This window comes from Anaerobacillus sp. 1_MG-2023, from assembly GCF_030547345.1.
GTDB lineage: Bacteria > Bacillota > Bacilli > Bacillales > Guptibacillaceae > Guptibacillus > Guptibacillus hwajinpoensis_B.
This window is the reverse complement of sequence record NZ_JAUORD010000007.1, coordinates 1-57,671: the sequence shown is the minus strand read 5'-3', so window position 1 is coordinate 57,671 and position 57,671 is coordinate 1. Positions and strand designations below refer to the sequence as shown.

The window sequence follows — 57,671 nt, the reverse complement described above, 5'->3', positions numbered from 1 at the left end:
TGCTTTGCACCCCACTGACTAAAAAGATGAGAGAATTCAAAATATCGAATGCCGTTATTTTGACACATTTTAAACCAACGGAGCAGCTTTTCGAAATGAAATGTATATTTCTCTCCTTCTTTTGTTACATCAATAAGCTGTACGGTGGGTCTCTCTCCACCAATTTCAGTATCCAGCGGAGGGGTGAATAAAGGAGTTAAAATCATATTGATGTGATGATCAGCAGCTGACTTTACATATTTCTCTACCGTGTCCCAGTATTTTTCACTGAAAATCTCTAATTGATAAATTGAAGCGATACAATCCGTGTGTAGCCACTCGGTGTGAATCACTCCTTGTTCTGGAAGATTTGCATCAATGACGTTCAATTGAAAAGTTTCTTTAACGTGATCATCGTTAGTGCAAATGAGGGTGATGTCAATTTGGTGGTCGCCTGGTCTAGCGTCTTGTTCTATGTCCACTGTTATCCAAATCGATCGCCACTGATTTGGAAAAGCTGTAAGCCCTTCTTCTTCTACAATTGGAAATAAGGGATCAGGGTATAATCCTGGTGTATGACGCAGGGTATGATCATCGTAATCAAAGTGACATGGGTACTCAGAAGGCACCAGTCCAACTACTCGTGCTGTTACATTTAACTGAGAGTGAATTTCGACCTTCATTTGTTTTACTAATTTATCTGACCGATACGCTACTTGAAAGGAATATGTTTCACCTAATAAAGCAGATGCAAATGAAACATATGGCTCAGCTAAATCTTCATCAGCAAAAACTTTGGTGAGTGAGCTTACTAATTTCGTCTCAATAATGATTAACCACTCCTTTATCGTTTATTTAGCTTGAATAATAGGCAAGGGTCGATGAATGGTGGCTTTTTCCCTTAGTTAATCGGAATTCACCACATATAGAGGAATGAGTCGAGACAAATATTTTTATCTCGGATTCGCTTTGTATTACTTCTATATTTTCAACATTTCTATTTGGTAAATCCGTAGCCATTTGAAAGACGTTAATAAACGTGATGGATTGATGTGGCTCACTTCTTTGTATAAGAGTGGCTCGATTAGCAACGGGAGGGTTATCCGGAGTGCTTGCTAAATAGAGCATCGTTTTTGATGAACACCAGCTATGTTGATTTACAGTTTCTTCGTTCGCTTTCCATTGTAATAATGTAGAACCATTCGTCATCATTTCTCTCTTATTGTTGAATAAATCTTGCTTTAATTTGCTTAATTTTGCTTGAGATGTTTCCCAGTTTTGGGTGTGAAGTATTTGGCCGTCGACGTGATATAAGAGATCCACTTCTCTTTTTTCAGGTACGTTTACCGTAACGATGTCAAGAAACAATCGATCGGTAATGGCATTGAAACGTTGGATAGAACAATCTTTGTAACTCTCAACATCCCAGGAACTCATTGACTCAGGTAACTGAATTAAATTTTGAAAAAGATAGGTATCACTTTTCCAGTCTACGACGCTTTCTACCCAGCTACCCCATTCGCATTGTTCAGCTTTGATACGCTTCCCATCTGCTGGTGGTTGATCACTTCCATTTATACTAACGGTGTTATGTGAATACGTATGCTTGAACCAGTCATAGTGTACAGGAACACTATAGCGTGTTGTGCCAGGATCTCGTATAAACGGTTTGTTTTTTAAGCTAAGCGATAAACCTAGTTGATCGAGATGATCGTGTTCACCACCAAATGGCGCATGCTTTTGAAAGACCTGCCAGCCATTTTCACAGGAAATTTTTGTTAAGCTAGAACTTGAAGTTAATGTCTTATTTTGATTGTTCTTACAAGATGGGACTATACAATTGTTATTATTTAAAACGAATTGGTTAACAAAGAACAATGAATACGAATCTCGCGGAACGCGTTTAAACTTTGATGGTTGCATGCCGTATAAGCTTCTTAATATCATTTGATACTGCTCTTCCCCATAAATAGAAAAAGCGAACTCGTAGAGATGTGCATATTTGGATAAGGAAATAGATGAGGATGAGTCATTCAAAGATGGGAGCAACCCTTCATTATCAATAAAAAATAAGGGCGTATCGAACATCTTTTTAATTTCTGGGAATGACCAAAGACGAGTATCATCTGTGATATGTGCTAATTGAACGATCGATTCAAGTGTATAAAAATGGTAGGAGAAGGACCCTTCATACCATAAACCATCCTCAAGTACGCCCTTACGAATCTGATTTCTTAATCCATAATCTCCATTAAACCCTTGTTCAATTAAGTGATCATTACCCAATATTGAACCGATCATACAAATGGCAACAGTTATATGTACGGCATGATTATGAATCTGTTGTTCTTTCCATGTAGATAAAAAGGTAGCCGCATCAAGAAATAACTGATTATTTATAAGTTCCAATTCTTCTTTGGTAAAATGTTCTTTACCAATGTGATAGGCATAACAAAGATTCATCATCCAATTGGCTTCATCAAGTGTTTGAGCGAAAAGTTTACCTGGCCCATTATAAGGGATCTTTCCATGTGTTCGGTAATGAGGGTAGCACTCTGCATAATCCAAAAGGATCTTGTTTGCTTTCAATAAATAATCATCTCTTTTAGTCGCCGCATAGGCAAACGAAAGATGTTTAACTGCCTCTCCTAGTTTTCCGTGAGCAATTCCCATCCAGCCACCTAGAAATGGAGAGTCTTCAAAGACTCTCCTGCATGAAGGACAATCAAATTTCTTATTATTCGTCCAGCTGAAATTGAGTGCAGTTCCATCATATGGGCAGTGAAAATAGTGTCCCCAGTCTGCGATATCTGTCTTTGATGGTCTAAATGGTATTTGTAGCGCTTCATCAGCCTCGGCGATTAGCTTTTTTTTCGCATGTAGTGTTTCTTCATGTTGAGCGTTAAAGTAAATCGTATCTGACAAACGGGAACTCATGAATGCTTTCCTTCTAATAAGTCCTCTCTTACTGGACTAAAGGAATCTAAAAGACTACCATCTGAAAGTGCTTTAACGCCATGAAGTGTATTTGGTGGGATATAAAGTGACTCTCCTTTTTCAATGATCGTACGAGCGGTGCCAATTGTGAATTCGAATTGCCCATCAAGACAATAGGAAATCTGTTCATGAGGATGCTGATGCTTATTTCCGATCGCTCCACTTTTGAAGCGAACTTCCATAATCATTAGATCTTCACCACTTGTTAAGATATTTCGTTTAACACCGTCTTCTACTGACTCCCATATACCAATTTGTCCCATAATCGAACTCCTTTCCAGATTACCAATATAAATTCCAGTCTTTCGAGAGACGAACAAGCGCTTCGAAATAATAATAATCGCCCCAAATACAACTTTCATCTACTCCGCGGTTACCACCTTTATAGTAAACGGCATGGCGCAACAATCCATTTTCATTTGAGTTTATATCAGTCGTGTAATGTTCAACTAGTGATTCTGTTGTGTTGTTGATAGCGTTCTCATAATAAGGTCTCTCTTCATCTGTAAGTGGTAAATGTTTCACTAATTCAAGTAGTCCACAGAGTGCGATAGCAGCTGATGAGCTATCTCTTTCTTCATTGCCATTTGTGAAAATTAAATCCCAATAACAAATATAGTCTTTAGGTAAACGATTTAAATAGTAATTTGTAAGTTTTTTAGTTAACGTGATTAAATTCCAGTCTTTCGTATAAGCATAACTTAGAGGGAAGCCGTATATGCCCCATGCTTGCCCGCGAGCCCAACAAGAATCATCTGCATATCCCTGATGTGTGTCACCATACAGTGGCTTTCCTGATTCTGGATCCATATAATAAGTATGATGCGTAGACGCATCTTCTCTCACAAGGTATCGTGCTGCCTGTTGGATATGGCTTTCAGCTACGCTCTTATACTTCGGATCTCCAGTTTCTTCTGTCGCCCAATAGAGTAAAGGGAGATTCATATTACAGTCAATAATCATCCTTCCCCGCTGTGACGGGTCTGTTAAGTCGCCCCATGCTTGAATGATACCTGCTTTTTCATGAAAGCGCGTCATGAGCAAGTCTGCTGCTTCAATAGCTACATTTCTGGCTTCTTCATTGCCAGTTAATTTATAAGCACTAACACATGAAAGCGTGTAGAGAAATCCGAGATCATGGTGATTTACAGCAATTCGATTCTTTAAGCGCTGTTTGAAACTAGTTAAGTGTCCTTCAGCTACACTGCGGTATTTCTGTTTTCCTGTTACTTCATAAGCGAGCCATAACATTCCGGTCCAGAAACTCGTTGTCCATTCATTGTTCTCAATGGACGGGTACACTCCATCTTGGCTACTTGAATCAGGAAAAGAGTTAGTAAAAGTTTCAAGATTTTGATCAATTTTCTGAAGAACATGGTGAATCGCTTGATCGACGTACGTGCGGTTTATCGTAGGCTGCTTTTGATAGCGATCTTTTAGTCGAATGCCTTCATCTAGTACACGTTGTGTATTTGTTTTAATCTTCATTTGCACCTCCATCAGATGAGTTGTGAAGTCTTAATCCGGCTCCAACAAGTCCTGAGTCTCCTTTCAATTGACTAACAGATATTCGATGAACGGCACTGCTCTGTTCAGTAATCAGGAGAGGTTTTAGTGTCGCTTTAATATGGTCTATTAACTCTGGGTTATGATTAATGACCCCGCCACCAAGAACAATTTGGTGAGGGTCGAGCATGCAAATCATGCCATGAATGCCTTTACTAATATCATTTAAAACTTCAGCCATGACATGACAGGCGTATTTCTCCCCATGAAAGTAATCTCTCAAGACTGTAGCTGTTGTGATTTGTTCAGTCTCTTTCATTTGAAGTGTTGCTCTTTTGGTTGCTGCCTTTGATTGAATAGCAGGACCGGATGCTACATTTTCAAAAGTAACTACTGAATTTTCTTTCGAAGCACTTGTCAACATTAAGCCTACTTCGCCTGCAAAACCAGCACCTCGTAAAATGGAGCCATTATGAAGAATGCAACATGAAATCCCTGTACTAATAGTTAAATAAGCAAACGTTTCATTTTTTTTACATCCTCTTTGATACCATTCCGCAAATGCTGCCATATGAACATCATTATCAAGGATGACAGACTTTGTAGGATAAAGTTCTTCCAATTTTGAACCAATTGGAAAATGAGACCAAGGTAGATTGTTTTGATAGATGGCTATTCCATTTTCAATATCGACTTTTCCAGGTACACCAATACCGATACCAAGTAGGTTTTCTGGTTTGTAACGAGACTCTTTTAATACTTGATCAATACAGTTCTTTAATTGCTGAAACATCTTGTCTTTATCCGTTGTTACACTTGGGACTTCTTTTCGAAATAGCACGCGCCCATCTTTTGTAATGAGCGCAGCTGCAATTTTGGTTCCCCCTACATCAATACCGAGTGAAAGATTCATGTTGGCCTCCTGTTATTAAGGCAGAGATATTTTCACGACTTGATTAAGATTACGAGGTTGATCTGGGTTTAAGCCAAGTTTGATTGACTGATAATAAGCTAGAAGCTGAAAGTAAGGAATATAGAGTGTCGCTCTCGCTTCATCTGATAAATGGCTTCCTATATTAATCACATGATCAGCCGTTAAATCTGTCCCGAGATCTCCAATCACAATCGTTTTTCCACCGTTATTTTTAATATCACGAAGTAATGTGTGGTCAATCTCGCTCATTTTTGTTGTAGAAAACAGCACCACTACGGTTTCCTCATCCACAATGGAAATCGGGCCATGACGAAATTCAAGGTTCGAATAACTTTCGCATTCCGTTTGCGTCATTTCTTTGAGTTTCAAGGTACCTTCTTTGGCTAATCCATTATAAATACCTGCGCCTAAGAAGATAAACCGCTCCGCTTTTGCACCTTGAACTATATCCTTCATAACATGTGCATGACTCACATTCTCATTTAACAATTCAGGCACCTGTTTCAGTTCTTTTAATGCCGCATAATTCTCTGCAAATCTTGCAGCATATAGTTGAATTGCATAAAGCATGTTAGTGAAGGATTGAGTCATGACAACGCTTTTTTCACTTATATGATCAAGGCTAATTTGATCGTCAGCTAGTTGTGCCATTTCAGCATCACTGTTGCAGGTTACGGCAAGAGTGGATATGTTCTCTCTATCCTTAATGGCTTTTAAAGCTGTAATAATTTCTGAAGTGGTTCCGGAGCGAGAGATACTTACTACTCTATATCGTTTAAGAGGGGTGAATACCTGCTTTTCATGAAGAAAAATTTCTGAAGCCGGTACCGCGTTGGCTTGAATTCCAGTGATTTCTTGAAAGTATCTAGCAGCTGAAATTGCAATGTAGTAGGATGTGCCACACCCTGTAAATACATAATTGACTTCGACATTTTCATTAGGAATATTCATATTGCTGACGATCTGATAGGTTTTTTCTGAAGCGTTTCCTTGAGACATGATTTCCTTCAACGTATACGTATCCACTAATTACACCACTCCTTATTTAGTAAATGAAAATTGATTTACACTCATTTGTTTTTCTAGCGATTTTAGATCTTCTAAGGAAAGGTCTCCTGCTTTTTCTTGCAATGCATTGGCTGTACCGGCAGCTGAGGCTCTTATTAATGATTTCTCAAAAGACTCCCCATCATAAAATCCAGATACTAATCCAGCAACAAAGGCATCGCCACTTCCTACAGGATTGACAACAGATAACTTAGGAATAGAAATTGTATAAATGCAATTGTCATAGGCAGCCATCGCTCCATCGCTTCCTCTAGAGACTGCCACAACTGAGACACCTGTATGGCTTAATTCTATTAAAGCATTCATGATTTCATCATCGGTTTGCAACGGACGATTGGTGATTTCACTTAGCTCATCAATATTTGGTTTTATCATAAAGGGTTTGGCTTTCAGAGCTTCCTTAAGCGGTTGTCCACTCGTATCAACAATTGCTCTTGTACCATTCTGCTGAACAAGTTCAATAAGCTCTTGATAAGCCGTCGTTAAAAGCCCCTTAGGTAAGCTCCCAGATAGAATGACATAAGTGCTTTTATTGGCTAATTCCAATAATTTTCGTTTAAATCCGATCCATTCTCTTTCTAAAATGGTTGGACCTAACTCAAGAATTTCAGTTTGGTTTGTGTATTCATCAATGATATTAAGACAAATACGTGATTCGCCTTCTATCATTGCAAAATCGGAATGAATTCCTTTTTCATCTGCTAACCGTTTAATGAGTTGACCATTTAAGCCCCCCAAAAAACCTGTCGATACTGTATTTATATTTAAAATTTTCAGTATTTTCGAGACATTAATACCCTTACCTCCGGGTTCGCTTATGATTCTTTTCGTCCGATTTACTTTATTTATAGAAAAGCGATCCATATAGTACGTACGGTCAATCGCTGCATTTAACGTAACAGTAGTGATCATATACTTAAGCGTAAGTTTGCTGACTTTGCAGCAATAAGATTTTTTTCTTCACAATTTCTTCAACAGCTTCTCGAGCAGGGACGAAATACTTTCTCGGATCATCTGTATGTGGATGATCATTCAAGTAATCTCGTAATCTAGCCACGAATTCAACCTTTAATTCAGTCGAGAAGTTCACTTTACTTACGCCATATTGAAGTGATTCACGAACTTTTTCTTCTGGTACCCCAGAGGCGCCGTGCATAACAATTGGCCGTCCTGTCGACTCTGAAATTTTTCGTACAAGCTCAAAATTAAGCCTTGGTTCCTTTTTATATAAACCATGTGCTGTTCCAAAAGCAGGGGCAAACGAATCGATATCCGTTCGTGCGACAAAATCTTTTGCGAGGTCTGGATCTGTCAATTGAGCGTCCTGTTCGTCTACACTAAGATCGTCTTCAACCCCTCCAATGGTTCCGAGTTCAGCTTCTACGGGGACATTAACATAATGAGCAGCTTCCACAACCTTTTGGACGAGTGCTACGTTCTCTTCATATTGTAATTTTGATCCGTCAATCATGACTGACGTGTAACCTGCCCGCAAACATTGTAGAACCGTTTTGAAACTATCACCGTGGTCTAAATGCAATGCAATTGGAATCGAGGTTTTCTCAGCTACTGAATTCACCATGTTTTTAATGTTTTCGATTCCTACATATTTAATTGTTCCTGGAGTCGTTTGAAAGATAATCGGTGTATCGATCTTCTCAGCACCTGAAATAACCGCTTTCATAATTTCCAGATTATGAACAGCAAAGGCCCCAATCGCATAATGATTTTTGTACGCATCATCGAGTAACGGCTTACTAGAAACTAATGGCATTCAATCATCTCCTTAAAGTGATTCAACCAGTCAACGGGTTGTTGGGTCAAGTTGAGCTGTACCTTGGCAACATAACGTCACCAGGTCTTTAATGGTATTGTACTGTTATTAGGTTGTTGGGTCAACCTGTTCTTTAATTAAATTAATTCCGTGTAGAAACGACAGCGATCTCCTCTTACGATAGAATGACAAAATTCCACGGGTTTTCCTGATCGATCATAGGCTGTTCTTTCTAACAACAAGGCGGGGTAACCTTCTTTTACTTGGAGATATTCACTTTCATAATCTCTTATGAGGACAGGTTCAAACACCTCTTTTGCTTTTGTAACGATAATATCAAAATCACTTTCCATTACATCATATAAGGAGGTATTCATCACATGCTGCTGCTTAATACCAGGTATGAGGTATTGAGGTATATAAGATGTTTCAAGAATAACAGGCTCGTCATTTGCGCAGCGTAACCTCTTTAATTCGATTAGAGTATCTCCTTCATCAACCATTAACTTACTTGCGACTCGTGGTGAAGCAGTCGTTTCATTCATATGCAAAATAATATCTGTTGGTGCCATGCCCATTTCTTTCATCACTTTACTAAAGCTATAAAAGCCCATTAGCGGTTGCTCGAGCTTCGGTTGCGAAACAAAAGTCCCCTTCCCTTGAATTCGATTCAAGACGCCAATTTGGACGAGGTCTTCAATCGCTTTTTTAGCTGTGTTACGGCTTATATTATAGTCCGCCCTCAACTCATTTTCAGATGGAATTTTATCACCAGGAGCCCAGTCCCCTCGTTCAATATTCTCCTTTAATATCTCCTTTAATTGGTGATACAGAGGAATAACACTATGCTGATCTAATTCTCTTTTCATAATATCCCTCATTTCTTTAGTGTATAGTTGTATCTACCTCATTCATTTTGCACCTTTATATTCATTGTGGTTTCAAAGTGAATTTTTCTTTATTCTATCATATTAATCAAGTAAGAGAGTAAAGTCGAGCTTCGACTTTACTCTCTTTAGTAATTGTTTTCATATACGGGTTCATCAGTCAGTTTCAATGAACTCTGAACGAGTCGAGAAACCTTTTCTCATTAGCTTTCTACTATAAGTTAAATGAAGCATCATTGCTTCTGAAGCCCCACTTGGATCTTCACAAAGTATCATTTCCATAATTAACTCATGCTGTTGATATGTGTCTTGAAGGCTTTCCAGGTCTGATGCGATTAAGCAATGGTAATGATCCATTGACTTGTTTATCTTTGCAGACAGTGATTGGAACAATTCTAATAAAATTGGGTTGCCAGAAGCTTTTGCAACGGCCAAGTGGAATTGATAGTCTTGAATGCTCTTATCCCTATAATGCTCACTTCGTTCAAAAAGTTCGAGCGTATGACTCATAGTTAGCAGGTCTTGCTCTGTTCGATTAACCGCTGCCAGTTTGGCCAAAGTTGTTTCTAACATTAAAAGTGTTTGAAATAATGATTCCAAATTCTCATGTTGAGGCATCGGCATATATTGGAAATACCGTTTGGGTGTATAGCCTGTAACAATAGCTCCTTCTTCTGCCAATAAATGAATAACACCTCTTCCACTCAGCGTTTTTAATGCAGCTAATATAGTGGGCCGTGAAACACCAAAAAACTGCGAGAGTTCTAAAACGGAGGGGATTTTATCTCCTTTATTATATTTCCTTTCTTTCAATAAACCTAATAGTTGTTTCTCAACTTTTTGGGATAATTCTTCTGAAGAAATGCGTCTAAGTTTCATTGTAAACCCCCTATACGTAATAGCATAGTTGACGAGGTGGGTTGAAAGCATATCTGTATTTTAATATTTATTATGTAAGTCAAAGCAAAAGCAGCCAGTAGGCTACTTTTGCAACATAAATTACTTATTTGAATAAACTTTTGCTTTCGCTTCTTTTCGTCGACTATGAAGTATTGGTTCAGTATAACCAGATGGTTGATTAAAGCCTTTAAAGACAAGGTCACATGCAGCCTGAAACGCAATCGACTTTTCAAAGTTATCAGCCATTGCATGATATGCCGGGTCACCTGCGTTCTGCTTATCAACTACTTTTGCCATTCGTTTCATTGTTTCTAGAACCTGTTCTTTGGAACAAATTCCGTGATGAAGCCAGTTAGCCATATGCTGACTAGAAATTCGAAGCGTCGCTCGGTCTTCCATAAGTTCAATATTATGAATATCTGGCACTTTAGAACAGCCTACCCCATGTTCGATCCATCGAACAACGTATCCAAGGATACCTTGAGCATTATTATCGAGTTCTTTCTCAATTTCTTTGTCGCTCCACTTCTTCTCTGTATTAACTGGAATTTCTAAAAGATCATTTAAATAATTTGGTGTCCTTTTCTCCAGTTCATATTGGAATTCCCTTACATTTGTTTGATGATAATGTAAGGCGTGAAGGGTTGCAGCTGTTGGAGAGGGTACCCAAGCTGTACTCGCACCAGCTTGAAGCTGTGCACCTTTTTGTGCAATCATTTCACCCATAAGATCTGGCATAGCCCACATGCCTTTTCCAATCTGTGCGACTCCTCTGAAACCTGTGTTTAAACCATGAGCCACATTTGCTTTTTCATAACTTTGAAGCCAGGTCGCGTTTTTCATTTGGCCTTTCGGTATAACAGCTCCAGCTTCCATCGACGTATGAATCTCATCACCCGTTCGATCAAGGAAGCCGGTGTTAATAAATACAACGCGTTCTTTTACTTCATTTATACAGTTTTTAAGGTTAAGGGTAGTACGTCGTTCTTCATCCATCACGCCAATTTTGATTGTATAACGCTCTAATTCAAGTAAATCTTCTGTTCGATTGAATAGTTCATTAGCAAATGCAACTTCCTTTGATCCATGCATTTTAGGCTTTACGATATAGATGGATCCTTCAGAAGTGTTTTGGTAACGACCATTCCTATTCAGATCATGCTTTGCGATTAATCCAGTAATCACGGCATCGATAATTCCTTCAGGTACTTCATTTCCTGATTGATCAAGAACCGCATCCGTTGTCATTAAATGTCCTACATTTCGAGCAAACATCAAGGAGCGACCAGGAAGGGAAAGTACCTCTCCATCAGGTGATATATACTCGCGATCAGGATTCAACGATCGAACAATTTTCTTAGAACCTTTAGAAAAAGATGTTTGTAAATCACCTTTCATTAAGCCAAGAAAATTCCGATAGACGAGGACTTTGTCTTCTGCATCAACAGCTGCAACAGAGTCTTCAAAGTCCATTATCGTTGTAATAGCAGATTCAACAAACACATCCTTAATTCCTGCTATATCTGTTTTACCGATTGGATGAGATCGATCAATTTGAATTTCAAGGTGGATCTGATTGTTTTTCAATAAAATGACTTCAGGGTTTTCTTCACTGCCTAGATATCCTACAAATTGCTCTCTTTTCATTAAAACGCTTTCATTATTGTCAGTAAAGTGTACCTTAAGCATCCCTTGCTGTATAGTAAATCGTTTAATGTCTGAGTAACTTCTTTCCTTTAGTGGCACGACTGAATCTAGGAAACGCTTTGCATAAGTTATCACTTTTTCGCCACGGATTGGGTTATATTCTGTATTCTTTGATGCCTCGTTATCTTCTGAAATAACGTCAGTTCCATACAAAGCATCATAAAGACTTCCCCACCTTGCATTCGCTGCATTAATCGCATAACGAGCGTTATTGACCGGGACAACTAGCTGAGGACCAGCTTGAATGGCAATTTCATCATCTACCGATTGAGTGCTAATTTTAACATCCTTTATTTCTTCTTCAAGATATTCGATATCCTTAAGAAACGTTTTATAGCTTTCTAGGTCACCAGCTCGATTATTCAGGTGATAAGCATTGATTTTTTGTTGTAGGTCTTCTCGAGCTTGTAGAAGTTGTTTATTGATAGGTGACAGTTCAGTGATCATGTCACCAAGACCACTCCAAAACTGTTTAGAAGAAGTGCCAGTTCCAGGAATAACATCTTCATTAATAAATTCATAGAGTTCCGTTGCAACATGCAAAGTACCAATTGACTTATAATTTTCCATTACCTGTCCCCCTCATAAGCTTGACAGAACCTTATATGGTGCTGTTCATTCGTTATATCTTATCTTATAATAAAGTAAGCTATTTATATAATACATATATCGCATATTAGGTATGCTTTCAGGTTATAATTCAAAATTTTCGAAATCTATATTGGCTATATTTTTGATTCTCTACTTGACTCTTTCAAATGGCATCGTCTTCATAGATCAGAAATAAGCCAATAAAACAGCGTTTACTAACATAGCCTTTGAAAAAATCTCTGTGTGGAGGTATTTTGATGGAAATCCGTCATTTGGAATATTTTTCTGAAGTCGCTAGACAATTAAGTTTCACAAAAGCTGCTACTAGTCTTCACGTGTCCCAACCTTCTATTAGTAAAGCCATTAAAAATATGGAAGCAGAACTTGGAGTGCCGCTCTTCTATCGATCAAAGCAATTGGAATTAACCGATGCGGGTCACGCTGTACTTATTAATGCGCATCACGTACTAAGTGCTTTTCGTAATCTAACAACAGAATTAACTGACCTCACAGAGCTTAAAAAGGGTGAAATTAAAATAGGTATTCCTCCTATTATCGGGGCTGCGTTTTTTTCAAAGTTAATTAGTCAGTTTAAGGCGAAATATCCTTTTGTTGAAATTCTATTAACGGAAGTGGGATCAAAATCGATAAAGCAAGGGATTGAGGATGGATCACTCGATATTGGCCTAATTTGCAATACCCCATTAAAAAACAGTTATTTGGAAACGGTTCAAGTTATTTCTGATCCATTGATGGTAGTTGTTCACAATGAACATCATTTAACGGAATCTACTGAAATCGATATAATGGATCTTGCATCAGAGCCATTTATTTTGTTTCGTGATGATTTTTCGCTACATGATCGAATTGTAGAAGAATGCTCAAAACAGGGGTTTCATCCGAATGTCGTTTGCCACAGTTCGCAGAAAGATTTTATGATCGAGATGGTAGAAGCAAAGCTTGGCCTTGCCCTTCTACCTAGTAAAATCGCTCTTTCTATTCCAAACGATTCTATTACTTCAATTAGGCTTCGTCACTCAAATCTTTGCCTTGAACTTGGGCTGATTTGGAAAAAGAATAAATACTTGCCTTATGCGGTTAAAGAGTTTATTAACCTCGCAGACTCCTTTGTAGTGAAGTGAGTAGCATCCTTCAGAGCAGGTGGTATTATTACTTAGAAAAATGCTTCTATGATTCTACAAATTGAAAGAGCTGATAAAGGAGTCCTTCATCAGCTCTTTTCTTATGCTTCTATAATCTCCCAATCATGCTCGAAAGCAACACAGCCTTTGAGCGTTTGTGCAACAGGACACCCACGTTCAAAAACATGGAGTGCTCTTTCTGCAGCTTCTCTTTTCCCTTCTGGAATGATTAATTTATAATGACATTTTATTTTAGTTATTTTTAGAATACCCTCAGGCGCTTCGATCAATCCTTCAAATTGACCAGATAGTTTGTTTGGAAAACTAGGTATTTGGCGCGCCTCCAGCGCACCGGACAATGTCCCTGTTAGTCAGCCGCCTGCAGCAGCAACGATGTGATCAAGGGTTGACGGTTGTTCCACCTCAGGTGACGCTTGATAAAAATCCTTAACCCCACCATGCACGCCGTAGTGAATCGGTTCTTTGAAATCCGCAATATATGCGCGACGGCTTTTATCTTTATCTTGTTCAATACGAATATTTGATATTTCGATTGGTTTGTCCATCGTTTGAACTCCTTTCGGTTATTAATAAGCCCCTCTAATCATTTCATGCACTTCTTGTTGATAGAAGCTAGCGAGCTTCTCCATTTCTTCCCTAGAAAAGTTAGGAACCTCTGTAGCTTTGAGGTTTTCTTCTACTTGTTGGATGTTTTTAAAACCAGGGATAACACAAGAGACTTCTTTATGTTCAAGAATCCATTTCAATGCAGCTGTCGTCATGCTTTCTCGGTCGCGAGCAATCCAATTGATTTCATCGCTTAGCTCTACACCTTTTTCAAATTCAAGTCCCGCAAACGTTTCGCCTACATTGAAGGCTTCTCCATTCCGATTAAAGTTTCGGTGATCGTCATCTTCAAAGGAAGCGTTTTTCTTGAATTTCCCAGTTAATAAACCACTGGCCAGCGGCACGCGCGTAAGAATGCCAACGCCTTGTTCATACGCTTTTGGGAAAAGTTCCTCTAACGGCTTTTGCCTAAATATATTAAAAATAACCTGCAGGGTACTTACACCAGGATACTTAAGACATAATAGTCCTTCCTCAACTGTTTCAACACTTACACCATAATAGCGTATTTTACCTTCATCTTTCAGTTTGTCCAATACTTCAAACACCTGACCATCCTTAAGGATCTCGATTGGTGGACAATGAATTTGAAAAAGATCAATTTGATCTCGTTCTAAGCGGCTTAAGCTTGCTTCACAATAAGCACGAACAGTTTCTTCTGAATAGTTGGCAGAATCAAAAATGTCTCCTGCACGACAGAATTTCGTTGCGATGTGAATTTTATCTTCCATCCCTTTAGTTGCTTTCGCTAGAAGTTCTTCACTATGTCCGTCTCCATATACATCCGCTGTATCAAAGAAATTCACGCCAGCATGTATAGCATGTTGTAAAGAATCGAGCGCTTCTTTGTCATTCGTTTTCCCCCATGCTCCGCCAATTGCCCACGTTCCAAAGCTAACTTCACTTACTTGCAAGTCTGTTTGACCTAACTGTCGATATTTCATTCTTTCGCCTCCATTAAATCGAGTTGACATTACATGGTAATTTCCCTTTCTATCGTTGTTTAAACCGCTTTCATATTTGTTTTTGAATGTAACGTTCTCTAGATGAAGTTGCTCTATAGCTTGATCATTCAATGATTGGAACGAAATTGTTCAACCTTTCAAATCATCTCCACACCATCCGTATGTCACTCTTCTCACTTCCAAAAAAAGGACGGGGGCGGGCCCCGTCTCTCTGTTATTTTGTGATTTTTTTATAGTGACATAGTGCATTTCTAACTTCCCCAAATTCAGATGCATGGGGTCGATCTTCTCCTACTGAATAGCCCTCATCAACCATGCGATTTCGATTAAGGCAAAGCTTAGTGAATGTAGGTTTAAAGAAATCAAATAGCTCAAAACGCTTCTCTAGTTGTGGGAACCTTGCTTGATACGATAGAATTGATTCCGCTAGTTTCTTCCAGAAATTCTGTTCATTCATTAATTCACCATTTGCTAAAATGTTCGATAAATAACGGAGGTGACAGATGAATAAGCCTGTAAATATAAATTGGGTCAGTCCCTCAGGTGGTTCACTCCGGAGTACATCTTTTAACTCATCTGTAAGATAATTAAGTTCCTCGAATGGTTGATCACTAATATTGACATCATCTACGAAATCTTTAATTGCAAGGCGTGATGGTTTGGAATCTTTTAGTACGAGAATAGTGTTTTGGCCGTGAGGAGAAAAAACTGTTCCATATTGGTACAAATAATGAAGCAATGGCTTCATAGTGACATCAAAAAATTGCGTTATCCATTCTTCTGTAGACATTCCAGATTTCTCAGTCAAGCTTTTTATATAGGGCTTCCCATCATGGTCTTCGTATAGAAGTGCTGCTAAAGTAATCGCCTGTTCACCGTCCTCGAGATAAGTATAGATACTTTCTCTAAAAATAACGCCGAGCATTTCTTTGTATTGATATGGGGCATTCTCCAATTGATTATAATAGGAATGGTTCACATTAATACTCGCAATTTCACCTGGTAAAATCACTCTACATTCATCTTTTAAAAAGGAGTCTTTTTCATAGATGCCTTTAATGAATTCAGTGATTTTCGGAGCGATAAGAGTACGTTCTGCTGGTAATCCTCTATATACAAGTGTATTTAGTATGCTCATCGGCAATTTAACATGATGTTTGTTAGGATTGGATTTGTTAACAAACGTCCGAATGGATTGTTGAGGGAGATAGCGGTCACTGGATTGACCAAGTGGTATGATCGTTTGATTAGCAATCTCCTCTGCAAAATTCTGAATCAAAACGTTTTTCCACTGCCACTCATGGACAGGCATCATGAAGTATTGACTAGGATCATCAGTCTTTTCTTCTAATATATTCTGGAATTTAGAACGATCCTGTTCATTTAATTCATAGTTTACTAGTTTTTCGAAGGTAAGTTCCTCAATAGATTGAAAAGAGCTAATCTGTCGACTAACGCCAATCCAGGAAAGTGTTACTTCGTTTTGGTGTTCAGGAGCATATGCTAGATAATCATCATACCCGAACCCTATTCTCCCTTTGTTATACGTAATCCAGGGATGTCCAGTCATGTAGCCTTCAAGATTAGCGTAGTCTTCAGTAATCAATGTATCTGATGAAACTCGCTTATTTAACAGATGAGCATCTGCAATGAGAGTTTGGCTTATTTCCTTTATTAAATGCGCTGTTGTTTCCGATGACATGCCTATTAAGGGTTTGGTATCAAGCAGGAAGCCAACGGCACTCCCTTCTACCTCTTTCCCATTATCTAGAATGCGAATCGATTTCCAGTCAACATCGTAGCTATCAAATTGACGTAAAACCGCATGGAACGTGTATAATTTCTTGTCTGAAACTCGAAGATCATAGATGGTATAGCTATCTTTCTCTTGAACGAGTTGAGGTGAGATCATATCTTCGTACATAAATTCTGAAATCATTTTTGCTAAGAGTTTTATATTAACAAGTTTCCAGTTTTGTTTAGTAAGAACAGTATCTAGTTCGTTTTGAGAATACATACGTTCACCACTTTCCTTCTAGTTTGTTGTAAGAGCAGGTTGTTTGGGGATTCCAAAAGATTGAAAGACGTTATGTGTCTGCACTGGGTATTCTTCTCTATTGGAGATTTGATTGATGATGACAGCATTACGGTGTGCTCCGAGACCAAGGTCGGGCGCACCAACTCCGTGAGTGTGTAGCTCTCCGTTTTGAATGAATATATTGTTTTGATTGGAATCTTTCGTCACTAAGCGGTAATCTTTCGTAATCGTCGGGCGACCATTCTCGTCCCTAAGTAAAAAAGATTCAGGTAAGAAACTTGGAACGGTCTGTTTATATCCTGTACCAAGCACAATGATTTCAGATTCGAAATCAAATGGTTCATTTGTAATCGTGTGGTGTCCCTTGCCAAAACACACCTCCCCTTTCATCTCTAATTGATCTACCTCACTCATAGCCTGTAAGTGTAAGGAGGTGCGTTGATTCCCAATAGATTGTTCATATAATACGTCATAGATTTCTGAAATCGTTTCTGCACTAATCCCTTTGTAAAGTAAGTCTTGCTTTTGAATCACTTTGTCTTTTTTTTCTTGCGGAAGATCGTAAAAGAATTCAGTGTAATCCGGTGAAAAATATTCAAGTCCTAGTTTGGAGTATTCCATTGGGAAAAAACCGTTTGATCTTGTATACCAGCTAAGATGGTAGTCATGCTGCTTTTGTTCTTTTGCCAAATCTAAAAAAATTTCAGCTGCACTTTGGCCCGATCCAATAACTGAAATGGATTTTCCTTCTAAAGCCGTTAGTTTCTTCTCCATGAATTCTGATGAATGAAAGACGGTTTCTCCAAGCGCAGGTTTAAAATGTTCTGGTACTGCAGGTACAGAGCCTATTCCCATGACCAGATGCCTAGCAAAGAACGTCGAGGTTTCTAGAGTGTTCACATTCTGGACGTGAACAGCATAAATGAATTCTCCCTCGGATGCTTCATATGATGAAACTTCAGTGACTTCATATCCAAATCGGCATGAATTTAGTTGATCACTCACCCATTTACAGTAGTGATTGTATTCCTTTCTCGGAATATGAAATTTTTCTAGAAAATAAAAGTGATACATACGACCGTGAACCTGCAGGTAGTTAAGAAAACTATATTTGTTTTTAACGTCAGCCAAGCTTACAAGATCCGCGAAAAATGGCACCTGCAAGGTGGAGCCTTCAATGAGCATACCTGGATGCCAATCAAATTCTTCTTTACGGTCAAATAGAAGAATATCCAAATCGTTTATTTCATCTGTTAAAGCAGCTAAACCTAAATTAAATGGTCCAATACCGATACCAATTGCATCGTAGACGTATTCAGGCATTTCCCCACTTCCTTTCAAACTGCTTCCGCTCACAAATCATTAATAAGCCTGTTTTATCCGGTAGATCAATTGGTTTTTGTGGAGTGAATCCACACTTCTCAAATATATGAATCATTCTTTTATTACGTATATCTGGTTCTGCTATGATTCTCTCTGTCCGCTTCTCTTTCAATTGCATAGAAACCATTGCACGTAGAAGGTGGAGGGAATATCCTCGTCCTAAATAATCTTTATGACCGATCAAGAGATGGATGCCTTGGTCATATGGCTTGTTCTCATAAGATCCTTCAATGATATCTTCCTTTACCCAATAAGCTTCCCAGTAGCTCATTGGCACCTCATTGATAAAACCTAGATAAAGCGTCTGGTGTGTATCTTTTAGTGCCTTTTGTAAATGATTTCGAAATGAGTTAATCGGTATATTTAATTGCCAGAATGGATGCACATGCTCTTCGTTCATCCAAGTGTGAATCATCTCGACATCGCGTTCGTAGCTCACCTTAGCAAAAGAGATCGTTTTTTGTAATTTTTGATCGAATACATCAATTTCCATTTCCATGCCTAACTGTAACCTCCTGAGCGATCGGATTCCGGACCATCGTATACACTGATTGTGTAGCCATTGATCCAATAAGCTCATCCATATCATAGAAACGTGTTAAGAGATTCGCTTTACAAGGAAGAACAGGCTCCTCAAGTAAACTTTTAATGAGAGGTGATGGCTGTATGGCTAAATACTGAGAGAGGCGTTCTCTCAGTATGGTCACAAGGTGTTTTTCTTCAATTAATCCGTTTACACCAAATGCGTTGATTAATCCGAATAAGTTGTTAAAAAAGAAATAATAGCGAAAACGTTCATTTGCTACGTCATCGGAACAGATTGTATCGCTCTTCTTATTCAAATTAGGCATGAGCATTGCTAGTTCTTCAGACTTGGACTCACTGAAATAATATCCTTGATTGTCTCGATAATAGAATGTAGATGGATACCCTTCCTTAAGCTTAACAACAGCATTCTGCTGGTGTGCTTCAAGTGCAATGCCATAATGTTGATGAAGCCATAGCATCGGATCAAGTGATATGTCCAGATAACGATCAAACCATTCTACACTGACTTCTTCTATGGCACGTCCCTCTCTTCTAGCAATAGCAGTAATGATGGAATAAATACGTGACTTGCCACCATAAGGATGATCCTGACATAGTGCTGCTACGAGGCTTGTATTTTCGCTCTTTTCGTAGAAAGGATTCTCTCTAATCATCACGGCGAATTCAGATTCAAGATTAGGAATGTTGATATTGAGATAAGCTGGATCCTGGATAATTTTAAAGTCAGGATAATTATTTGCTAATTTTTCACCTAATTGTGTTTGTAAGAGTCTAGAAACCTCTACGCCACGATCTAGCTCTTTCTGTTGATTTTGTCGTAGTGAATTTGTGATTTTTACCGGAACTGAAAACTTAAACATGAATCTAGTTAAAGAGCTGTACACAGTTCTAAAAGAAGATGTAGCTGTATACATGCGCCCAACTGGTCCTAGATAATCAAGCGTTCCTTTTTGAATGTGTTTAAGCACTTCTGCTTTTTTTAGAAGAGAGTTTACTTGAAGAGGGTGCACTGGTATTAGAACACGCTCTTTAAATTGATGAATCCACTCTTGATCTACTGCACAGTCTATTAACTCTTCTTTAATAAGCTCGCTTGCTTGTAGATGCAAACTGGAATCTTCATTGATAATCGAAGGGTGAACACTAAAATAGTGAAGCTGAAATTCACCTTTTAGTTCTGGAGAAAACAATTCATCTTCCTCTTGTGTTAACCCTTGTTTGCTTTTCGGCGTTGGATGCATTAAGTGACCAAAAAGTAAAGACTGTTCTGCTTCAATGTAATCAAAATCTTCATCGGTTAATTTTCCTCTGTCTTCGAATCGCTTTCCAATGTACGTTGTCATGCTTTGACAACTCAACATCACTCGCAGAACCAATTCATCTTCTGCATCCTTTCGGTTTTGGTCAATTAGTAGTTCCTTTACAATCAGTGTTGTTAATGTCACATAGTCAAGAGTATGAAAAGTACCATTTAATGACCGGTAATATAATGGGAACTGATAAATATGCCTCTCTGTTAAGGACCAATAAGAAACGGGGATGATCATCTCTATTCCCTGATTTATTAGTAGGCAGGAAATGAATTTCTGAGATAAGGTTGTAGATAAATCTTCAGGTTTTTGTATTTCTGAGTAGTTTCCTGTTTCACGTAAATAACAATTCAGAAAGCTTTGCATAGTCGCCTGTTCTGCGACTTTTTTAGCACTGATCACGTATGTTCCCTCCATTTCCTTCCGAGTGTACGAATGTCATCCACGATCTCTTGGATGTGCTTCATTTTTGTTCTAGGGTTTAGTATGGTGAACTTCAAGAAGGTTTGGCCATTAACAGAAGTCTTGGCTATGGCCGCTCTGCCCTCATACAACAATTCTTGCTGTATTTTTCGATTTAATTTGCATCGATCGGTACTGAAATCTTGAGGTTCATAACGAAAGATAACAGTGTTGAGTTCTGGAGAAAGGTTTTCAACTTTAATATCTTCCTGACTCGAAAGGTATTCCGCAGTTGCTTGAGCAAGGATAAAAGTATGATCAATCATTTCTCCAAACAGGTTTGTACCTATTGTTTTTAATGAAAGAAAGAGCTTAAAGGCGTCAAGTCTTCTAGAAGTTAAAATCGATTTGTTCACCAGGTTGGGTATCCCCTCTTCTACATCCTCGAGTGGATTTAAATAATCAGCATGGTGATTTAAAAATCGGAACGATTCTTTGTTCTTCACTAGGAAAGCCCCACATGAAATGGGCTGATAAAAAAGCTTATGAAAATCGACTGTGAGCGAATCGGCATAACAAATCCCTTTTAACTTTGACTTATGAGATTCGGAAAGAATAAGTGCACCTCCAAAAGCTGCATCCACATGGAACCATAAATCTTCCTCATGAGCGATTGCGGCTAGTTCATCTATCGGATCTATGCTTCCGAAATCAGTGGTGCCACAAGTCCCAACTAGAGCAAAAGGAACAAGGTGTTGAGCTTTTAATTCAGCTAATTGGTCCTGTAAATGCGATACCGACATTCTGTGATGTTTGTCTGTTTTAACTTTTATTACTGCTTTTCCTCCCAATCCAAGCTGTACAGCTGATTTCTGAACAGTAAAATGAGCCTCCTCTGAGCAAAGAATCCTTAATTTATGAAACTCTTCTGGTAATCCATCTTTCTGAACATTTTGCCCCCATAAGCTTAAACAACATGCATCTCTAGCTAGAAGAAGACCAGTGTAGTTCGATTGTGTCCCTCCACTTGTAAATGTGCCGTCAGCATTTGATGAATAACCGAATTGACCTGCGAGCCACTTAATCATTCCCTCTTCAAGGTACGTAGCAGAAGGACTTTGATCCCATGAATCAAGTGATTGATTGAACACACTTATTGCGAGTTCAGCAGCTATGGCAGGTATAAGCGGTGGGCATTGCAAATGAGCCAGGCTTTTTTCATGAGAAATTTGCAGGTTATTTTTGAATAGAGGAGCCTTAAGCTCGTTTAGTAATGCAGTAAAATCCTGATTTGCGCTGTGAAAATCGAAAAGTTTATCAACTTCCTTTTCAATCGTTTGTGGCTCCTTTCCGGTGAATGGAGCATTTTCTTTACGAAAAGTCTCGCAAATTATGTTCGTCATTTCGTGCATTTGTTCCCGGAAAGCTTCTTGTCCTTTCTCACTGTTGTGAAGAAAAAGGGAATCATACATTTTCTCTTTTGAAATATCAGGAGGATTCTTTTCAACTGCATTTATCATAAACTTTTAACAGCAGCGTTAACTGCTTCCTCAAAAATGCTGAGTACTTCTAAAACTTGTTCATTCGTTATTATCAGTGGCGGGAGGAACCTTACTACACTTCCGTTACGACCTCCAACTTCTAATATCAATCCTCTGTCAAAGCATTCTCTCTGAATTCTGCTAGCTAACGCAGGTTGAGAAGGATAGCTTCCTGATGAAGACTGGGGCTGTGTAGGATCAACTATTTCAACACCGATCATTAGCCCTCTCCCCCTTACGTCTCCGATTTCTCGGAAATTCATCTGGAGCTTTTGTAAGGCAGAAAGCATTTTTTCCCCCATCGTTGCTGCATGAACATCAAGTCTCTGTTCTTTAATAAATTTCAATAAGGCAGTTCCGGCTGCCATTGCCATTTGATTTCCTCTGAATGTACCAATGTGAGCACCAGGCTCCCACTTATCGAGTTCACGATCGTAAATAACAACCGAAAGTGGAAGACTGCCGCCAATTGCTTTAGAAAGGACAATGACATCTGGTATGATCCCTGCATGTTCGAATGCGAACATTTTTCCTGTTCGTCCTATTCCCGTTTGGATTTCATCAATAATAAGGGGAATACCTCGCTCGCTTGTTATTCTTCTCATTTCCTGTAGCCATTCGATAGGTGCAGGTACGGAACCACCTTCGCCTTGAACAACTTCTAGAATCATAGCGGCCGGGGGTAAAATGCCGCTCTCCGGATCATCTAATAGATTTTCAATATAAGTACTAGAAATTTTGTGTCCTTCGCTTTCCTTCATACCAAATGGACAACGATACGAATACGGGTATGGCATGAAATGAGTATCTGGCATTAAACCTTGGACGTTTTTTTTGGGACCGAGATTACCACTAATCGCCATTGTTCCATGTGTTGAACCGTGGTATCCTCCTTGAAACGTAAGGATACTACTTCTTCCTGTCGCAGTTTTCACTAATTTTAAGGCGGCTTCTATCGCGTCGCCTCCTGTTGGTCCACAAAATTGTACTTTGGCCCGCTCTGCAAAATCTCCGGGTAAATTTGAAAATATTTCATTCACGAACTCTTCTTTTATTGGTGTTGTAATATCTAACGTATGTAAAGGCCTTTTATCATGAAGGACTTTCTGCATGGCTTCTATAGTAACGGGATGGTTATGGCCAAGAGCTAAAGTACCAGCACCAGCTAAGCAATCATAATATCGCTTTCCTTCCATGTCAGTAACAAAAATCCCTTCTGCCTCATTGATTGCAATAGGTATTCTTCTTGGATAAGATCTTGCATTGGACTCTCTTTTCATTTGTTGGTCGAGTAGTGTTTGATTTGTAGTGAATTCTTTAATCATCATGTTGAGAACTCCTTTACTAATTGATAATGATTTTCATTATCTTGCACTATTCATGATAAGTGAGAATGATTATCATAGTCAATGATACTTGAGAACTATTATCACTTACAGATAAAGTCGGTTTTTCTAGGTAGATCGGTTAGTTTTAATCCCTAATAATGGAAAGTGAATTGTGGGAGTCCCTCCTTCTTTGGTGATCTAAATTAGACTATCAACTTTGGTCACAATGCAAATCAAACGAATAGGATAAAAGTATGAAAAGGAGCGTGTTTAGTATTGGAGGTGTACGGAGAATTCCTCATTCTTTCGGGAGCGTGGATCCAGACGATAGGTGCAGCTATTGCCTCTATTGGGAATACAATTGTTGCAGCAAATGAAGCTGACTCACTTATGGAGAATATCGGAGGAGACCTTTATGTAATTGGTAATAGCGTCGAAGCAACGGGGAACTCTCTTCAAGCTATCGGAAGAAGCAGCTTGACTTCTAATGAGAATGAAACGTTTGGAACGCTCGGAGCATGGTTACAGTCTGCTGGTAATATTGCAAATGTTCTTGGTGGATCAGGAATTGTAATGGGGACTAATGAAGAAGCGCTGAATATTGACATTATGGGAGATATTATTCAATCAGCTGGAGCTGCTTTCGAAGCAAAAAGCTCGAGTATAAGTGAAGCCTTCTATGCAGAGCTCATCACAACCGGGCAAACGATTCAATCGTTTGCCGTTGCTATTGAAGCTATTGGGCTTCTGTATGTGAAGAATGGAAATAAGAAAATGGGACAACAGATTCTTGCCATTGGAAGTTATGGTCAAACTGCAGGGGCAGCCATTGCAGCCATTGGTTTCACAAAAGAGTTTTATGAACATTGAGTGAACTGTTAAATGAGATTAAAAGGATTTATAACGTGCGCTCATTAATCTCAAATGCCGCTCTAACACCAGATTCAACTGCTCCTTCTATCCACCCGTGGAAATCTGATGTGTGCTCACCTGCAAAGTGAACTCTTCCTTCAGGTTTTTTTACGATGCTTTCAAATTCGATAATTTGATTCGGTTTAAATAGTGTAAAGCAACCTCCTGAGAATTGATTTTGACTCCAGCTAAATGATGCGCTCGTCAAGTACTCATCAAATACTTTAGGTCCATGTATTTTTGCAAGATCTTCAAGGGATTGTGTGATTTTTTGATCATCATTTAAGCTATTCCATAACATCGCGTTATCTTCCCAGCTATAACTTGCTAGTAAGACTCCAGCTCCTGGCTCATTACCTGTGCGACTAGGTGTATACGTATAGCGATTAGGAAAATCCGAAATGGTATTTGCACCATTCAACCCTTCTTTTTCCCAAAATCGGTCTTTAAATTCAATCCCAATTTTAATAGAAGCTACATAATGCAACTCACGGATCGCTTTCCATTTATCAAATGAAAAAGAACGGTACGGATAAACTTCTATAAATTGAAACACTGAAAAAGGCACAGTCATAAGAACATAATCGCTGTTAAACTTTTCAATAATTCCTGTTTGTTGATTCCTTGTCTGAATTTGAACGCTTTGTGGTCTTTGAATAAGGCGGTGTACTTTTTGATTTAACAAGAGATTCTCTTCTAGCTCAGGTAGAAAAGACCGAGGCAATTGATCATTTCCGCCAGTAATTTCGTTAAATTCCATGTCAGTATTAAAAACAGTATTTACGATATCGGTTAGAATGTCGATAAAGGATAGTTCCGAAAATCCTTCAATGCCTAAAAGTACTTTAACCATTCGAACAGCATTTGGAGATAGCGAAGGACCAATGGGATTGAAGCGAAGAAAATTCTCCATTGAATACTGATCAAATTTTTTACGAATGAATTTCTTTTGTTGAGCGTCACCTTCTTTATAAAGCAGTAAAAATGGATTAACTGCTGATAAAAATAATTCCGTAGCGGTTTTTCCTTTTTCGTGAGGTTCAACGGGAAATTGAAGGATATCAGGGTCTGCTTCGTATTTTTCTCTTGTAGTTCTAACTCCATTAGCATAAATGATATCTCTTGGAGAGGAATTCACGAAGCGATTCATTTTAAGTTGAAATCTTCTGATATATTCATACGTTAATTTGTGAGTTGTAGGAATACGCATAGCGCCAACATCAAGATAATTATCATCTGTAAAAGGTTTTCTAAGAGTGTATACCCTCCCGCCAACACGATCGTTTCCTTCTAGGATGGTAACTCGATGACCGGCCTTTTTTAACAAGGATGCTGATACTAGTCCTGCAACGCCAGCTCCCACAACAATAACGTTCGTTGGTGAAGACGATTTTTTCAATCCATTCTTAATAATATTAAGCATCTCGTTAGGATATTGAGGCGTAATGAATTCTCGAGCCATCACCATCATCCTTTTTTCACTAACATATTAGTTACATTTAAAAACTATACGAACTAGTTTTTAACATCACCATTGCCTATAGCTCCTTCGCCATGAGAAGATTTTTAAGTTGGATACCGTTTTTTTGAACTAGCTGACTTTTTACTAGTGAAAATCCTTGCTCTCTAAAAAATGGAACTGCTGTTGTGCTTGCTTCCGTATGAAGCTGTTCCATATTGTGCAAACGTGCGGTCTGTTGCACTTCTTCTAAGAGCTCGGAAGCAATTCCTTTTCTCTGATAGTCTTTATGAACATATAAACGGTCAAGCCGTCCTGAAGGTGTTAAATCGCAAAATCCCACGATCTGTTTGTCTAAGATAGCAACATAAGTGAAGTTTCGTTCGAATTCCTCTCCCCATGATGCATGACGCCTATTAAGTTCAGGTTTATTAGCCCAGGCATTTACCTGTATGTTTGTATAGTCTCTCCGGTTAATAGAATGAACAGTGTCATAAAAAAGATCAATCATTTCTATTAAATCGTTTTCTTTAAAAGGCCTGATATGCATGTCATTCCCCTTCCCTGATTCTATTTTTTTATTATAGAACCCAAGTGCAAACAACGCATCAAAAAAGACGGCAGATGCCGCCTCCCCTAAGAGTCTATCCGTTCATACTTTCTACCATCATGGCCATGCCCTGTCCACCGCCAACACATAATGTTGCGATTCCAAAGCGTTCGTTTCTCTTTTTCATTTCATATATCAAAGAGGTCAGAATGCGAGCACCTGTAGCACCGAGCGGATGACCTAACGCTATGGCGCCTCCATTTACGTTCACCTTGCTCATGTCTAATTCAAGTTCTCGAATAACAGCGAGTGCCTGAGCAGCAAAGGCTTCATTGAGTTCTATTAAACCAATTTCCTCGAGCGTTTTCCCTGTTCGTTCTAGAAGCTTCCGAACGGCTGGAATTGGTCCGATTCCCATTATCTCAGGAGAAACGCCTGAAGTCGCCCAATCAACGATTCTAGCAATGGGCTGAAGCTCTAATTCTTTTGCTTTTATTTCAGTCATCACAAGCATGGCAACAGCTCCATCATTCCTCCCGCAAGAATTGCCAGCTGTCACCGTTCCATTCTCTTTAAATACTGGTTTTAATTTGCCAAGTTTCTCAATTGTTGTCCCTGGACGAGGATGTTCATCTTGATCGACAAGATTCATTTGACGACGATTTTGAATTTCGACCGGAACAATTTCATCTCTAAATTTACCATTTTCAATTGCTTCTGCTGCTCGGCGCTGACTTTCTGCTGCAAAAGCATCTTGCTCATCACGTGATATCTTGTAGCGTTCGGCTACGTTTTCTGCTGTAATACCCATGCCAAGATGAGAACCATATTGTTCAACAGGCTGTTGTCCAGCTTCTGAATTAGAATCGACTAATTGCGTTTTGTCTTCTCCGAAACGGCTATTTCTTAAATAAATGGGAGCCTGACTTAAACTCTCTGTTCCTCCTGCGATCAGAATAGAGGCCTGCTTTGATTGGATTTGTTGGACTGCTGAGGCGACAGACTGCATACCTGATGCGCAAAGTCGATTGATTGTAAATGCAGGAGAGGATTCAGGAATCCCAGCACGTAATGAAGCGACTCTCGCTACATTGGATGATTCAGTTGTTTGTCTTACTTCTCCTAAAATGACTTCTTCTACTAAGTGCGGGGGGAGACCTGATCGAGCTAGTGTTTCTCTTATAGCATAGGCAGCTAACTTTCCAGAGTTTAGATTTTTAAAGACACCACCGTACCGTCCTACTGGTGTTCGAACTGGTTCTACGATAACGATGTTTTCCAATCCTTATTCCCTCCTCATTTGTATTCTTTACGAAGTTGACCTGCAATGATGTTTTTCTGAATTTCTGACGTACCTTCATAAATACGTGTGATCCGTGCGTCACGGAAAAATCGCTCAATCGGATAGTCTGAAATGTAACCGAGTCCCCCGTGAATTTGTAGAGCTTTGTCGGCGACTCTATTGTATACTTCAGATCCATACAGCTTTAACATTGCGGCTTCCTTAATGACCTTTTTTCCTTCTTCAACCATCCATGCGACACGATAAGTAAAAGATCGAAGTGCTTCAATTTCAACTCCCATTTCAGCAACCATATGTGCAATAGCTTGGTGTTCAATGATCGGCACATCAAATTGGATGCGCTCCTCCACGTAAGACATGCATAAGTCCAGTAGCTTTTGGGAAGATCCAAGATTACGAGCAGCGAGGCCTGCGCGACCATTTGCCAAAATTTTTAATGCATTAACATACCCTTCTCCTACTGTTCCAAGAACATTTTCTTCTGGTACTTCACATTGATCAAAGATAAGCTCAGCTGAATGTGACCCTTTTAACCCCATTTTTTCTTCCACTGCACCAACTTGAAAGCCAGGGAAATCTTTTTCAACGATAAAGGATGTAATCCCCTTCGCACCTTGTGAAGGATCTGTTACAGCCATAACGGTAAAAACGCTCGCTTCTGTTGCGTTAGTAATGTAATGCTTCGTACCGTTTAGAATATATTTATTACCTTGTTTGACGGCTGTCGTTTTCAAGTTAGAGGCATTTGATCCTGCAGATGGCTCAGTAAGAGCAAAGGCTCCGATCATGTTTCCTCGTGCCATTTCGGGTAAATAATATTCCTTTTGTTTCGTATTACCGAGTTCAACAATTCCAACCGAACCAATTCCCGTATGTGCTCCAATTAAAGTAGTAAACCCGTTATGCGTTTTACCTAATTCTTCATATAGAGCGCATTTTCCAACCATTCCAATTCCAAGTCCGCCATATTCTTCTGGAATACTAAGACCAAATAGACCTAATTCTTTTGACATTTCGATAATGTGTTCTGGTATTTGATTTTCACGCTCAATGGTCATGGCTACTTTTTCTACTTCGTTTTCTACAAAGTTTCGGACAGTCGTTTTTAAATATTCGATGTCTTGATCGAGCTGAAAGTCCAATCTTAACCCTTCTTTCTATTAATATGTATAAAAGCCTCTTCCGCTTTTTCGTCCAAGTCTTCCTGCCTTCACATACTTTGTTAAAATGGGACAGGGGCGATATTTTTCACCTAGCGTTTTGTATAAGTACTCCATATTGCGTAGTCGAGTATCAAGACCAACAAGATCAGCTAGTTCAAGTGGACCCATTGGATGATTTAGACCAAGTTTCATGGCTTTATCAATGTCTTCGGGTGTAGCTACACCTTCCATCACCATATTCATCGCTTCGTTGCCAATTAGACAATTCATACGACTAACTGCAAAGCCTGGAAACTCATTGATTCTTACGCATTCTTTTCCAATGCTTTCTCCAAACCGCATCGCTTTATCAATGGTATCTTCAGATGTTTCGAGCCCACAAATGACTTCAATGAGTTTCATCTTTGGTACCGGATTAAAAAAATGAAGAGCAAGACATTGATCAGGGCGCATGGTTTGTGCGGCAATTTCGGTTGGACTCATTGTCGAAGTGTTTGTTGCAAGAATAGCGTGAGCTGGAGCAAACTCATCAAGTTGTTTAAAGATGCTTGTTTTTAATTCCATTACCTCAAGGACTGCTTCAATCACAAGATCACAATCGTAGACGGCTTCTTTCAATTCGTTTGTGAATTGTATTCCTTCGAATCTTTTTGTTGCTTGCTCTCTTGTTATTTTCTCTTTCTTGACCAAACGTTCAAATTGGTCTTTTACATAGATCTGTGCTTGCTTCAAAGCCTCGTTACTAACATCATGCATTTTCACTGAAAGCCCTGCAGCTGCAGCTGAGAAAGCAATCCCTTTTCCCATTGTACCTGCCCCAACAACAGCCATTTTCGTCATGGTCATTTCTCTTCCTCCTAATAGACATATAAATGAAATCGCTTACAGTTTGTACTACACTTACTTCTCGAAGAAGACAACTAGTTCCTTTTAGGATTCAAATTAAAAAGACCGTTCTGTTTTTTGAACGGTCTTTCATATCTAGAATGAAACTTGATCAGTCACGAAAATTTTCCCCGGATTTAGGATCCCATTAGGGTCAAGCGTTTTCTTCAATGCCAGCATGACTTCGAGAGAACCTCCATGTTCTTTTTGCTGATACTGGGCTTTGCCAGTACCTACCCCATGCTCACCAGTGCAAGTTCCGCCACGATCTAGAGCGTAGTGCACTAGGTGTTGGTTTAGCTTGTTTGCCTTTTCAAGTTCAATGGGGTCATCGGGATTAATCATCACAATAGCATGATAATTCCCATCCCCTACATGCCCCAATAGAGCTCCGTCTAGATCAAATTTCTCGATGGCTTTTCGTGCATCGAGAATAGCGCCAGTTAACTCCGAAATGGGAACACATACATCTGTTACCATCATCTTTTTCCCTGGAGAACCATGACTAAAGGAGTAAGCAAGATTATGTCGCGCTTCCCAAAGAAGCGCTCTTTTCTTCGTATCGTGCTCAAATATAAATTCTTCGCAATCATTGTCTTCTGCAATGCTTTTGGCAAAGGTAACATCTTGATTTAACCCCGCTTCATTACCATGAAATTCAACAAATAACGTTGGTTTTTCGATATAGTTGGTTTCATTTGTTTTGTTCACCTGTTGTACTGAGCGTGCGTCTACTAGTTCGATTCTAGCGACCGGAATGGCTGCGTGAAGAATATTAGTAACGGTGGCTACAGCTCGCTCTACAGTTGGAAAAACGATTCGCCCTGCAAGCGTAGCTTCCGGTATGCCGTTTACGTTGAGTGTTAATTCTGTAAATGTCCCAAGTGTCCCTTCTGAGCCTACAAAAAGGCCATTTAAATGGTAACCTGATGAAGACTTTGCAGTCATGCTACCGGTATGGATGACACGTCCATCGGCAAGAACAACTTCCATGTCTCGAACCTGATCACGCATTACTCCATACCGTACTGAAGTGGTTCCGCTTGCATTTGTTGAGGCCATGCCACCTAACGTTGCATCCGCACCTGGATCGACTGTGAAAAAGAGACCGTGTTTTTTCAATTCTTTATTTAATTGTGAACGTGTGACACCTGGTTGGACGCGTACTAGAAAATCTTCTGGTCGAACTTCGAGAACTTGGTTCATCAATTGAAAATCAATTGAAATACCGCCATGATATGGAATCACATGCCCTTCAAGACTAGATCCCAAGCCAAATGGCACGATGGGAATCCTATGCTCATTGGCCGCTTTCATAATTTTACTTACTTGCTCGGTTGTTCTTGGGAAAACTACAACGTCCGGATCGTGTGGCGTATGATAAGATTCATCTTTGCTATGTTGTTCGAGAATCGTTGCATTAACACTAATTTGATCATCGTCTAGAAATGTTGAAAGCAAAGATACGATTTTCATATAGGTTTCCTCCACTCTTATGTAAAATTAACACTTTTCTGATAATACTCTCATTACTTTATCATTACTGTTTTCATAACGTCAATTCTTATAGCGATAAGTCAAAAAGAAAAGCCTGACTTTTGTCAGACTTTAACAGTGTTACTTGTTTTCTTCTTCCACTTGTTCAATATTTTCTTGTGCTTCTTCTTCATTCTCTTCTTCATAAGCGGTGGCGACTTCATATTGGCTATCATATGTGCTAGGATCCTCATCTTTCTCATCTTTAGAGTCTTGATCATTAACTTGATCATTAGCGGAGAAAGAGTCGTATTGCCCTCTAGAAACAAAGCTTTCTAACATAGCTTTCAAATCCATTCCCGTTGATTCCTTCAGACTTGCTTGAAGACCTGTCATTGTTTTTGTGACGTTATCGGTTATTTTGGTTGAACCACTACTATTACTACCTCCTAGATCAATCACTTTCATTTCTGAAATCTGAGATAGCGGCTGAGCAATTTCGTGTGCATACTTCGGCAACATCTCAACAAGCATTTCAATAATCGCAGCATCACCGTAATTTTCCATTGCTTGAGCCATTAATTCTTTTGCTTCTGCTTCCGCTCGGCCACGTTCTCTAATAACTTCCGCTTCAGCTAGTCCTTTTTGCTTTTCAATATCAGCTTTTGTTTGTCCATCAATACGATCGCGCTCTGCTTCTGCTTCGGCATTTGCACGAATATCGTATGCATTTGAATCAGCCTGAGTTTTTCGACGCTTCTGTTCCTCTTGTTCCAATTCCACTTGACGTTGACGTTCAATGTACTGAACTTGCATCTCTTCTTCTTTTACTTTCTGATTTAATCTCGCCTGTTCTAGGTTGTAAGACTGTTCAGAACGTGCGCGCCCCTGTTCAATTTCAGCTTTGTACTCGGCTTCTTTCACATCTTTGTCTTTTTGAGAGCGTGCAATCTCAATTTGTCGTCTAATCTCATCTTCTTCTGCTTCTTGATCTGTTTTGGCTTTGTGCATACGGGTTTCACGTCTTGCATTTGCTTCCGCAATATCAGCGTCTTTTCGTGCTTCCGCAATTCTTGGACGCCCAAGCGCTTCTAGATATCCATTCTCTTCATCGTCATCTTTTAATTCTTTTAAAGCAAACGACGTAATTTCAAAACCAAGATTTTTAAGATCTTCTTCAGCAATGTTTTTCACTTTTTTGTTCACTGAATTGAAGTCTTTGTAAATTTCGTCGACTGTAAGAGAAGAAATGATGGCCCGAAGGTGTCCTTCAAGAACTTCTTTTAATTCACGTTCTTTTTCTTTTTGAGGCTTACCTAGAAATTTTTCTGCATAGTTCGCGACAATTTCAAGTTTACTTCCAATACTAATCTCTGCGACACTTGTCGCTCTAATAGGAACACCTTCTGAAGTATAGGCTTTTGGTGAAGCAATTTCTAATTGAAATGATGTTAGATCAATCGGTGTACTTGTTTGGAATAGCTTTAATCGTATCCCGCCACCTCGTACAATTTTCATACTGCGGCCGTTGTCATCTACGAAGATTCGATTGTCTTTTTCAGCATCACCTAGTTTTGGTCCTGTAATAATCAGGGCCTGGTTTGAGCTAGCGGTTTTGTATCTTCTTTTGAAAATAAAAAAGCCAATCCCACCAACCACTAATAATATAAACAAAATGATACCGGAGATGATTAATCCGATAAACTCCATCATGCTTGCATCATCCTTTCGAAAAATTGTAAAGGTTGTTATGTAACTGCCTTCCTTAATTTCTACGATTTGGAACAAATAAAGTTTCAGAATTAATCGAATTATCGATTTTATTGCAAAAAGAAAACGAACCCGTAAATGGTTCGTTTCGAATGGAGAGTTGTTTGTTTAGTTTTATTGGTATCTTTTAAGTGTGGCTGATCCCTTCACAACTGTTTCTTCATTTTGATTAAAAGCGAGTACATCAAAATAATACCGATCATTTTGGATGGAAACGAGTGATGATTGAAGAGTAATTTCATCGTTTAAGAAAACCATTCCTTTAAAAGCAACAGAATAATCTTCTAGGAACCCTTCTTCAAAATAGGGAGTAAATAGCTTTGATAAGTTTCCCATCGTCCACATTCCGTGAGCAATGATACCCGGAAGCCCTGCTTTTGCAGCCTCGTCGTCAATCGTATGAATTGGGTTGAAATCTCCGGATGCCCCTGCATATTTAATAAGATCTAACCTTGAAACAGGAGCGAGAGTGATTTCTAGCTGTGTCCCCACTTCAAAGTCATTAGCCATCTTCATGATTTCATCCCCTTTCTCACTGCTTCAGTAATAATAACCACTTGCTCTTCTGTGAAAATGAGTTTTCCATTTGGCTCTTCTCCGTATCGTTTTAATATAAGAAAACCAAGCAAGCCGCTTTTTCCTTTTCGCTCATAATAATTTTCAAGTGATGTTGAACACATCACCGTTTCTCCAACTAGAAGTGGCCGCTCATAATGAAACGATTGTTTTCCGTGAATCAATCCCACATTTGGTAAATCAAATCCGTTTATTTCTCCATAGTCAAATATTCGTGGATATGTAGGTGGCGCAATGTTTGCTCCATATCTCGAGCGCTTTCCTACTTCTTCATCGATATAAATAGGCGATTCATCTCCAATTGCTTTTGAGAACGCTTTCAACGAACCGCGCTCAACAATGTTTTTTATAGGATTGGACCGGGTCCCAATGAGCGATTCAAACATAAATACCCTCCTAAGCGTATTGTCCTACTTTCACATGCCCTTTCAGCAGGTTTCTAGCAATGATTAAGCGTTGAATTTCATCCGTTCCGTCATAGATTCTCCAAAGGCGAGCTTCTCGGTACCAGCGTTCAATTGGTAGCTCTTTCGTATAGCCCATACCACCATGAATTTGTAGAACGCGGTCTACAACGCGATTCCCCATGTTAGATCCATATAATTTCGCCATCGATGCAAGTTGACGATTATCTCTCCCTTCATCAAGTGTATACGCTGCGTTAAGCACCAGCCATTTAGCGGCCTCAATTTCAACAGCTGAATCGGCAATTTGCCATTGAATCGCTTGACGTTCTGCGATAGGCTTTCCAAATGTTTCTCTTTCATTTGCATAGTCAATCGCCATTTTTAACAATCTTTCGCCTGCTCCTACCGCTGTCGCACCAACAATCCAGCGAGCAAATCCGATCCACTCAAGTCCGAGATTGTAGCCTCCATCTACTTCACCAAGGATATTTTCGTGTGGCACACGTACATTGTCAAAGACTAGGCCAGCAGGTCCCCATTCTCCCATTGTGTGAATGTATTCAGATTTCCATCCCATCTCTCGGTCCGCAATAAAACACGTGACACCATCTCTACCTGTAGCTGCGTGTTTTTCTTTATCTGTAATGGCAATCACCATCACAAAATCTGCTTCATTTCCGCCAGTGATAAACGTTTTCTCGCCGTTAAGAACCCAATCATCCCCATCCCGTACTGCAGTCATTTTAATGTTGCGCGTGTCTGATCCCGCGCCGGGTTCTGTCATAGCGAAACATGATTTTTTTTCACCATTAATGGTTGGCAGAAGGTACTTTTCCTTCTGCTCTTCATTGGCGTAATACAAGATATTGTCTGCTGATCCACCAAAACGGAACGGGACAAATGTTTTAGAAACTTCCATCATCACAATGGCAAGCATCATTTGACCAAGGTCTGCGCCACCATATTCCTCTGGTGTATTAATTCCCCAGAATCCTGCTTTTTTCGCTTTTTGCTGAAGCTCCTCCATCTTTTCGGCGGATACGCCAGGCTTTCCTGCACGTTCATTTCGAAGTACATCATTTTCTAAAGGGATTAACTCATTTTCTACAAATTTTCGAATCGTTTTTTGAACCATCACTTGTTCGTCAGTTAATCTTAAATCCATCGGTCATCTCTCCTTGTGAGTTTATCATAATTAGACGATTACTTACTAACCGGTTAGTATCTTGATTCGACAGAGTAAAGAGACCTCCTTCTTCATCATGTAGATTCTTGAAATTTTTTCAATAAAAAAGCGAAAGAGTCACGTACATGACCCTTTCACCTGCTGTACTATTTTCCAATAAACATCTGTGTCCAATAATGACCATCCTGAGCAAGCCCCACCCCAATGTGAGTAAAACTGCTGTTCATGATGTTTTTGCGGTGACCTTCACTTTTCATCCAGGCATCAACCACCGCTTCTGGTGATTGTTGACCTTGTGCGATGTTTTCTCCAGCTGTATTAAAATCTACGCCGAAGTCCCTCATCATATCAAAAGGAGATCCGTACGTAGGGCTTGTGTGAGAAAAGTAATTTTTTTGTTGCATGTCGCGTGATTTTTCCTGTGCAACATCGCTTAATGATGGCATTGCTTTTAGTGCAGAAAGCCCTTGCTTTTTTCGTTCTTTGTTTGTTAAATCGATCACTTGCTGGACTTCTTTCGTGATTTCCCCTGATGGTTCGGAGGTTGGAGACTTCTCTTGATTCGGTGCGGCTTTTTGATTTGACTCTGATTGACCTGTATTTTGATCAGGTCTCATTTTTTGTTGACGCTGTTGTTCTTCCTTGCCACCGATTCCGTATTGCTCTGGGAATCCTTCAGGTAAATATTCTCTTGGATCAACATTAGGTAGTGCTTCATTGAATTCGAACTGACCATCCTGAACCATTTCACCATGAGGGAATTTAACACTCGGTGTTTCAGTGCTATATGAATTAGGATCGATCGTTAGCTGACCACTGTTTATTCGCTGAATACCCTCTGTAGGTGAACTAGTTTTATTAATATTTAACGCTTCATCGTTATTATTCGCATTACATGCTCCAAGAAGCAATAAACCCGGCAATAATAACGGCATTAACTTTTTGTACATACGTTGCCCTCCTTTGATTCTTTTGTTACCGTCTTAGTTTTTCTATTAGAGGGCAAAGTATTTGTGGTAAAAATCGAGAATACCGAGAGCATTTAACATGTAAAAAATCCCCCTCATAAAAATGAGGAGGACTGTACGATCAGCCTGTATTTCGTAGGCCAGCCGCAATTCCATTGATCGTGAGGAGAATTTCTTTCAGAAGCTCGTCGTCCTCACTACCGTTGGATCGATACGTTGAGATAAGTTCCACTTGGAGAGAACTTAGTGGATCAACATACGGATTTCGTAAACGGATCGAATCTTTAATGTTTGGCGTACCATCAAGTAATTCTTCCTGTCCGGTTATCGTTAAAATGACATCTTTTGTACGATGGTATTCATCGACGATTTTTCCGAAGATGCGGTTCGCTAGCTGTTCATCATCAATTAAGAACATATATTTTTCTGCTGTAGCGAGGTCTGCTTTCATTAATCCCATTTGCAAGTTATCGATAAGAGATGCAAAGAACGGCCAATTCGCATACATTTCTTTTAGACTGCTTAATCCTTCTTCTGTTGCAGCGAAATCGGTAAGTCCGGTACCTGACGCATACCATGCTGGCATCAACTGGCGACTTTGAGTCCAAGCGAATACCCATGGGATTGCCCGTAAGTCATCGAAGTGGTCTGTACCTTTTCTGCTCATTGGACGGGAACCAATGTTCAATGCGCCAAGTTCTGGTAATGGCGTTCCCTGTTTAAAGTAAGAAAGGAACCCATCATCCTCAAATACGAGGGATTGATAAGATTGAAGGGATACAGCCGAAATTTCTTCCATAATTTCATGCCACTTCTCTTGTCTAACATCTTTTTCGATCCCTGATACGGCAGATGATAACAAGGTTGTCGTCGCTTGTTCTAGACTTCGATAAGCAATATCGTAAAGCAAATAACGAGAAGATAGAACCTCTCCTTGCTCCGTAATCTTTACACCAGCTGTATACGTTTCTGGAGGTTGCGACAATAGACTTCTTCGTAGTGGACCGCCACCACGTCCAAGCGCTCCACCGCGACCATGAAAGAATTTAAGTCGAAGGTTACGGTCAGAAGCGATCCGACTAATTTCTTGTTGAGCATGATATAGCTTCCAGTTAGCTGTTAATGTTCCCCCATCCTTACTTCCATCGGAATATCCCAGCATAATTTCCTGACGTTGATCATGCTTTTCTAGATGATGTTTGTAGACTGGAAGATCAAATAGCTTCTCCATAATGGCAGGACCTGCTTTAAGATCATCGATCGTTTCAAGTAGAGGAGCAATATTTAAATCACTTTCAACGCTACCGTCTGCATGTAGACGATAAATATTCGCTTCCTTAGCAAGAACGAGTACCTCAAGAAGATCACTAGCTGATTCGGTCATACTAATTAAGTATACAGAAATTGATTGAGGGCCAAACTCTTCGTGAGCTTTTTTAATCATTGTAAAGATATCCAGTAATTTTTGTGTTTTCTCCGAATAATCCTCATAGGTAGAAAGAACTGGCCGTGGGTCTTCAAGAAGACGATTGAGTAACTGAACCTTTTCTTCCTCATCTAATTCGGCGTAGTTCTCAGCCAGATTTACACGACTTAAAATTTCTGCGATAGCCCCCTCATGTTCACCGCTATGGTTTCGAACATCTAAAGTAGCGAGATGAAAACCAAAAAGAGATGCCTGACGAATAAGCTTATTCAACTCTGTGAAGTGGGACCCTTCAGGAAAGTGCTGTTTCAAGCTATTTCCTATTAACTTCAGATCCGTTATAAATTCTTCTGAGTTTTTGTATCCGTTCTCACGATTAACGCGCTGAAGTTTTTCTAATACATAAGCAAGCTTTACTCGATAGGCTTCATGTGGAACGCCCCACTCTTTCGTATCAGGAAGGCGGTTTTGATCTTCTTCAATTGATTTTGTCAATTCTGGACAAATGGCGATGCGGTTCGTCGACTGGCTTAGCTGCCGCATTAAATTTTTCACTGAGTCTTTGTATTTTGAAATGACTACATCCCGTTGTCTTTCGAGCGTATTCCAAGTCATTTCAGGGGTAACGAATGGATTTCCGTCTCGATCCCCACCAATCCATGAACCAAATTTCAAAATGTTAGGTACTTCCCATTTAGCATCAGGATAATGATCACGCAAACACTCTTCAAGCTCCTGATGAATTTGAGGAAGCACTTCAAATAACGTTTCCTCAAAATAAAACAGCCCCATATTCACTTCATCCATAACAGAAGGCTTCTTATGACGTAACTCGTCCGTTTGCCATAGTGTTGTGATTTCATTCAATAAATCAGCCTTTAATGCCTTTTGCTCTCGTTTTGTAAGTAAAGGGTTGTCTAGCTGTTTAAGTGATGTTGCAATTCTTTTATGAATTTCTAGCACAGATCGTCTTGTCGCTTCAGTTGGATGTGCTGTAAGGATTAATTCCAATGAAATGGAAGATAGCGTATCTTCAATCAATTCTCCAGGAACATTATTCTTTTTAAGTAAGGCAATAGCATGAGGAATTGAACCAGGTTGCGACTGCTCTTCTTCTAACATTTGATAATCTCGACGTCTGCGAATTCTGTGATTTTGTTCCGCAATATTGACAAGATGAAAATAAAGGGCAAATGCTCGAATAACTTGTTTTCTCATAGGAGGTTGGAGCGTTTGGATCGTTTCTTTTAATTGTTGAGAAGTTTCTAAATCAGCAACATTCCGGAGAGATTTTGTTTTCTCTCGAATGGATTCCACCATATCCAGAAGTTCTTTGCCGCCATGCTGCACTAAAACGTCACCGAGTAGGCTTCCCAGCATGTTAATGTCACGCCTTAGGGCAACGTGGTGACTTTGTTGAGGTGAATGTGCCGTATCAATTGTCATGTCCGATCAACCTTTCTTTTTCTTCTAATAACTTAATACCAAATATTAAAAATATTTCAATAAACTTATTATAAACAAGAAATTTTATTCTTGTCATCTTTTATGACACCTGTTTTTGGAATGGATATAAGGCCTTAGTACTGGTAATAAAGGAATGAAAACGGATACAAATATTTTTTTATTTTTTTGCATTTTCATAAAAAAATCCGCAATAGTATGCGGATTTTTTGGTATTTATGTGCTTATGGTTACCCTTGTTATTAGATAGAAAACTTATGTTTAAAGCGCTCTATTTTTTTATTTTCCCCTACCATCAAAATGACATCCCCTTTTTGGAAAGCCACTTCGGCATAGCGACTTAAGATGGGGGCTTCCTTTCGCAAGATGAGAGAAACATTTAACTCGTATTTTCTAGAGAAATCAAGTTCTAGTAATGTTTTTCCAATCAGTTCTTCTGGTACCTCTACTTCAATAGCTGATACATTTTTCGTGATTTCAATGTATTCAAGGACGTTAGGCATCATGATTTGTTTTGCCACTTTCATCCCTGCTTCTTCCTCAGGATATATGACCTGATCTGCCCCTAAGTTAGACAGGATTTCACCTATTTCTCGACTCACTGCTTTAGTAATAATTTTCTTTGCTTTTCGGTCACGAAGACGGTTTGTAATTAAAATAGCTGAATAGGCATCAGTTCCAATAGCTACGAAAACAGCATCGTACTGTTCTACGTTTAAATCATCCATCACTCGATTTTCTCTTAGATCGCCAACGATTGAATGTGTTGTGTAGTCATCTATATCTTCTAGCGGACCCTCATCTTTATCACAAACAACCACATCACATTTTTGTTCATATAGTTCACGAATAATGCCTTTCGCAAATCGACCAGCACCGATTACTAGAAATTGTTTTCGCATGAATTCTCACTCCTTAACCTACGGCCAAATCTTCTTTAATATAGCGCGTTTTTGATTTTTCTATTTTAAATACAGCGTATATGAAGCTAAATACACCAATGCGCCCAATAATCATTAGCATACATAAAAGCAACTTTGAAACTCCTGCAAGTTCACTCGTAATCCCCATCGATAAACCAGTGTTTGTTAAAGCAGATATAACCTCAAAAGCCACTAAAATGATTTCTTGAGACTCAAATATGGACAGAATTATGGTTGTAAATCCAAATAAAAAGATAAAGCTTAAAAAGATCAAAAAAGATTTATTAATCGAGTCCTGTGAAATGGTCTTCTTAAATAGCGTTGTATATTCTTCAGATTTTGCTACTGAAACCATTTTTGCTACAAGAACCGCAAAGGTTGTTAAGCGAAGACCCCCTCCGGTACTTGAAGAAGCCCCACCAATAAACATTAAAGTCATTAGTATGAGAACAGTTGTGATATTAAGTGTTGAAATGTCTACTGTTGTTAAGCCGCCATTCCGTGATGTAGCAGATAGAAAAATCACGTTTACGAACTTATCCCATATTGGCAAATGGCCAAATACGCCATTTTGTTCTAAAGAGAAATAAATGACAACCCCCACAAGAAACAGCGAACTATGAAGACGGATGTTCACTTTTGTAAACAAGCTTTTCTTTTTTCGAAAGCCGAGTATGTATTCTACAATAGTAGGAAAACCGAGGCTTCCTAGAAAGATCATCGTTGCTGAAGTTAACAGCATGAGCCAATTGTGTTGATAAGAAATCAAACTATCTCCAAATAAATCAAATCCAGCATTCGTAAAGCTCGCTACACTGTGAAATACAGTGACAAAAACAGCTTCTTTAACTGAGCTATATTGCTCACTTATTCCATTGAACATAAGACTAAAACCAATGGCTTCTACCGTTAACGCGATCATTAAAACGGAAATACTTAATGATCGAATGGTTCTTAACTGCGACTGGTTTTGGTCTTTCGATAGAAGGACCATACTTGACATTGTTAGTTTCTTACCCATCATTAAAAATAGGTAGCTGACGAGTACGAGAATACCAATGCCTCCTAGTTGCATTTCAATAATTAATAAGACCTGCCCAACTCGTGTAAAGTCAGACGAGATGTCAACGGAAGATAGCCCTGTAACACTGAGCGCACTAGTTGATATAAAGAGAGAGTCAACGACCTGTAATGAGCCATAGTGGGAAAACGGCAGCATATAAAAGGTCGCAAATAAAATAATAGTACCGACATACATTAAGAAAATATAGCGGAAGGATTGAATTGTTGATTTATTTTTTAGCATAGCATCTCTCCGTACTGTTGATCTAAATGATTCATTCAATATAACATGAAAAAAAAGCCTATGCCTATTATTCACAAGAAAACCACTTAAGCAGAATCTAAGTGGTTCGAACTGATTTTCGTTTCAAATAATCGATTAGGCCAAGAGCACATACTTGTAAGTCTACTTTTATATAATCATATACAGGATGATCGGAAGGTACTCCTTTTATTGAAAGCTTACTTGCCACATGTGCTAATAGCGCTTTTGAAAGATCCTCAGTAATTGGCGCCTCTTTCTTTTGCATGAGGTCATTTATTATTCTCATAAAATCGGATAACCAACTTTTTAATTGAGCCATTACTTCATCTCGGTTAGATGTTCTTCCATAATGACCGAAATAAATGGCGTCTGGCTCATAGGACATGATTTTTTCAGCAGATGCTAGCATTGCGTCTGGATCGAATTGATTTGGTGATGTTGATGGAAGATAAAGTTCAACATCGAGCTGCGGATAATAAACTCCCATCGTATCACCTACAAACACACCTTTCGTTTTTGAATCATAGATCGATAAATGGTGTTTGGCATGTCCCGGAGTATCCATGAAAGTTAATATTCGATTCGACCCAATTCGCATCTTGTCCATGTCATTCATGGCGATTAGCCGGTCTTCTTGAATCGGAATTATTGGTTCGAATAACTCCTGGAATTTATCCCCATAAACAGCTTTTGTTCCTTCAATTAAGCGAGATGGGTTTTCTAAATGGCGAATCCCTTTTGGATGAACAAAAACACGAGCATTTGGACATTTTTCAAGAAATAGGCCTGTCCCTCCAGCGTGATCGAGATGGATATGGGTGACAATTACGTTGCGAACCTCTTCTAAATTGATTTGGAGTTTTTCTAACCCGCTAATTAAGTAAGGAATCGATGGACTCGCGCTAGTTTCAATGATTGTAAGTTCTTCCTCATGCAGGACATAAGAACCCGTCCTTAGTTCAAGGGAGAGGTCATAGAGATCAATAAGAGATAAATCTTCCCCGATCATTTCGGGTTTTGCGTTCATGGCTTTTCCCTCCAATAATGAATGGTCACGTTCTTTATTGAAGGTCTTCTCGATCATTATTAAAAATCCTCTCTACATAAAGAGTCAGGATATGGATTGATTCGTTTATTAATTAAGGTGGCGTGTTGAATGGAACTTTTCATTTAACCATTTGTCTCCATCTCTTTTAAGAATCGTTAAAGAAGTATTTACAATATGATTTTCATGATTTAGTTCAGGTAGGGTGCTTTTAAAGAAATGTCTAAGAAAAGAACCGTGGCTAACTACTAGCACATTTAAACCTGAGTATTTATCATGAAAATCATTTACTGCCGCATGTGCGCGTTCAACAACAAGATCAGCCTTTTCAATACCGAGATCTAATTCGCGCCAGTTTTCTCCCCATTTCTTAATACGTTCTTGCTCTGTAGTTCCTTCAATTTGCCCACCGCCCGCCTCTCGTAAGCGATGATCGGTTATCACTTTCAGGTTGAGCTTTTTGGCGATGATCTCAGCTGTTTCTTTAGCTCGTGAAAGATCACTTGAGAAGATCACATCCCACTTGTCGTTCTTTAACCAGTCTCCAAGCTTAGCTGCGTCACTGCGACCTTGATCGTCAAGATGAATGTCTGAGCTACCTTGAGCTCTTTTCTCTTTATTCCATGCTGTACTCCCGTGGCGTATAAATCCAATCCTCATGTATATTCCCCTCTCGATTGTTTCTGCTTAATAGGATTCTATCGTTTTAGTAATAAGTTGAGTGATATCTCTTACCCTGTTTTCCCCACATACTGGTCGATCAAGCAAGCTACAAAGCGCTACGAGGTCTGCCAGTTTGGCAAGCTTCTGCCACTGTTTTGGCAGGGTGATTCCTTTATTTAATAATCCTTGCTGAATTCCCTCTTTAAATGATGTCATGTGATCAAATTCGTACCGTATCATGTTACCTAAATCAAAATAAATGCTACCTGATAAGGCAAATTCCCAATCTAGAACGGTGCTTACTTCTGTTCCGTTCATTAGTACATTAAGTCCATTATAATCCCCGTGAACAAGGCGGGGTTCGCTTTGATCTTGCTCAAGCAAATAGGCATTGTTCCTTACAAATGAGATCACTCTATCAGTTAGAGTAAGAGATAGCCATTTGGAAGCATGATGATTTATAAAGGATTCGATCGTTGAGATGAATGAGGTTGGTGTTAATTGAAATTCATCTCTTACTTCAAGCGTTGAATCAAGAAATCCATATGTATTAAAATGCAGTTCTCTCAGTGAGGCAAGCTGTTCTCCAATGGATTGCCCCATTGCTTTCATATGTTGTTGAGACGAAGTAGATAGATGGTCTCGCAGCAAGGAACCTTCTTTCCATTCAAGAATACCAATATGGTATCCATTCCACTTTGTCATATGAAGAAAAGCTGGTGCTCGCACATCTTTTGGCAAGGACCTGTGAACTTCATATTCCCGTTTCAAGCTTTCCTGGTTTCTAGCCACTCTGATCACAACAGAGCTATGATGAGCAATATCAATTTTATAATTCGTATGACTCAAACCTCCAGAAAGCTGGGTCGTGGTATTTACCTTTAGATGTGGCTGATAGCTTTTTACGATTGATGTTATCGCTTCATCAGGTAGATAAATGATCGAATGATGTCTTTCCCAATTTGTTTTCATGCCACACCTCCCTTTATCTATCATAACAACTTCAATAGAAAAAAGCTCTTTCTCGTTTGAGAAAGAGCTTTTTATTATTTCCAGTTGATTGGTAAAGGTGAAACATCTTGAACTTGTTGTTCATACTTTGTCACTTGATCTTCTGTCATCCAAATACGGACGACACCATGATCTACACTACTTCGAATTAATCGACCAATTCCTTGTCGTAAGCGAAGTAACATGTAGGGAAGGTCTACATCGCTTACTGGATCTTCTGAATGACTTCGTTTCGCCTGGAAAACAGGGTCATTTGGAGGGAATGGTAATGACGAGATTAGAACCTGAGTAAGTGATTCACCCGGTACATCAAGTCCCTCCCATAGATGATACGAGCAAAGAACAGCAGAATGATCTCGTTGAAATGCCTTGACCGTTTCGCTTATTTCACGGTCTCCTTCATAAATAAGGTTAAACGTCCAGCTTTGTTGGTCTGCCCACTCTCTGAACCTATTCATTTCTTCTAGCGAAGAGAATAGCAGCAATGAATGACCTTTATTCAGGTGAAGGGAATGGCCCATCTCTTCCCATTTTTGATGTTCATTTTCAGCTACAGAACCATTCATTTTCATCTGTGCTTCATAATCAAATGGTGAATTTACAGAGAAGGAAGCATGTTTCTGAATACCTAAGCTGCTTGCTATATAAGAGAAATCTCCAGCTTGCGAAAGCGTTGCTGATGAGAAAACAAATGGGATCTTCTGTGAAAATACTTCTTTTCGCAGAATGTCTTCTACAAGTCTTGGCATAATGACAAGAGATGTCTGGGTTTCAGTTTCTTCAAGCCAATGAATACCCTCTCCATCCTGGAGCAGCGTTCTTAAGCCATATGAGAAGAACTCGAGGTATTCTTCCATAATCTTGACATGGTAGTCTTCCATTACATAAAGCTCTGAATCGAAAACAAGCTGCTCTAACAAAGCATCAACTTTCTCAGCAATCGCTTTTGCAATTTCTATCATCGTTTCAGTTCGTGGGACATCTTTTCGAATCGAACCTTCTACAGCGATCGCGGACTGACTAAGATGAGCGAACCAGTTATCGTGAAGCTCCAGGATCTCTTCAACTAATGTAAGCGATTCTTCTCTTACATCCTGGTCCATGTAGCCTGTAAGAATACTGGATAGAGTTTCCGAATGAAAGCGATACGTCAAGCCTTTTTGTGCTGAGAATTCCAATAAATGGCCTTCATCAAATACAACTGTGCTAGCTTCTGGGAGCAAAGGAAGTTGTCCTTCACGTTTACGTGAGTCTTTCGTCCAGATATGTTCCATATAGAAATCATGAGAACAAATAATCAAATCGCTTGAATGACGATAATATTCACGATTTAACGTTTGGCCACAGCGATGACGCCAGTCACACGTTGAACATTGTTGCAGTGGATCCCACGCAATTTTTTCCCATTTATCATTTGGTACCCAAGGGTATTCTTTCCGATCGCCATAGCGATGGAAAGACTTCATTGATGCAGCTGGTTCATAAACAAACTCTGGTATTTCATCGTGCACACTTAAGATGTCTTCATCGTCAGTACGATGAGAAAGATGGTCTAGCTTTTTCACACAAACATATTGCTCTCTAGCCTTCGCTAGACGAACATCAACAGTTAAACCAAGTGCTTTCTCAAGCTTCTCAATGTCTCCGCCTTCTTTCACTAGCTGCTCAATAAGTGTTTCATCCGCACATGAAATAATCGCCGGTTTTCTTGTATACCTCGCATAGCAAATGGCATACAACAAATATACAAACGTTTTCCCTGTTCCAACGCCTGCTTCAGCAAACACAACGCACTTATTTTTAAAGGCCTGTTCAATTTGAAAAGCCATAAAGATTTGTTCATCTCGAAGCTCATATCCATGCTCCGGTAAAATGTCGTAGAATACGTCGCCAACATAGTCGCCGAGTTTCTCGAAAAAGGAATCTTCCTTTGTGATTTCAAAAGGTAATGGTTGGGTCATGTACGGTCTCCTCTTCTAGCTTGATCCGTCCTTTTATTTTCATATCTATTGGCACTGTAAAATGGATACAGTTAAAAATTTAATCCTATAAAAAACAAAAGAAACCAAACTCTATCATAACAGATTTCCTTCTATTAGTGAAAAAAGATCTATCCTTGAATAAGCACCTCACCAAGAAGTTGAAAAGAAGTCAGTCTTTCCCTTCGATGTGGCGTAATCGTTGTGATTAAGAATTCATCTGGTTGATACTCTTCTTGCAGATCCTGTAGCTTTTCTTGGACGATTTTAGGTGTTCCACTAATAAGCTTCGAGGTGTGATCATTAGGAAGTGATACGGTAAGTGCCTCTTCAACACTTGGGAGTGTTGTTTTCCCTTTAGATCGAAATTCATTGACTACGTGAGTCCAGTGAGCAAGCTCATCTGCACGCTCCTGTGTCTCACTGCAAATAATGGACACCGCTAGAATGCAATAAGGAGATTCTCCCGCAAAGTTTGTTCGATATGTGTCGAGAAGTTCTTTCCCATTTTGTTCGCTCATAAAATAGCCAAACGCATAGGACATACTGTTTTCTGCTGCTAACAGCGCACTTTTCTTTCCTGTTCCAAGGAGCCATGGCTCGGGAACGTGGTTAGGAACAGGCTTTGCTTGAAGATTATGATACAAATGGTCCTTTGCAAAGCCATTATTGATAAAGCGAAGTAGTTCATCTACTTTCTCTGGCATCTTCCGAACTTCTTCTAAAAATCGCGGAGATAGAGCTGTAGTCGCTTCGGCGGATCCCCCTGGTGCTCTGCCTAATCCAAGGTCGATGCGACCTGGAAAAAGGGTTGCTAGTGTATGAAATATTTCTGCTATCTTATATGGTTGATAGTGAGGAAGTAGTATTGCTCCAGCTCCAAGTCGAATTCGCCTAGTATGTGCTCCGATATAGCTTAAGAGTACCTCAGGGGTGGGACACGCTAAGTGGTCTCGGTCGTGGTGTTCCGTAACCCAGTAACGAACATAGCCAAGTTGATCTCCGAGAATAGCTAACTCTTTTGAAGCTTGTAGTGCCTCAGCTGTCGTTTCTCCATGAAAGACTGGTGTTTGATCAAGTATACTTAATTTCATTCCGCACCTCTTTTCATACAATCTCTCCTTATCATATAGAAAAAAGTGCCCCATTTATACTCGAACGACTTCAAAAGAAAAACGCCCGCTATAGGCGTTTTAAATGAGTAGGTTAAAGAGATCTTGGTCCTTGTTAATTTCAATGTAGGAAAATCCTTTTCGATTTAAACGCTCAATCAAAGGTTCATAATCTTCTTTGTGTTTGAGCTCAATTCCTGCTAGAACAGGTCCTCGATCACGATTGTTCTTTTTCGTGTATTCAAAGCGGGTAATATCATCTGTTGGACCTAAAACATCAGCCATAAATTCTTTTAACGCACCAGCTCGTTGAGGGAAATGTACAATGAAATAATGTTTTAGCCCTTCATAAATTAAAGAACGTTCCTGGATTTCCTGCATGCGATTAATATCGTTATTTCCCCCACTAATAACGCACACCACATTTTTTCCTTTAATTTGATCACGATAAAAATCGAGAGCGGCGATGGACAAAGCGCCGGCTGGCTCAGCCACAATGGCGTTCTGGTTGTATAGCTCTAAGATGGTTGTACAAATTTTCCCTTCTGGCACAAGTACAACATCATCAAGAATATGTTTGCAAATGTCGAGTGTCAGCTTTCCAACTTGTTTTACAGCAGCTCCATCTACAAATTTATCGATATAATCAAGCGGTACGACCTCGTCCTTCTCAATGGAACTTTTCATTCCTGGGGCACCTTCAGGCTCTATACCGATGATTTTCGTGTGTGGGCTAATGCTTTTGATATAAGACCCTACGCCTGAGGCAAGACCTCCTCCTCCAATGCTGAGCATCACAAAGTCGACTTCATCAATATCATTCATAATTTCAAGTCCTACTGTTCCCTGTCCTGCAATCGTTCGATAGTCATCAAAAGGATGAATGAATGCTTTGTCGTGTTTGTTGCAAAATTCTTTAGCGGTTAGAAAGGAGTCATCAAACGTATCGCCTGTTAGAATGACTTCCACAAACGATCCACCAAACAATTCAACTTGCGAGATTTTTTGACGGGGCGTCGTAGCAGGCATAAAGATATGTCCTTGAATGCCAAGCGTTTTACAAGAAAAGGCTACGCCCTGGGCATGGTTTCCTGCGCTTGCGCATACGATTCCTTTTGCTTTCTCTTCCATCGTTAAACCTTGAATCAAATTATAAGCGCCTCTAATTTTAAAAGACCGAACACTTTGTAAATCTTCTCTCTTCAAATACACATTGCAATTATATCGATCAGAAAGAATTTCATTCCGCTGTAGCGGTGTATGAACAACGACTTCTTTTAAAACCTGGTTTGCGATAATGATATCTTCCACCTGGACTTTACTGATTGTTTTACTCATTCTCGCACTCCTTCAGATTAAATTGAATTGTTTAACTTTTTAAAATTCATTTTAACACAATTTAGTGCGGCTGTACGTTATTGTTCTAAAAGAATCAGATTTCTTTTGAATATGAAAGCATGCTACAATTTTAATAGATCAACGACTATATGAAGGAGGAAATATAAATGAAAAAGTGGGCATTTGTATCTGATTTTGACGGAACCATTTCAAAAAAAGATTTCTACTGGCTTGTGATTGAAACTTATTATCCTGAAGGTAAAGGATTGTATAAGAAGTGGAAAGCTGGGGAAATGCAAGATATTGATTTTCTAAGCCAGGTATTTCAATCCATTGATCAGCACGAGGAGCAAATTATTCAAGATATCCTCTCCTTACCGATTGATGAGCATGTTCCTTCCTTTATTAAGAAGATTCAAGAAAACGGCGGGGATTTCTACATTTTAAGTGCTGGGACTGATTATTACATTCACCACATTTTGAATCATTATGGCATTCAGAATGTCCCTGTTTTCTCGAACAAAGGCTATTACGAGAATAAAAATGTCCATTTGTCGATTAATGAGAATCATAAACATTATTCGAGAAGATATGGTATTGATAAATCAAAAGTGATTTCAGATTTGAAAGAAAAGTATGAAGTGGTTTATTTTGCTGGTGATAGCGAACCAGATTCTCATCCAGCCAAAGTTGCTGATCTTACTTTTGCAAAAGACGCACTGCAAGAACTATTAAAAGAAAATAACGTGCCATTCGTAGCCGTTGAATCGTATCAACAGATTGAAGATTTCCTGCATGAGAAAGGAACGATTTGACCATGCATCCATTAACGAATATTCCGATCCCTGCCATTTTGGAGATTCGTTCTGGTATCCGCCATCAGCTTGATATGATTCTCCATAAGCACGGCTTTCATCATGCCCTATTTTTATTCGATGAATTTACATATGAGACTTATGGTGAGTCCTTTCAGGAGAATATGAAACATGTCACCATCGATATTCAAAAGATGGAACCTAGGAAAACCATTCATGATCTGATCGGGTATGCTTTCTCCCTTGATTCTTATGATGTTGTGATTGCTATGGGCGGTGGTATGGTTATTGATTATGGGAAATATATTGCGTTTTCTAGAAAACTACCGTTTATAAGCATGCCGACCTCTGCCTCAAATGATGGTTTTGCTAGTAGCAACTGCTCTCTTATTGTGAATCACAAAAAAACTACTGTTCCTGCACAGGTACCTTATGGGATCATTGCTGACCTCGAAGTGATTAAACAAGCCCCTTCTCCCTTCTTGCTTGCAGGAGTTGGTGATCTAATGAGTAATATAACGGCTCTTTATGATTGGGAGTTTGAAGAAAAGAACGGTAAAGGTCACGTAAATGCCTTTGCTGCGATGCTAAGTAAGAAGGCTGTAAACAGTTTCATTCGAACGCCGATGTCAGATATTCAAAATCCGATCTTTATTAAAGAACTTGTAAGCTCGTTAACAATGGGCGGCGTGGCAACGGTTATTAGCGGCAATAGCGCACCAATTAGTGGTTCGGAGCATTTAATTTCACATGCGCTCGATAAACAATTACAAAATCCGCACATGCACGGAATACAGGTCGGAATCGCAACTTATATTATGGCAAATGTGCAGAACCACCGAGCGATACGGATGGGGAAAGTATTTGAACGTACTGGTTTCTTTGATTATATCAAGAAGGAACGTATGCAAAAATCTGACCTCGCTGAAGCTATTTTAAAGGCTCCTTCTGTTAAGCCCCATCGATATACATACCTTCATAATGAAGATTTTCAAAGGAAGGCGCTCTCTTTCCTAGAAAGTGATGCAAAGTTAAATGAACTACTCATATAAAAAACGCTCCCAACTGAGAGCGTTTTTTATATGAGTTTACATAATGATATTACAATCACCTAAAGGGCGGTTCGAATATCCCAGAGCTCAGGAAAGAAACGGTGATCAAGTACTTTCTTTAAATAACCGACCCCTGATGAGCCTCCTGTACCCTGCTTAAAACCAATAATTCTCTCAACCGTCTTCATATGACGGAATCTCCATTGCTGCAGCCAATCTTCAATATCGACGAGTTTTTCGGCAAGCTCATAAAGATCCCAGTATGTATCGACATTCCGGTATACCGTCAGCCATGCCTGCAACACAGAATCATTCTTCTCATAAGTTTTGGTTACATCGCGTTGAAGAACTCCTTGATCTATCGGTAAACCTGCTCTGGAGAGAGCTTTAATGGCGACATCATAAATGCCGGGTTTTTGATAAGCATTCTTAAGTTGTGCGTGAAGCTTTTCATCCTTTTCATAGATTTTAAGCACGTGTGATGTTTTGTATCCTAATGAAAATTCGATCATGCGGTATTGATAAGATTGAAAACCAGATGCCTGTCCGAGCGAATCACGAAACTCCATATATTCTGATGGCGTTAATGTTGAAAGAACATCCCAAGCCTGAATAATTTGGGTTTGGGTCTTTGAAACACGTGCAAGCATTTTAAAGGCAGACGAAAGTTCATTATTTTCAATTGCTTCAATGGCTCCTTTAAGTTCATGTAGAATTAACTTCATCCACAATTCACTAACCTGATGAATGATGATAAAGAGCATTTCGTCATGATGGTCTGAAAGTCTATTTTGCCCAGAGAGTATTTGATCGAGACTTAAGTATTCTCCGTAAGTCATATTGTTTTTGAAATCCGTATGTATAGATGATTCGGTAGGATCAACGTGATCTTTTTTATCCAAAGGGATAACCTCCTTCTTATTTGTAATCGGTTACAAAAACAGTAATTCAAATGAGTTTCTTCATTAATATGCTTTTGCAGTATCAAGAAGTTTTTCTTAAAGCAAAACTATATTTATACCTTCAACTCCTCCCCCCTCTTTTATAAATTATAACATGTCTATCATTGCTTCACTTATAAACTAAAGTTGAACAATGATTCATCCATTTGCTCCTGCTCAATTCCAATATACCTTAATGTAATCGATGGTGCAGAATGTCCAAAGATCTTCTGAAGCATTGCCACATCCTTTGTTTGTTTATAGTAAAAATAACCAAACGTCTTACGCATAGTATGTGTTCCAATTTCGGAAAGCCCTGCTTCCGCTGCAGCCTGATTTAATATTTTGTAAGCTTGTCCTCTTTGAATCGGTAAATCGGTTTTATTCGATGGAAATAAAAAATCACGTTCTTCCATATCAAACGTATACGACTCAATGAGTTCCTTAAGAGAATAGTTGATCGGAAATCGTTTGGCTTTCCCTGTTTTTTTCTCCTTAATAATAATGTGTGTTTGATTTCGAACGTCCCCCACACGTAATGGAAGTAAATCACTAATCCGCAGACCGGTATTAATTCCCATATTAAATAAAAACCAGTCTCTGGAATTTCGCTTTCGTAGATGTTTTTTTACTAATTTGATCTTCTGAGGATCACGAATCGGCTGAACCGTGTTCATGAGGGCATCCTTCTTTCTCTATTTAATATGTATCGTTAATGATAAACAATTGATTAATATGTATCATTATACCTTTCTTCGTTCTGTTCGAAAAGAGAAAACCCTCTAAAAATAAGCTTTCATTCATTTTCATAATGATACACAATATATGTTTTGTATCATTGTGTTGGAATACGTGCAATTAGTTTGTTCTGTACGTATGATAGCCAATTCGTTTTTATTCCCAATAAAAAGGCTGTAACGACAATTTCCTTTGTCAATTATTCAGTCTCAAAATAGAGTAAGGTATCTTACATCATTTATTTCTGAATCAGAGTATCATAACAACTGCCTTACATTATAAGGTGATTGTTATTATTCAAAGGAGGAAATCGTTTTGTCTAAATTTGCATTGAAAGACGCAGTCCCTAATTTTTCACTTCCTGCAGTAAACGGCGAAGAATATTCTTTTGAATCATACCGTAAAGAAAAAGGTGGATGGCACCTCGTCATTTTCTTTAGAGGTTCCTGGTGCCCCGTTTGTGTGAGTGATCTTGAAAGTCTAGAAGAAAGTACTGGTTTCTTTGAAGGGAAAAATGTTCATATTACAACTATATCAACTGATAAATTTGATGATTTAAAAGCAATGGCTGAAGAAAAGAATCTTTCTTTTCCAGTATTAGCTGATGAGGATTTAAAAGCACTTGAAGCATATGATGTTCACTATCATAAAGAAGATGATCCATATGAAGATCATGGCGCTCATGGTGAGCCAGCCTACTTCCTTATTGATGATAAGGGCGAATTGCTTTATCAACAAAGACAAACAAGTCCTTTTGGTCGTCCTACTGTTACAGAGTTACGTAAAATCGTTCAGTATATTGGAAAGACTTATAAGGGATAAAGAAAACAGGCCAAATTGGCCTGTTTTTTGTATTGACGTCCCTTGTAGTTTGCAATAATTTTTAATAACTTTTGTTATTTAACTTTATATATATATATTACGGTAATTGAAATTTATTATATGTTAGGTGATACAATTTCTACCTTTATTCGATCTGGATCTTCAAAATAAAGCGCATAATGATTGATCCCACCTGCATGAGGATATAGCTCGTTATATAAAATAGAAGCTTGTTTTTGTACGAGCATTAATCGAATATTTTCTACCTGTTCTTTTGAGTGAGCACGAAATGCGAGATGATTTATACCAATCCGTTTACGATGATATCCCATTTCTTTGTATTTCTCCTCAACTTGCACAAATACAATATAGCTTTCTTTATCTCTCCAGCTTCTCCCTTCTTTCCAATTCTGAAATGGTGTATAACCAAGCGCTTCTAATAACAACCCCCAAAATTCAGTGCTTTTATTTAGGTCAGAGACGTACAGCTCAATATGGTGGATCAAAATGAACCTCTCCTTTGAAAAAATACAATAGTTACTAATAATATTTTTTAGTATATAAATTAAGAACCACAGGGAGACTACCTGTGGTTTAATATTACCGCATAGTTTCTTTTTGTAAGTCTCTTTTCACAACCCAGCGCTTAGTAAATGCTTTTGATATGAAGGTTTCAATCTCAGCATATTCTCTTATTACATCTTTTATTTCATCTGATTGATAGGAGAAGTTCCGGTTATACGCTAAGTCAGGATACCCAGATCCTCTTAACAAATAATCAGAAGAGGCAATTCGATACCATTTTTCTGGATCTAACACCTCATTATTAATCGTAATAGAATGTATTTTCTTTTGATCATGTTCGATCACTGCACCTGATACATGAAGTCGCCCGACATATTTACCTCGGAAGCCGGGCCCCTTGCCATCTGACATACAAACCGAACTGTCTAACGAGCTTTCAAGAGCAGCATATAAGTGCTTTCCCTGAATTTCAGAATAAGTCGGATTTAATGGTGAAGGACATATTTCAATAAGCTTTTTATTAGACACAAAATCAACGATTCCCCCATTAGTGATGCCGCTGTTAATCAATCCGAGATCACATTCAAAGCGATCTTTTAAACCATCCGCAATTAAATTCGCCATGGGGTTTTCTTCAAGTACATCATGCCATAGTGGTTCACTAACTGTGTAAAGTGGTTTACTCAAATTGTCGATCGCTTCTTTCTTACTTGAAACTAAAATACTTATAATTTCTTCATCCTCCACCGCTTTAGCTGTTGAGATCGATCTGGAGGCTAATAAGGTTAAACCATCTTCTGTAACCTCAATTTCTACAATACCAATATGTTCCCCGTACATACCAGCTGAGTTCAGAATGGTGCCATTCACTACTTTCGCTTCATCGTAGAGAACGTGGTCATGTGCGGAAAGAATCAAATCGATCTCATCGATTGCATCGGCTAGTTCGATGTCTCTTTCAGTACCAACATGGTTTAGCACAATACAAATATCATAGTTTCCTTTTTGGCTTTCTATCTCTTTCTGTATCGCTTCTATGTAATCTAAAATTTGAAAACCCATCAAATCATTAAATTCCTGCAAATCCGGTGAAGCACCGGTAATCAATATACGTATCCCTTGCTTTTGAATAATCGTACTTCTAAATACCCCTTTCAATGACGCACCGTTTGCTTTAAGAAGATTACAACTAATGAAAGGGACAGGACTATGTACTGCCATATGCTCTAGCGTTTCATTTCCATTAAAGAGTTCATTATTCCCAATTGTAATCGCATCATAACCGGCAGATTGAAGCATTTTCACGGCCGAGATCCCCTGCGTTCCTTGAAGCTCTATACTTTTAAAATCAGCAAAGTCACCACCATCCAAGATTAGTGTTTGGTCATCTGCGTAATCCTTAATAAGTGATGTCGCTTTTGCGAAATTCTCAAAATGACTATGAATATCGTTCGTATGTATGATCGAAAGCTTCATGTTTGTCCTCCAATATGTTCTTAATGAACGAATTTAGTGCCATTCTACTATTTCGAAACTCATGAGCGAAATCCTCCTAATAACCCTGTTCCTTAAAAAACTTCCCTTTTTATGAAGGAATTGCCTTGAAAGAAAAGAAGATTCACTTAATCATATTGTCAAAGGAGTCGTTATCATGAGTAATATTGGTAATGAGATACAGTTTGGCATTTATAAGCAGATGCATGCGCCTGATCCTGATCGCCTTCCAACAAGATATGAAGATTGGGAAAAAAGAGCGAGAGAAGTACTAGAGGATGGTCCTTATGATTATGTGGCCGGAGGGTCTGGTGCTGAAGATACGAAGAATTCGAATCGAGAAGCCTTTAAACGTTGGAACATCGTTCCTCGCGTTTTCCGTCACGTTGAAGAACGAAACTTAAAGGTAGGGTTATTCGGTCAGATGCTCCCTTATCCAATAATGGTTGCTCCAGTAGGAGTTCAATCGATTATCCACCAAGAAGGTGAGCTTGCTTCTGCTAAAGCTGCAGCTTCAATGGGAATACCCTACATTGCAAGCTCAGCATCAAGTCATTCCATGGAAGAGATTGCTGACGCGATAGGCGATGCGCCAAAGTGGTTTCAGCTTTACTGGAGTCGCGATCCTGAGATTGCCAAAAGCTTTGTTCAGCGAGCAGAGCATGCTGGTTATTCTGCGATTGTTGTAACGCTTGATACACCAATGATGGCATGGCGAGAATTAGATCTTCAAAATGTCTACTTGCCTTTTCTTATTGGAGAAGGTATTGGGAACTACTTAACTGATCCTGCCTTTCGAGCAGGACTACATGTTCCGCCTGAAAAAGACGCCATGGGTGCGATTATGCACTGGACAAACGTATTTGGGAATGCAGGATTAACATGGGAGGATTTAGCAGAACTCAAAAAATACACATCTCTTCCTATTATTTTAAAAGGAATTCTTCATCCAGATGATGCTAAGCTTGCGATCAAATATGGAGCAGATGGAATCATCGTTTCCAATCACGGTGGGCGGCAAGTGGATGGCGCGATCGCAGCACTGGATGCACTTCCGGCTATTGTTGAAGCTGTTGAGAATCACATTCCGGTATTAATGGATAGCGGGATTAGAAGAGGAGCAGATGTATTTAAAGCCATCGCGCTTGGTGCCGAAGCGGTGCTTGTCGGCAGACCATGTATGTACGGCCTTGCGGTTGGTGGTGAAAATGGTGTGAAACAAGTGCTTTCCAACCTTGTTGCAGATTTTGATCTAACGATGGCCTTATCAGGTTGCCGAGACCTAACTGAAGTAAACACAGACTTGATCATTCCGGCTAGTCGATAGCAAAAAAAGGAACACGTTTGTGTTCCTTTTTTAATCTTACTTCCATTGAACAGCTTCGCTATGTTTATGAACAGCTGCACTTCTTTTTAAGTAAATGACGTAGATCACCATAGAAATGATGACAGATATTCCAGCTGTTAAATAAATATCAGCATATCCAAAAGTAGAAGCAATTAGACCGAAAAACATCGCACCAAGTCCTACACCTAAATCGAAGAAGGAGAAAAAGGTTGCGTTAGCCATACCTTTTCTGTGAAGCGGTGCTTCATTAACAGCCCATGCTTGAAGAGCAGGTTGAACGGAGCCAAATCCTATGCCAAATAGCACAGCCGCAAGAATGAGCATAAATTGATTGGCTAATAAAGTTAGATCTACCATAGCCAATAAAATCAAAAATGCACCTGGAAGAAATATAGCTTTATGACCTTTTCGATCATAGATTTGTCCAGCGAAAGCACGTACGAGCATAAGCGAAACAGCAAAGACGACAAAGTACCATTCAATTCCATCAATTCCTAGCTGTTCTGCATATAATGGAAGAAAAGTAGCGATTCCTCCAAAAACCATTGTAATAAAGAAAAGAAGAATAGAAGGCATTAAAGCTGTCTTCTCAAATATGTCCCATTTCTTTCTTTCAATCGGTGTTTTATTCGCAGGTTTATAGCGAATAAAGGCAGCGATGATAAATGAAAGTAAACCGGCAGAAGCGGCAATTAAAAACATCGTTTGAAATCCAGAAAGAGCGATTAAGAATAAACCAAGAGCTGGACCAAATGCCATCGCTAAATTCCCAGCAAGGCCAAAATAACCCATGCCTTCTCCCCTTCGCTTTTGAGGAATCAAGTCAGTTGCAATTGTACCAACCGCCGTTGTAGACATTCCCCAGCCAAGGCCTTGTACTACTCTCATAAGAAACAAAAGAATCAAACTTCCTGTAAACGCATAAGAGCCAACGGAAATGACAAAAACGATTAAGCCAATTAAAAAGATAATTCTTCTTCCGAGTGACTCTAATACATGACCGCTCCACGGTCGTATAAGCAAGGCAGATAATGTGAAAATACCAACAACAAAGCCGATAAGCTGGTCGCTTCCACCAAGTTCATTCACAAATAAAGGCAGCGTCGGGAGGGTCATTTGGAATCCTGCAAAAATAAAAAAGTTTGCCATACATATAAAAATAAAGTTCCGCGTCCAGATCTTCTCTTTTTGAAGACCCTGCTGTTTCGCCATACATATTCCTTCTTTCTCTCACATAAGTTCTCTACCATCTTACAACATCACTGTTTTGATTAAGAGTTTTCTGCTCAGACAATGAAAAGCGAAGACGAGCGGGCAGAAACGAATGGATTGGAGCTCTTGAACAGAAACACGCCTTCTGTGTTT

51 protein-coding genes (1 of these 51 running past the window's edge) are annotated in these 57,671 nt (G+C 39.2%); 6 read left to right on the top strand and 45 right to left on the bottom strand.

Going from position 1 to position 57,671, the window contains the following annotated elements; genetic code table 11:
* The 11 genes from Q4550_RS13205 to Q4550_RS13155 all read right to left on the bottom strand — a co-directional run.
* Window positions 1-662, bottom strand: partial view of a DUF4091 domain-containing protein gene (locus tag Q4550_RS13205; protein ID WP_303533300.1) — the 5' end (the start) only. 838 nt of this gene lie to the left of the window's left edge; 662 of the gene's 1,500 nt are visible here — the first part of the coding sequence; the start codon lies at window positions 660-662; the stop codon falls past the left edge of the window.
* Window positions 663-834: 172 nt separating this feature from the next.
* Window positions 835-2,916, bottom strand: coding sequence for a heparinase II/III domain-containing protein (locus Q4550_RS13200; protein WP_303533298.1), 2,082 nt, complete (start codon window positions 2,914-2,916; stop codon window positions 835-837).
* Window positions 2,913-3,239, bottom strand: coding sequence for a cupin domain-containing protein (locus Q4550_RS13195; RefSeq protein ID WP_303533297.1), 327 nt, complete (start codon window positions 3,237-3,239; stop codon window positions 2,913-2,915). Before Q4550_RS13195 ends, Q4550_RS13200 begins: the two co-directional genes overlap by 4 nt.
* Before the next feature lie 19 nt (window positions 3,240-3,258).
* The gene (locus tag Q4550_RS13190; protein WP_303533296.1) at window positions 3,259-4,464 is read right to left on the bottom strand and encodes a glycoside hydrolase family 88 protein; all 1,206 of its coding nucleotides are present in this window, start codon (window positions 4,462-4,464) and stop codon (window positions 3,259-3,261) included.
* A complete protein-coding gene (locus tag Q4550_RS13185; RefSeq protein ID WP_303533295.1) occupies window positions 4,454-5,395 on the bottom strand; it encodes an ROK family protein in 942 nt (313 codons plus the stop codon). Before Q4550_RS13185 ends, Q4550_RS13190 begins: the two co-directional genes overlap by 11 nt.
* 15 nt (window positions 5,396-5,410) lie before the next feature.
* On the bottom strand, window positions 5,411-6,442 hold the full coding sequence (locus Q4550_RS13180; protein ID WP_303533293.1) for an SIS domain-containing protein: 1,032 nt from the start codon (window positions 6,440-6,442) through the stop codon (window positions 5,411-5,413).
* A 15-nt stretch (window positions 6,443-6,457) separates the two neighbouring features.
* Window positions 6,458-7,396: a 1-phosphofructokinase gene (gene pfkB, locus Q4550_RS13175; RefSeq protein ID WP_303533291.1), complete on the bottom strand. Its 939-nt coding sequence runs from the start codon at window positions 7,394-7,396 to the stop codon at window positions 6,458-6,460.
* A 4-nt stretch (window positions 7,397-7,400) separates the two neighbouring features.
* Window positions 7,401-8,258, bottom strand: a complete 858-nt coding sequence (locus Q4550_RS13170) for a class II fructose-bisphosphate aldolase (protein WP_303533287.1) — start codon at window positions 8,256-8,258, stop codon at window positions 7,401-7,403.
* A 137-nt stretch (window positions 8,259-8,395) separates the two neighbouring features.
* Window positions 8,396-9,127 carry a GntR family transcriptional regulator gene (locus Q4550_RS13165; RefSeq protein ID WP_303533286.1) on the bottom strand — a complete coding sequence of 244 codons (732 nt, stop codon included), beginning with the start codon at window positions 9,125-9,127 and terminating at the stop codon, window positions 8,396-8,398.
* 174 nt (window positions 9,128-9,301) lie between these two features.
* Complete coding sequence (locus Q4550_RS13160; protein ID WP_303533285.1) at window positions 9,302-10,024, bottom strand: FadR/GntR family transcriptional regulator; 723 nt, start codon at window positions 10,022-10,024, stop codon at window positions 9,302-9,304.
* A 120-nt stretch (window positions 10,025-10,144) separates the two neighbouring features.
* Window positions 10,145-12,322 carry a malate synthase G gene (locus Q4550_RS13155; protein ID WP_303533284.1) on the bottom strand — a complete coding sequence of 726 codons (2,178 nt, stop codon included), beginning with the start codon at window positions 12,320-12,322 and terminating at the stop codon, window positions 10,145-10,147.
* 278 nt (window positions 12,323-12,600) lie between these two features.
* Between Q4550_RS13155 and Q4550_RS13150 the strand changes: the two genes are divergently transcribed.
* Entirely contained in the window at window positions 12,601-13,485 is an 885-nt protein-coding gene (locus tag Q4550_RS13150) for a LysR family transcriptional regulator (RefSeq protein ID WP_303533283.1), read from the top strand.
* 101 nt (window positions 13,486-13,586) lie between these two features.
* On the opposite strand, the gene Q4550_RS13145 is transcribed toward Q4550_RS13150, so the two are convergent.
* The 9 genes from Q4550_RS13145 to Q4550_RS13105 all read right to left on the bottom strand — a co-directional run bounded on the left by Q4550_RS13145 (window position 13,587) and on the right by Q4550_RS13105 (window position 23,628).
* On the bottom strand, window positions 13,587-13,844 hold the full coding sequence (locus tag Q4550_RS13145; RefSeq protein ID WP_303533282.1) for an OsmC family protein: 258 nt from the start codon (window positions 13,842-13,844) through the stop codon (window positions 13,587-13,589).
* Between the two features lie 12 nt (window positions 13,845-13,856).
* A complete protein-coding gene (locus Q4550_RS13140) occupies window positions 13,857-14,051 on the bottom strand; it encodes a hypothetical protein (protein ID WP_303533281.1) in 195 nt (64 codons plus the stop codon).
* Between the two features lie 21 nt (window positions 14,052-14,072).
* Window positions 14,073-15,056 carry an aldo/keto reductase gene (locus tag Q4550_RS13135; protein WP_303533280.1) on the bottom strand — a complete coding sequence of 328 codons (984 nt, stop codon included), beginning with the start codon at window positions 15,054-15,056 and terminating at the stop codon, window positions 14,073-14,075.
* A 235-nt stretch (window positions 15,057-15,291) separates the two neighbouring features.
* Complete coding sequence (locus Q4550_RS13130; RefSeq protein ID WP_303533279.1) at window positions 15,292-17,094, bottom strand: IucA/IucC family protein; 1,803 nt, start codon at window positions 17,092-17,094, stop codon at window positions 15,292-15,294.
* An 18-nt stretch (window positions 17,095-17,112) separates the two neighbouring features.
* Window positions 17,113-18,438 carry a lysine N(6)-hydroxylase/L-ornithine N(5)-oxygenase family protein gene (locus Q4550_RS13125; protein WP_303533278.1) on the bottom strand — a complete coding sequence of 442 codons (1,326 nt, stop codon included), beginning with the start codon at window positions 18,436-18,438 and terminating at the stop codon, window positions 17,113-17,115.
* The gene (locus tag Q4550_RS13120; RefSeq protein ID WP_483298561.1) at window positions 18,431-18,997 is read right to left on the bottom strand and encodes a GNAT family N-acetyltransferase; all 567 of its coding nucleotides are present in this window, start codon (window positions 18,995-18,997) and stop codon (window positions 18,431-18,433) included. The genes Q4550_RS13125 and Q4550_RS13120 overlap by 8 nt, the downstream gene beginning before the upstream one ends.
* The gene (locus Q4550_RS13115; protein ID WP_303533277.1) at window positions 18,981-20,759 is read right to left on the bottom strand and encodes an IucA/IucC family protein; all 1,779 of its coding nucleotides are present in this window, start codon (window positions 20,757-20,759) and stop codon (window positions 18,981-18,983) included. The genes Q4550_RS13120 and Q4550_RS13115 overlap by 17 nt, the downstream gene beginning before the upstream one ends.
* Window positions 20,756-22,279, bottom strand: coding sequence for a pyridoxal phosphate-dependent decarboxylase family protein (locus Q4550_RS13110; RefSeq protein WP_303533276.1), 1,524 nt, complete (start codon window positions 22,277-22,279; stop codon window positions 20,756-20,758). The genes Q4550_RS13115 and Q4550_RS13110 overlap by 4 nt, the downstream gene beginning before the upstream one ends.
* Entirely contained in the window at window positions 22,276-23,628 is a 1,353-nt protein-coding gene (locus Q4550_RS13105) for an aspartate aminotransferase family protein (RefSeq protein ID WP_303533275.1), read from the bottom strand. Before Q4550_RS13105 ends, Q4550_RS13110 begins: the two co-directional genes overlap by 4 nt.
* A gap of 282 nt (window positions 23,629-23,910) precedes the next feature.
* On the opposite strand from Q4550_RS13105, the gene Q4550_RS13100 reads away from it, so the two are divergent.
* Window positions 23,911-24,498 (top strand): DUF6944 family repetitive protein, encoded by a 588-nt coding sequence (locus Q4550_RS13100; RefSeq protein WP_371017589.1) that lies wholly within the window; start codon window positions 23,911-23,913, stop codon window positions 24,496-24,498.
* Between the two features lie 28 nt (window positions 24,499-24,526).
* Here the strand turns inward: Q4550_RS13100 and Q4550_RS13095 are convergent, their stop codons facing one another.
* The 20 genes from Q4550_RS13095 to ilvA all read right to left on the bottom strand — a co-directional run bounded on the left by Q4550_RS13095 (window position 24,527) and on the right by ilvA (window position 48,571).
* Window positions 24,527-26,002, bottom strand: a complete 1,476-nt coding sequence (locus Q4550_RS13095; protein ID WP_303533273.1) for a flavin monoamine oxidase family protein — start codon at window positions 26,000-26,002, stop codon at window positions 24,527-24,529.
* A gap of 76 nt (window positions 26,003-26,078) precedes the next feature.
* The gene (locus tag Q4550_RS13090) at window positions 26,079-26,549 is read right to left on the bottom strand and encodes a GNAT family N-acetyltransferase (protein ID WP_303533272.1); all 471 of its coding nucleotides are present in this window, start codon (window positions 26,547-26,549) and stop codon (window positions 26,079-26,081) included.
* Window positions 26,550-26,643: 94 nt separating this feature from the next.
* Window positions 26,644-27,831, bottom strand: coding sequence for a thiolase family protein (locus Q4550_RS13085; protein WP_303533271.1), 1,188 nt, complete (start codon window positions 27,829-27,831; stop codon window positions 26,644-26,646).
* 14 nt (window positions 27,832-27,845) lie between these two features.
* Window positions 27,846-28,994: an acyl-CoA dehydrogenase family protein gene (locus Q4550_RS13080; RefSeq protein WP_303533270.1), complete on the bottom strand. Its 1,149-nt coding sequence runs from the start codon at window positions 28,992-28,994 to the stop codon at window positions 27,846-27,848.
* 18 nt (window positions 28,995-29,012) lie between these two features.
* Complete coding sequence (locus Q4550_RS13075; RefSeq protein WP_303533615.1) at window positions 29,013-29,885, bottom strand: 3-hydroxyacyl-CoA dehydrogenase family protein; 873 nt, start codon at window positions 29,883-29,885, stop codon at window positions 29,013-29,015.
* Window positions 29,886-29,996: 111 nt separating this feature from the next.
* Window positions 29,997-31,391, bottom strand: coding sequence for an FAD-binding oxidoreductase (locus Q4550_RS13070; RefSeq protein WP_303533269.1), 1,395 nt, complete (start codon window positions 31,389-31,391; stop codon window positions 29,997-29,999).
* A 126-nt stretch (window positions 31,392-31,517) separates the two neighbouring features.
* The gene (locus tag Q4550_RS13065; protein ID WP_303533268.1) at window positions 31,518-33,089 is read right to left on the bottom strand and encodes a flotillin family protein; all 1,572 of its coding nucleotides are present in this window, start codon (window positions 33,087-33,089) and stop codon (window positions 31,518-31,520) included.
* Window positions 33,090-33,260: 171 nt separating this feature from the next.
* Window positions 33,261-33,662, bottom strand: a complete 402-nt coding sequence (locus tag Q4550_RS13060) for a MaoC/PaaZ C-terminal domain-containing protein (RefSeq protein WP_303533267.1) — start codon at window positions 33,660-33,662, stop codon at window positions 33,261-33,263.
* Window positions 33,659-34,108 (bottom strand): MaoC family dehydratase N-terminal domain-containing protein, encoded by a 450-nt coding sequence (locus Q4550_RS13055; RefSeq protein WP_303533266.1) that lies wholly within the window; start codon window positions 34,106-34,108, stop codon window positions 33,659-33,661. Before Q4550_RS13055 ends, Q4550_RS13060 begins: the two co-directional genes overlap by 4 nt.
* A gap of 10 nt (window positions 34,109-34,118) precedes the next feature.
* Entirely contained in the window at window positions 34,119-35,294 is a 1,176-nt protein-coding gene (locus tag Q4550_RS13050; protein WP_303533265.1) for an acyl-CoA dehydrogenase family protein, read from the bottom strand.
* Window positions 35,295-35,461: 167 nt separating this feature from the next.
* Window positions 35,462-36,265: a CAP domain-containing protein gene (locus tag Q4550_RS13045; protein WP_303533264.1), complete on the bottom strand. Its 804-nt coding sequence runs from the start codon at window positions 36,263-36,265 to the stop codon at window positions 35,462-35,464.
* Window positions 36,266-36,404: 139 nt separating this feature from the next.
* Window positions 36,405-39,155 carry a phosphoenolpyruvate carboxylase gene (gene ppc / locus Q4550_RS13040; protein ID WP_303533263.1) on the bottom strand — a complete coding sequence of 917 codons (2,751 nt, stop codon included), beginning with the start codon at window positions 39,153-39,155 and terminating at the stop codon, window positions 36,405-36,407.
* Between the two features lie 260 nt (window positions 39,156-39,415).
* Window positions 39,416-40,075: a potassium channel family protein gene (locus Q4550_RS13035; RefSeq protein ID WP_165995817.1), complete on the bottom strand. Its 660-nt coding sequence runs from the start codon at window positions 40,073-40,075 to the stop codon at window positions 39,416-39,418.
* 13 nt (window positions 40,076-40,088) lie between these two features.
* Window positions 40,089-41,402 (bottom strand): TrkH family potassium uptake protein, encoded by a 1,314-nt coding sequence (locus Q4550_RS13030; RefSeq protein WP_303533262.1) that lies wholly within the window; start codon window positions 41,400-41,402, stop codon window positions 40,089-40,091.
* A gap of 97 nt (window positions 41,403-41,499) precedes the next feature.
* Entirely contained in the window at window positions 41,500-42,450 is a 951-nt protein-coding gene (locus tag Q4550_RS13025; RefSeq protein ID WP_303533261.1) for an MBL fold metallo-hydrolase, read from the bottom strand.
* A gap of 108 nt (window positions 42,451-42,558) precedes the next feature.
* Window positions 42,559-43,128, bottom strand: a complete 570-nt coding sequence (locus tag Q4550_RS13020; protein ID WP_194221694.1) for a histidine phosphatase family protein — start codon at window positions 43,126-43,128, stop codon at window positions 42,559-42,561.
* Between the two features lie 27 nt (window positions 43,129-43,155).
* Entirely contained in the window at window positions 43,156-44,103 is a 948-nt protein-coding gene (locus tag Q4550_RS13015) for a phosphotransferase family protein (protein ID WP_303533260.1), read from the bottom strand.
* 74 nt (window positions 44,104-44,177) lie between these two features.
* Entirely contained in the window at window positions 44,178-46,103 is a 1,926-nt protein-coding gene (locus Q4550_RS13010; RefSeq protein WP_303533259.1) for an ATP-dependent DNA helicase, read from the bottom strand.
* Between the two features lie 149 nt (window positions 46,104-46,252).
* A complete protein-coding gene (locus tag Q4550_RS13005; RefSeq protein WP_303533258.1) occupies window positions 46,253-47,215 on the bottom strand; it encodes an LLM class flavin-dependent oxidoreductase in 963 nt (320 codons plus the stop codon).
* A 99-nt stretch (window positions 47,216-47,314) separates the two neighbouring features.
* Window positions 47,315-48,571 carry a threonine ammonia-lyase IlvA gene (gene ilvA / locus Q4550_RS13000; protein ID WP_303533257.1) on the bottom strand — a complete coding sequence of 419 codons (1,257 nt, stop codon included), beginning with the start codon at window positions 48,569-48,571 and terminating at the stop codon, window positions 47,315-47,317.
* A gap of 167 nt (window positions 48,572-48,738) precedes the next feature.
* Between ilvA and Q4550_RS12995 the strand changes: the two genes are divergently transcribed.
* Entirely contained in the window at window positions 48,739-49,386 is a 648-nt protein-coding gene (locus Q4550_RS12995) for an MtnX-like HAD-IB family phosphatase (protein WP_303533256.1), read from the top strand.
* A gap of 2 nt (window positions 49,387-49,388) precedes the next feature.
* Window positions 49,389-50,438 carry an iron-containing alcohol dehydrogenase family protein gene (locus Q4550_RS12990; RefSeq protein WP_303533255.1) on the top strand — a complete coding sequence of 350 codons (1,050 nt, stop codon included), beginning with the start codon at window positions 49,389-49,391 and terminating at the stop codon, window positions 50,436-50,438.
* Between the two features lie 59 nt (window positions 50,439-50,497).
* On the opposite strand, the gene kynA is transcribed toward Q4550_RS12990, so the two are convergent.
* Both kynA and Q4550_RS12980 read right to left on the bottom strand, forming a co-directional pair.
* Entirely contained in the window at window positions 50,498-51,340 is an 843-nt protein-coding gene (kynA, locus tag Q4550_RS12985; RefSeq protein ID WP_303533254.1) for a tryptophan 2,3-dioxygenase, read from the bottom strand.
* Window positions 51,341-51,513: 173 nt separating this feature from the next.
* Window positions 51,514-52,056 (bottom strand): site-specific integrase, encoded by a 543-nt coding sequence (locus Q4550_RS12980; RefSeq protein ID WP_283154238.1) that lies wholly within the window; start codon window positions 52,054-52,056, stop codon window positions 51,514-51,516.
* Between the two features lie 376 nt (window positions 52,057-52,432).
* Between Q4550_RS12980 and Q4550_RS12975 the strand changes: the two genes are divergently transcribed.
* Window positions 52,433-52,939 (top strand): peroxiredoxin family protein, encoded by a 507-nt coding sequence (locus Q4550_RS12975; RefSeq protein WP_194221687.1) that lies wholly within the window; start codon window positions 52,433-52,435, stop codon window positions 52,937-52,939.
* 116 nt (window positions 52,940-53,055) lie between these two features.
* On the opposite strand, the gene Q4550_RS12970 is transcribed toward Q4550_RS12975, so the two are convergent.
* Both Q4550_RS12970 and Q4550_RS12965 read right to left on the bottom strand, forming a co-directional pair.
* Window positions 53,056-53,445, bottom strand: coding sequence for a VOC family protein (locus Q4550_RS12970; protein ID WP_303533253.1), 390 nt, complete (start codon window positions 53,443-53,445; stop codon window positions 53,056-53,058).
* A gap of 94 nt (window positions 53,446-53,539) precedes the next feature.
* Window positions 53,540-54,940, bottom strand: a complete 1,401-nt coding sequence (locus Q4550_RS12965; RefSeq protein ID WP_303533251.1) for a bifunctional metallophosphatase/5'-nucleotidase — start codon at window positions 54,938-54,940, stop codon at window positions 53,540-53,542.
* A gap of 175 nt (window positions 54,941-55,115) precedes the next feature.
* Here Q4550_RS12965 and Q4550_RS12960 point away from each other — a divergent pair, with 175 nt between their 5' ends.
* A complete protein-coding gene (locus Q4550_RS12960; protein WP_303533249.1) occupies window positions 55,116-56,285 on the top strand; it encodes a lactate 2-monooxygenase in 1,170 nt (389 codons plus the stop codon).
* A 36-nt stretch (window positions 56,286-56,321) separates the two neighbouring features.
* On the opposite strand, the gene Q4550_RS12955 is transcribed toward Q4550_RS12960, so the two are convergent.
* Window positions 56,322-57,518 (bottom strand): MFS transporter, encoded by a 1,197-nt coding sequence (locus tag Q4550_RS12955; RefSeq protein WP_303533247.1) that lies wholly within the window; start codon window positions 57,516-57,518, stop codon window positions 56,322-56,324.
* Window positions 57,519-57,671 lie beyond the last annotated feature (153 nt).

Coding starts and splice junctions, on each gene's coding strand:
- Q4550_RS13035 (WP_165995817.1), bottom strand. CDS start 40,075: ATGCGAAAACAATTTCTAGTAATCGGTGCTGGTCGATTTGCGAAAGGC.
- Q4550_RS13025 (WP_303533261.1), bottom strand. CDS start 42,450: ATGAACGCAAAACCCGAAATGATCGGGGAAGATTTATCTCTTATTGAT.
- pfkB (WP_303533291.1), bottom strand. CDS start 7,396: ATGATCACTACTGTTACGTTAAATGCAGCGATTGACCGTACGTACTAT.
- Q4550_RS13200 (WP_303533298.1), bottom strand. CDS start 2,916: ATGAGTTCCCGTTTGTCAGATACGATTTACTTTAACGCTCAACATGAA.
- Q4550_RS13150 (WP_303533283.1), top strand. CDS start 12,601: ATGGAAATCCGTCATTTGGAATATTTTTCTGAAGTCGCTAGACAATTA.
- Q4550_RS12990 (WP_303533255.1), top strand. CDS start 49,389: ATGCATCCATTAACGAATATTCCGATCCCTGCCATTTTGGAGATTCGT.
- Q4550_RS12980 (WP_283154238.1), bottom strand. CDS start 52,056: ATGAACACGGTTCAGCCGATTCGTGATCCTCAGAAGATCAAATTAGTA.
- Q4550_RS13015 (WP_303533260.1), bottom strand. CDS start 44,103: ATGAAAACAAATTGGGAAAGACATCATTCGATCATTTATCTACCTGAT.
- Q4550_RS13155 (WP_303533284.1), bottom strand. CDS start 12,322: ATGGAAAATTATAAGTCAATTGGTACTTTGCATGTTGCAACGGAACTC.
- Q4550_RS13140 (WP_303533281.1), bottom strand. CDS start 14,051: ATGGACAAACCAATCGAAATATCAAATATTCGTATTGAACAAGATAAA.
- Q4550_RS13120 (WP_483298561.1), bottom strand. CDS start 18,997: ATGGAAATGGAAATTGATGTATTCGATCAAAAATTACAAAAAACGATC.
- Q4550_RS12965 (WP_303533251.1), bottom strand. CDS start 54,940: ATGAAGCTTTCGATCATACATACGAACGATATTCATAGTCATTTTGAG.
- Q4550_RS13005 (WP_303533258.1), bottom strand. CDS start 47,215: ATGAAATTAAGTATACTTGATCAAACACCAGTCTTTCATGGAGAAACG.
- Q4550_RS13030 (WP_303533262.1), bottom strand. CDS start 41,402: ATGCTAAAAAATAAATCAACAATTCAATCCTTCCGCTATATTTTCTTA.
- Q4550_RS13045 (WP_303533264.1), bottom strand. CDS start 36,265: ATGTACAAAAAGTTAATGCCGTTATTATTGCCGGGTTTATTGCTTCTT.
- Q4550_RS13185 (WP_303533295.1), bottom strand. CDS start 5,395: ATGAATCTTTCACTCGGTATTGATGTAGGGGGAACCAAAATTGCAGCT.
- Q4550_RS13010 (WP_303533259.1), bottom strand. CDS start 46,103: ATGACCCAACCATTACCTTTTGAAATCACAAAGGAAGATTCCTTTTTC.
- Q4550_RS13160 (WP_303533285.1), bottom strand. CDS start 10,024: ATGAAACTTAGACGCATTTCTTCAGAAGAATTATCCCAAAAAGTTGAG.
- ppc (WP_303533263.1), bottom strand. CDS start 39,155: ATGACAATTGATACGGCACATTCACCTCAACAAAGTCACCACGTTGCC.
- Q4550_RS13195 (WP_303533297.1), bottom strand. CDS start 3,239: ATGGGACAAATTGGTATATGGGAGTCAGTAGAAGACGGTGTTAAACGA.
- Q4550_RS13135 (WP_303533280.1), bottom strand. CDS start 15,056: ATGAAATATCGACAGTTAGGTCAAACAGACTTGCAAGTAAGTGAAGTT.
- Q4550_RS13125 (WP_303533278.1), bottom strand. CDS start 18,438: ATGCCTGAATACGTCTACGATGCAATTGGTATCGGTATTGGACCATTT.
- Q4550_RS12955 (WP_303533247.1), bottom strand. CDS start 57,518: ATGGCGAAACAGCAGGGTCTTCAAAAAGAGAAGATCTGGACGCGGAAC.
- Q4550_RS13095 (WP_303533273.1), bottom strand. CDS start 26,002: ATGGCTCGAGAATTCATTACGCCTCAATATCCTAACGAGATGCTTAAT.
- Q4550_RS13165 (WP_303533286.1), bottom strand. CDS start 9,127: ATGAAAAGAGAATTAGATCAGCATAGTGTTATTCCTCTGTATCACCAA.
- Q4550_RS13055 (WP_303533266.1), bottom strand. CDS start 34,108: ATGTTTGAATCGCTCATTGGGACCCGGTCCAATCCTATAAAAAACATT.
- Q4550_RS13105 (WP_303533275.1), bottom strand. CDS start 23,628: ATGATGATTAAAGAATTCACTACAAATCAAACACTACTCGACCAACAA.
- Q4550_RS12960 (WP_303533249.1), top strand. CDS start 55,116: ATGAGTAATATTGGTAATGAGATACAGTTTGGCATTTATAAGCAGATG.
- Q4550_RS13020 (WP_194221694.1), bottom strand. CDS start 43,128: ATGAGGATTGGATTTATACGCCACGGGAGTACAGCATGGAATAAAGAG.
- ilvA (WP_303533257.1), bottom strand. CDS start 48,571: ATGAGTAAAACAATCAGTAAAGTCCAGGTGGAAGATATCATTATCGCA.
- Q4550_RS13090 (WP_303533272.1), bottom strand. CDS start 26,549: ATGCATATCAGGCCTTTTAAAGAAAACGATTTAATAGAAATGATTGAT.
- Q4550_RS13190 (WP_303533296.1), bottom strand. CDS start 4,464: ATGAAGATTAAAACAAATACACAACGTGTACTAGATGAAGGCATTCGA.
- Q4550_RS13060 (WP_303533267.1), bottom strand. CDS start 33,662: ATGAAGATGGCTAATGACTTTGAAGTGGGGACACAGCTAGAAATCACT.
- Q4550_RS13050 (WP_303533265.1), bottom strand. CDS start 35,294: ATGGATTTAAGATTAACTGACGAACAAGTGATGGTTCAAAAAACGATT.
- Q4550_RS13065 (WP_303533268.1), bottom strand. CDS start 33,089: ATGATGGAGTTTATCGGATTAATCATCTCCGGTATCATTTTGTTTATA.
- Q4550_RS13130 (WP_303533279.1), bottom strand. CDS start 17,094: ATGTATTCTCAAAACGAACTAGATACTGTTCTTACTAAACAAAACTGG.
- Q4550_RS13170 (WP_303533287.1), bottom strand. CDS start 8,258: ATGCCATTAGTTTCTAGTAAGCCGTTACTCGATGATGCGTACAAAAAT.
- Q4550_RS12995 (WP_303533256.1), top strand. CDS start 48,739: ATGAAAAAGTGGGCATTTGTATCTGATTTTGACGGAACCATTTCAAAA.
- Q4550_RS13110 (WP_303533276.1), bottom strand. CDS start 22,279: ATGATAAATGCAGTTGAAAAGAATCCTCCTGATATTTCAAAAGAGAAA.